This is a genomic window from Fibrivirga algicola (assembly GCF_011742925.1).
In the GTDB taxonomy this organism is placed as follows: Bacteria; Bacteroidota; Bacteroidia; order Cytophagales; family Spirosomataceae; genus Fibrella; species Fibrella algicola.
This window is the reverse complement of record NZ_WAEL01000006.1, coordinates 230,686-288,356: the sequence shown is the minus strand read 5'-3', so window position 1 is coordinate 288,356 and position 57,671 is coordinate 230,686. Positions and strand designations below refer to the sequence as shown.

The 57,671-nt window shown below is 52.2% G+C and carries 53 protein-coding genes and 1 tRNA gene (2 of these 54 only partly in view); 31 read left to right on the top strand and 23 right to left on the bottom strand.

Annotation, left to right across the window (positions count from 1 at the left end):
* From F7231_RS17495 to F7231_RS17415, 17 genes are all read left to right on the top strand, one after another.
* On the top strand, nucleotides 1-723 hold the final stretch of the coding sequence (locus F7231_RS17495; protein ID WP_166692867.1) for a sialate O-acetylesterase. 2,880 nt of this gene lie to the left of the window's left edge; 723 of the gene's 3,603 nt are visible here — the last part of the coding sequence; the start codon falls outside the window, past its left edge; it ends in the stop codon at nucleotides 721-723.
* Between the two features lie 167 nt (nucleotides 724-890).
* Nucleotides 891-3,038 carry a T9SS type A sorting domain-containing protein gene (locus F7231_RS17490; RefSeq protein WP_229370055.1) on the top strand — a complete coding sequence of 716 codons (2,148 nt, stop codon included), beginning with the start codon at nucleotides 891-893 and terminating at the stop codon, nucleotides 3,036-3,038.
* Nucleotides 3,039-3,084: 46 nt separating this feature from the next.
* Entirely contained in the window at nucleotides 3,085-3,459 is a 375-nt protein-coding gene (locus F7231_RS17485; RefSeq protein WP_085411816.1) for an NADH-quinone oxidoreductase subunit A, read from the top strand.
* A gap of 72 nt (nucleotides 3,460-3,531) precedes the next feature.
* Nucleotides 3,532-4,077 (top strand): NADH-quinone oxidoreductase subunit B, encoded by a 546-nt coding sequence (locus F7231_RS17480; protein ID WP_085411815.1) that lies wholly within the window; start codon nucleotides 3,532-3,534, stop codon nucleotides 4,075-4,077.
* A gap of 31 nt (nucleotides 4,078-4,108) precedes the next feature.
* A complete protein-coding gene (locus tag F7231_RS17475; RefSeq protein WP_085411814.1) occupies nucleotides 4,109-4,609 on the top strand; it encodes an NADH-quinone oxidoreductase subunit C in 501 nt (166 codons plus the stop codon).
* Between the two features lie 87 nt (nucleotides 4,610-4,696).
* Entirely contained in the window at nucleotides 4,697-5,941 is a 1,245-nt protein-coding gene (locus tag F7231_RS17470) for an NADH dehydrogenase (quinone) subunit D (protein WP_085411813.1), read from the top strand.
* 9 nt (nucleotides 5,942-5,950) lie between these two features.
* The gene (locus F7231_RS17465; RefSeq protein WP_085411812.1) at nucleotides 5,951-6,451 is read left to right on the top strand and encodes an NADH-quinone oxidoreductase subunit NuoE family protein; all 501 of its coding nucleotides are present in this window, start codon (nucleotides 5,951-5,953) and stop codon (nucleotides 6,449-6,451) included.
* Nucleotides 6,452-6,460: 9 nt separating this feature from the next.
* A complete protein-coding gene (gene nuoF / locus F7231_RS17460; protein WP_085411811.1) occupies nucleotides 6,461-7,801 on the top strand; it encodes an NADH-quinone oxidoreductase subunit NuoF in 1,341 nt (446 codons plus the stop codon).
* 105 nt (nucleotides 7,802-7,906) lie between these two features.
* A complete protein-coding gene (locus F7231_RS17455) occupies nucleotides 7,907-9,481 on the top strand; it encodes a glycosyltransferase family protein (protein WP_166692866.1) in 1,575 nt (524 codons plus the stop codon).
* A 56-nt stretch (nucleotides 9,482-9,537) separates the two neighbouring features.
* Nucleotides 9,538-11,181 carry a hypothetical protein gene (locus tag F7231_RS17450; RefSeq protein WP_166692865.1) on the top strand — a complete coding sequence of 548 codons (1,644 nt, stop codon included), beginning with the start codon at nucleotides 9,538-9,540 and terminating at the stop codon, nucleotides 11,179-11,181.
* Between the two features lies 1 nt (nucleotide 11,182).
* Nucleotides 11,183-11,923 (top strand): glycosyltransferase, encoded by a 741-nt coding sequence (locus tag F7231_RS17445; protein ID WP_310589343.1) that lies wholly within the window; start codon nucleotides 11,183-11,185, stop codon nucleotides 11,921-11,923.
* Nucleotides 11,924-11,931: 8 nt separating this feature from the next.
* Nucleotides 11,932-12,936 carry an STELLO glycosyltransferase family protein gene (locus F7231_RS17440; RefSeq protein ID WP_166692864.1) on the top strand — a complete coding sequence of 335 codons (1,005 nt, stop codon included), beginning with the start codon at nucleotides 11,932-11,934 and terminating at the stop codon, nucleotides 12,934-12,936.
* 112 nt (nucleotides 12,937-13,048) lie between these two features.
* On the top strand, nucleotides 13,049-14,125 hold the full coding sequence (locus F7231_RS17435; RefSeq protein WP_166692863.1) for an NADH-quinone oxidoreductase subunit G: 1,077 nt from the start codon (nucleotides 13,049-13,051) through the stop codon (nucleotides 14,123-14,125).
* A 107-nt stretch (nucleotides 14,126-14,232) separates the two neighbouring features.
* The gene (gene nuoH / locus F7231_RS17430) at nucleotides 14,233-15,390 is read left to right on the top strand and encodes an NADH-quinone oxidoreductase subunit NuoH (RefSeq protein WP_166692862.1); all 1,158 of its coding nucleotides are present in this window, start codon (nucleotides 14,233-14,235) and stop codon (nucleotides 15,388-15,390) included.
* Between the two features lie 107 nt (nucleotides 15,391-15,497).
* Nucleotides 15,498-16,058, top strand: a complete 561-nt coding sequence (locus F7231_RS17425; RefSeq protein ID WP_085411805.1) for a NuoI/complex I 23 kDa subunit family protein — start codon at nucleotides 15,498-15,500, stop codon at nucleotides 16,056-16,058.
* A gap of 116 nt (nucleotides 16,059-16,174) precedes the next feature.
* Nucleotides 16,175-16,732, top strand: coding sequence for an NADH-quinone oxidoreductase subunit J family protein (locus tag F7231_RS17420; protein WP_085411804.1), 558 nt, complete (start codon nucleotides 16,175-16,177; stop codon nucleotides 16,730-16,732).
* 208 nt (nucleotides 16,733-16,940) lie between these two features.
* A complete protein-coding gene (locus tag F7231_RS17415) occupies nucleotides 16,941-18,119 on the top strand; it encodes an acetyl-CoA C-acyltransferase (protein WP_166692861.1) in 1,179 nt (392 codons plus the stop codon).
* A 111-nt stretch (nucleotides 18,120-18,230) separates the two neighbouring features.
* Here the strand turns inward: F7231_RS17415 and F7231_RS17410 are convergent, their stop codons facing one another.
* The 5 genes from F7231_RS17410 to bshC form a co-directional block, all read right to left on the bottom strand.
* A complete protein-coding gene (locus F7231_RS17410; protein ID WP_166692860.1) occupies nucleotides 18,231-19,244 on the bottom strand; it encodes an aspartate-semialdehyde dehydrogenase in 1,014 nt (337 codons plus the stop codon).
* A gap of 165 nt (nucleotides 19,245-19,409) precedes the next feature.
* Entirely contained in the window at nucleotides 19,410-20,126 is a 717-nt protein-coding gene (locus F7231_RS17405; protein WP_085411801.1) for a porin family protein, read from the bottom strand.
* 136 nt (nucleotides 20,127-20,262) lie between these two features.
* On the bottom strand, nucleotides 20,263-20,994 hold the full coding sequence (locus F7231_RS17400; RefSeq protein ID WP_085411800.1) for a porin family protein: 732 nt from the start codon (nucleotides 20,992-20,994) through the stop codon (nucleotides 20,263-20,265).
* Nucleotides 20,995-21,072: 78 nt separating this feature from the next.
* Entirely contained in the window at nucleotides 21,073-21,663 is a 591-nt protein-coding gene (locus F7231_RS17395; RefSeq protein ID WP_166692859.1) for a 5-formyltetrahydrofolate cyclo-ligase, read from the bottom strand.
* Nucleotides 21,664-21,763: 100 nt separating this feature from the next.
* Nucleotides 21,764-23,311, bottom strand: coding sequence for a bacillithiol biosynthesis cysteine-adding enzyme BshC (gene bshC, locus F7231_RS17390; RefSeq protein ID WP_166692858.1), 1,548 nt, complete (start codon nucleotides 23,309-23,311; stop codon nucleotides 21,764-21,766).
* A gap of 185 nt (nucleotides 23,312-23,496) precedes the next feature.
* Here bshC and gatB point away from each other — a divergent pair, with 185 nt between their 5' ends.
* The 3 genes from gatB (at nucleotide 23,497) to proC (ending at nucleotide 27,097) form a co-directional block, all read left to right on the top strand.
* Nucleotides 23,497-24,978, top strand: coding sequence for an Asp-tRNA(Asn)/Glu-tRNA(Gln) amidotransferase subunit GatB (gene gatB, locus F7231_RS17385; protein ID WP_166692857.1), 1,482 nt, complete (start codon nucleotides 23,497-23,499; stop codon nucleotides 24,976-24,978).
* Between the two features lie 62 nt (nucleotides 24,979-25,040).
* The gene (locus tag F7231_RS17380) at nucleotides 25,041-26,174 is read left to right on the top strand and encodes a TlpA disulfide reductase family protein (RefSeq protein ID WP_166692856.1); all 1,134 of its coding nucleotides are present in this window, start codon (nucleotides 25,041-25,043) and stop codon (nucleotides 26,172-26,174) included.
* Between the two features lie 119 nt (nucleotides 26,175-26,293).
* On the top strand, nucleotides 26,294-27,097 hold the full coding sequence (gene proC / locus F7231_RS17375) for a pyrroline-5-carboxylate reductase (protein ID WP_166692855.1): 804 nt from the start codon (nucleotides 26,294-26,296) through the stop codon (nucleotides 27,095-27,097).
* An 80-nt stretch (nucleotides 27,098-27,177) separates the two neighbouring features.
* On the opposite strand, the gene F7231_RS17370 is transcribed toward proC, so the two are convergent.
* The 3 genes from F7231_RS17370 to F7231_RS17360 form a co-directional block, all read right to left on the bottom strand.
* Entirely contained in the window at nucleotides 27,178-27,981 is an 804-nt protein-coding gene (locus tag F7231_RS17370; RefSeq protein ID WP_166692854.1) for a hypothetical protein, read from the bottom strand.
* A gap of 51 nt (nucleotides 27,982-28,032) precedes the next feature.
* Nucleotides 28,033-29,364 (bottom strand): adenylosuccinate lyase, encoded by a 1,332-nt coding sequence (purB, locus tag F7231_RS17365; protein WP_085411794.1) that lies wholly within the window; start codon nucleotides 29,362-29,364, stop codon nucleotides 28,033-28,035.
* Nucleotides 29,365-29,476: 112 nt separating this feature from the next.
* Nucleotides 29,477-30,403 carry a DUF1207 domain-containing protein gene (locus tag F7231_RS17360; RefSeq protein ID WP_085411793.1) on the bottom strand — a complete coding sequence of 309 codons (927 nt, stop codon included), beginning with the start codon at nucleotides 30,401-30,403 and terminating at the stop codon, nucleotides 29,477-29,479.
* Between the two features lie 124 nt (nucleotides 30,404-30,527).
* Here F7231_RS17360 and F7231_RS17355 point away from each other — a divergent pair, with 124 nt between their 5' ends.
* On the top strand, nucleotides 30,528-32,657 hold the full coding sequence (locus tag F7231_RS17355) for a prolyl oligopeptidase family serine peptidase (RefSeq protein ID WP_166692853.1): 2,130 nt from the start codon (nucleotides 30,528-30,530) through the stop codon (nucleotides 32,655-32,657).
* 77 nt (nucleotides 32,658-32,734) lie between these two features.
* Here the strand turns inward: F7231_RS17355 and F7231_RS17350 are convergent, their stop codons facing one another.
* From F7231_RS17350 to purH, 7 genes are all read right to left on the bottom strand, one after another.
* On the bottom strand, nucleotides 32,735-33,235 hold the full coding sequence (locus tag F7231_RS17350) for a hypothetical protein (protein WP_166692852.1): 501 nt from the start codon (nucleotides 33,233-33,235) through the stop codon (nucleotides 32,735-32,737).
* 83 nt (nucleotides 33,236-33,318) lie between these two features.
* Nucleotides 33,319-33,948: a DedA family protein gene (locus tag F7231_RS17345; protein WP_085411791.1), complete on the bottom strand. Its 630-nt coding sequence runs from the start codon at nucleotides 33,946-33,948 to the stop codon at nucleotides 33,319-33,321.
* A gap of 91 nt (nucleotides 33,949-34,039) precedes the next feature.
* The gene (locus tag F7231_RS17340) at nucleotides 34,040-35,926 is read right to left on the bottom strand and encodes an ABC-F family ATP-binding cassette domain-containing protein (protein WP_166692851.1); all 1,887 of its coding nucleotides are present in this window, start codon (nucleotides 35,924-35,926) and stop codon (nucleotides 34,040-34,042) included.
* A gap of 95 nt (nucleotides 35,927-36,021) precedes the next feature.
* A tRNA-Gln gene (locus tag F7231_RS17335) sits at nucleotides 36,022-36,092 on the bottom strand.
* Between the two features lie 71 nt (nucleotides 36,093-36,163).
* The gene (gene gatC / locus F7231_RS17330) at nucleotides 36,164-36,454 is read right to left on the bottom strand and encodes an Asp-tRNA(Asn)/Glu-tRNA(Gln) amidotransferase subunit GatC (RefSeq protein WP_166692850.1); all 291 of its coding nucleotides are present in this window, start codon (nucleotides 36,452-36,454) and stop codon (nucleotides 36,164-36,166) included.
* A gap of 67 nt (nucleotides 36,455-36,521) precedes the next feature.
* Nucleotides 36,522-37,286, bottom strand: a complete 765-nt coding sequence (locus tag F7231_RS17325; RefSeq protein ID WP_229365052.1) for a lysophospholipid acyltransferase family protein — start codon at nucleotides 37,284-37,286, stop codon at nucleotides 36,522-36,524.
* Nucleotides 37,287-37,488: 202 nt separating this feature from the next.
* Nucleotides 37,489-38,985 (bottom strand): bifunctional phosphoribosylaminoimidazolecarboxamide formyltransferase/IMP cyclohydrolase, encoded by a 1,497-nt coding sequence (gene purH / locus F7231_RS17320; protein WP_166692849.1) that lies wholly within the window; start codon nucleotides 38,983-38,985, stop codon nucleotides 37,489-37,491.
* A gap of 79 nt (nucleotides 38,986-39,064) precedes the next feature.
* Between purH and F7231_RS17315 the strand changes: the two genes are divergently transcribed.
* Entirely contained in the window at nucleotides 39,065-40,738 is a 1,674-nt protein-coding gene (locus F7231_RS17315) for an MATE family efflux transporter (RefSeq protein WP_310589342.1), read from the top strand.
* A 106-nt stretch (nucleotides 40,739-40,844) separates the two neighbouring features.
* Here F7231_RS17315 and F7231_RS17310 read toward each other — a convergent pair whose 3' ends face one another.
* Complete coding sequence (locus tag F7231_RS17310; RefSeq protein ID WP_085411787.1) at nucleotides 40,845-41,237, bottom strand: Hsp20/alpha crystallin family protein; 393 nt, start codon at nucleotides 41,235-41,237, stop codon at nucleotides 40,845-40,847.
* Nucleotides 41,238-41,501: 264 nt separating this feature from the next.
* Between F7231_RS17310 and hemC the strand changes: the two genes are divergently transcribed.
* From hemC to fabD, 6 genes are all read left to right on the top strand, one after another.
* Nucleotides 41,502-42,425: a hydroxymethylbilane synthase gene (hemC, locus tag F7231_RS17305; protein ID WP_166692848.1), complete on the top strand. Its 924-nt coding sequence runs from the start codon at nucleotides 41,502-41,504 to the stop codon at nucleotides 42,423-42,425.
* 74 nt (nucleotides 42,426-42,499) lie between these two features.
* Nucleotides 42,500-42,943: a GNAT family N-acetyltransferase gene (locus F7231_RS17300; protein WP_166692847.1), complete on the top strand. Its 444-nt coding sequence runs from the start codon at nucleotides 42,500-42,502 to the stop codon at nucleotides 42,941-42,943.
* A gap of 106 nt (nucleotides 42,944-43,049) precedes the next feature.
* Entirely contained in the window at nucleotides 43,050-44,324 is a 1,275-nt protein-coding gene (locus tag F7231_RS17295; protein ID WP_085411784.1) for an ABC transporter permease, read from the top strand.
* 127 nt (nucleotides 44,325-44,451) lie between these two features.
* Nucleotides 44,452-45,921, top strand: a complete 1,470-nt coding sequence (locus F7231_RS17290) for a UDP-N-acetylmuramoyl-L-alanyl-D-glutamate--2,6-diaminopimelate ligase (RefSeq protein WP_166692846.1) — start codon at nucleotides 44,452-44,454, stop codon at nucleotides 45,919-45,921.
* Between the two features lie 68 nt (nucleotides 45,922-45,989).
* A complete protein-coding gene (gene mraY, locus F7231_RS17285) occupies nucleotides 45,990-47,201 on the top strand; it encodes a phospho-N-acetylmuramoyl-pentapeptide-transferase (protein WP_085411782.1) in 1,212 nt (403 codons plus the stop codon).
* A 140-nt stretch (nucleotides 47,202-47,341) separates the two neighbouring features.
* Nucleotides 47,342-48,226 carry an ACP S-malonyltransferase gene (gene fabD, locus F7231_RS17280; RefSeq protein ID WP_085411781.1) on the top strand — a complete coding sequence of 295 codons (885 nt, stop codon included), beginning with the start codon at nucleotides 47,342-47,344 and terminating at the stop codon, nucleotides 48,224-48,226.
* Nucleotides 48,227-48,344: 118 nt separating this feature from the next.
* Here fabD and nfi read toward each other — a convergent pair whose 3' ends face one another.
* From nfi to F7231_RS17265, 3 genes are read right to left on the bottom strand one after another with little or no spacing between them, the layout of a single operon-like run.
* On the bottom strand, nucleotides 48,345-49,022 hold the full coding sequence (nfi, locus tag F7231_RS17275; protein ID WP_166692845.1) for a deoxyribonuclease V: 678 nt from the start codon (nucleotides 49,020-49,022) through the stop codon (nucleotides 48,345-48,347).
* A gap of 16 nt (nucleotides 49,023-49,038) precedes the next feature.
* Entirely contained in the window at nucleotides 49,039-50,100 is a 1,062-nt protein-coding gene (locus tag F7231_RS17270; protein ID WP_166692844.1) for a saccharopine dehydrogenase family protein, read from the bottom strand.
* Nucleotides 50,097-50,543 (bottom strand): hypothetical protein, encoded by a 447-nt coding sequence (locus F7231_RS17265; RefSeq protein WP_166692843.1) that lies wholly within the window; start codon nucleotides 50,541-50,543, stop codon nucleotides 50,097-50,099. The genes F7231_RS17270 and F7231_RS17265 overlap by 4 nt, the downstream gene beginning before the upstream one ends.
* A gap of 124 nt (nucleotides 50,544-50,667) precedes the next feature.
* Between F7231_RS17265 and F7231_RS17260 the strand changes: the two genes are divergently transcribed.
* The 3 genes from F7231_RS17260 (at nucleotide 50,668) to mnmH (ending at nucleotide 53,554) form a co-directional block, all read left to right on the top strand.
* On the top strand, nucleotides 50,668-51,600 hold the full coding sequence (locus F7231_RS17260) for a sugar phosphate isomerase/epimerase family protein (RefSeq protein ID WP_166692842.1): 933 nt from the start codon (nucleotides 50,668-50,670) through the stop codon (nucleotides 51,598-51,600).
* 82 nt (nucleotides 51,601-51,682) lie between these two features.
* Nucleotides 51,683-52,426 (top strand): pyridoxine 5'-phosphate synthase, encoded by a 744-nt coding sequence (locus F7231_RS17255; protein WP_085411776.1) that lies wholly within the window; start codon nucleotides 51,683-51,685, stop codon nucleotides 52,424-52,426.
* A gap of 84 nt (nucleotides 52,427-52,510) precedes the next feature.
* The gene (mnmH, locus tag F7231_RS17250; RefSeq protein ID WP_166692841.1) at nucleotides 52,511-53,554 is read left to right on the top strand and encodes a tRNA 2-selenouridine(34) synthase MnmH; all 1,044 of its coding nucleotides are present in this window, start codon (nucleotides 52,511-52,513) and stop codon (nucleotides 53,552-53,554) included.
* Between the two features lie 80 nt (nucleotides 53,555-53,634).
* On the opposite strand, the gene F7231_RS17245 is transcribed toward mnmH, so the two are convergent.
* The 4 genes from F7231_RS17245 to lipB all read right to left on the bottom strand — a co-directional run.
* Nucleotides 53,635-54,201: a hypothetical protein gene (locus tag F7231_RS17245; protein WP_166692840.1), complete on the bottom strand. Its 567-nt coding sequence runs from the start codon at nucleotides 54,199-54,201 to the stop codon at nucleotides 53,635-53,637.
* A gap of 259 nt (nucleotides 54,202-54,460) precedes the next feature.
* Nucleotides 54,461-56,986, bottom strand: coding sequence for a ribonuclease R (gene rnr / locus F7231_RS17240; RefSeq protein WP_166692839.1), 2,526 nt, complete (start codon nucleotides 56,984-56,986; stop codon nucleotides 54,461-54,463).
* Between the two features lie 86 nt (nucleotides 56,987-57,072).
* On the bottom strand, nucleotides 57,073-57,477 hold the full coding sequence (locus tag F7231_RS17235) for a hypothetical protein (RefSeq protein WP_085411772.1): 405 nt from the start codon (nucleotides 57,475-57,477) through the stop codon (nucleotides 57,073-57,075).
* Between the two features lie 62 nt (nucleotides 57,478-57,539).
* Nucleotides 57,540-57,671: the final stretch of a lipoyl(octanoyl) transferase LipB gene (gene lipB / locus F7231_RS17230; protein ID WP_166692838.1), read on the bottom strand. It continues 585 nt past the right edge of the window; 132 of the gene's 717 nt are visible here — the last part of the coding sequence; its start codon lies off the right edge, out of view; the stop codon is at nucleotides 57,540-57,542.

The window sequence follows — 57,671 nt, the reverse complement described above, 5'->3', positions numbered from 1 at the left end:
GTACTGGTCAATTCGCTCCCTGCCCCCCCAACTCTATCTGCCCAGGGCTCACTTACCTTCTGCGAGGGAACCAGCGTCACCCTACTAACCAACTCACCACTTCGCACATTCTGGTCAACCGGCGACTCGACCCAAACACTGATAGTAAGGCAGACAGGCAGTTATACCGCCCGTATTCGCGACGCTAACGGATGTTTATCACCAACCAGCCAGGCGTTGATTACCAATACTCGCCCCAGACCCGCCGCTCCCCAGCTTGCTCAGGTCGGCACGTACCTGCTTGAGGCCACTGGCGCTCCGGCTAACGAACGTTACTACTGGCAGCGTGATACCGACTCACTGACTGTAGCGACCGCGCAACTTCGTGTAACTCAAACAGGTATTTACAGCGTACGAACGGCCCTTACTTACTCGCCCGCGCTAGTGTGTTTGTCGGCTCCGTCTACCAGCTATACCTACCAACTACCAAGTGGCAATCAGAATATTAGCCTTTACCCAAATCCAAATCCTGACGGAATATTCCTGATTGAGACACTGCTTGACCTCAGCAATACCGTCATTACCGTTTATACATTATCGGGCCAGCAAGTCTACAAATCCGAGGCATCGTTCCTCGACGGACGACGTCAGCTTGTACTAACCATGCTTGCTCCCGGTCCATACCTTGTCTCAATCCAGTCGGGAGACAACAAGGTGACCAAACGCATACAAATTGGTCTGTAATAATCACCGGCTGAACGCGTTAACTTTGTGACCTATTGGCTCAATTGCCAATAATCTAATTGGGGTGATTAGCCTTCTCTTATTACCCACAGAACATACCTATGATTAGTACCTCTATGCGCTGGATTTTTTACGGGATTCTAGTTTGCTTATCTACGTCCGTAGCAATGGCTCAGACCGCTGCCACAGGAATAAAAATTACGTATCCGGAGAGCAGAGCTGTTTTTCAGCGAGATAATGACAATACCTGCACCATCTACCTGTCGGGCTCCTACTATCAACCTGTTGACAGCCTGCAGGTACGTTTGCTTGCCGAAGTTGCAGGACAAGGCATCAATACCCCCTGGCGTACCCTTCAACGAGCTGTTCAAGGTGGCATTTTTCAAGGTTCGATAAAGGGAACTGGCGGCTGGTATCGTCTGGAAGTGCAGGCCTTTTACAACGGCGCTATAGTATCCAGCGATGTGGTTCGGAAAGTTGGCATTGGTGAAGTATTTATCATAACGGGTCAGTCGAATGCACAGGGCTTTCAGGACTTTGGTGCTGTTGGTGCCGCCGATGACCGCGTAAACTGCGTAAGTTACAACAACACAATTGCCAACTCACTGGGCGACCCACCTGCACCCGTTTTCGAGCAGTTGAGTGCTACGTCAGTTATTGGCATGCGCGGTCAGAGCGCCTGGTGCTGGGGCCGTTTGGGCGACCTGCTGGCTCAGCAATATAACGTACCTGTACTCTTCATCAATACGGCCTGGGCCGCCACAACAATTCAGAACTGGATTGAAAGTTTCGACGATAAGACTACGAAAAACATCTTCGCGCTGGGTACGCCCAATGAAAACCTACCGAAGGGAATGCCCTACGCCAATCTCCGTATTGCTCTTCGCTATTACTGCTCGTTACAAGGCCTGAGGGCTGTACTATGGCATCAGGGCGAATTCGACAACTTTCCACTCCAAACCGAGCGTACCGCATACCGGCAGGCACTCGAGAGTCTGGTAGCCAAGACACGTTTCGACACAAATCGCTACCCTGCCTGGATGCTGGCCCGTGCCTCACGTACCGGTTTTCCATCGCCCAGTTGTATTGCCAAATGCAATGGCAACAAAGCCTGTGAAGACCAGTGTGCCGATACAACGTTTGTTTCCGAGAAGGTTATTCTGGGCCAAAACGACGTAATTAATTCCTTCAATAATAACGTATACGCCGGCCCATTCACCGACAACATTCAGCCTAACCGCCCCGATGGCGTTCACTTTTCGGGCGCTGGCCTTATCCAATTGGCGCAGGCATGGTACCAGAGCATGAGCCCGGTGTTTTTCTCCAGCTCTATTCCACTATTGCCTACGCAGCAGCCAGTGGCCACCGTAACCTGTGGCCCTTCTGAAAACAGCGTGAACGTCAGCCTGCCATCGGGTTTCAGCAGCTACACCTGGCGCACGGGTCAAACTGGTCGTACGCTAACCATCACGCAGCCGGGTCAATACCAGGCCACACTGAAAGACGCCTACGGTAACACATTCCTTTCGCCAACCATCGACATTCGGACCCCGATTCAGCCGGCTGTTCCGACAATCTCGGTCGCTCAACAGGGTACTGCTGTAGCGGGCACGCAGCAGCAGATTTGCGCCGACTCCGTGTTATCATTGGTAGCTGGTGTAGCTACGCAGAGTGCCGCCCAATGGAGTAACGGCATCAACCAGCGAATTCTGAATGTAGGCAACGCAGGTACGTATAGCGTTAGGGCTGTCAACATCTACGGTTGCCGGTCGGCCAGTTCGCCCGGTATCACGCTGGTTGTTCGTCCCCGACTGGTAACGCCAACCATTGAACAGGCTGGCGTGTACACCTTGCAGGCTACGTTGCCGGGCTACCCTAACAACGAACAATTTGATTGGCGTCGGGGTACAACATTGCTGAATAACCAGAACGGCCCCACGGCTAAGGCGGTAATAACGGGGTCTTACTCGGCGCGATCAAAAGCTACCTTCACGTTATCGGGCGCTCCAAACCTGACCTGCTATTCCAACTTCTCAAACGAGGTGCAGTTTGTTTCGTCCGAGAATTCTGAAGGGTTAAGTGTCTATCCGAACCCCAGCACAAACGGCTACATAGCCGTAGAAACAATCGAGGACTTGCAAAACGTTGATTTGACGGTACATACGCTGACAGGCCAACTGGTTTACTCAGCTAAAGTGCCTTCGTTCAGCGAACGGAAGCTGATTAATATTGCCGGCCTTACATCGGGGCAATACATTGTTCGCCTAAAAACAGCGGGCTTCAACGTAGCAAGGCGAGTTCTCGTTATCCAGTAAGCTGTTTTATAGCTAACTTGCAGTCCTATTAAAGCCCGTTCGAGACATGAACACAGCATCGTATCTGCCATCTGATTACATACCTATCTTCATTCAGCTCGCGCTGGCTCTGGGGTTCATCATCACCACGATGATCGTTACCCATAACATCGGCCCATCGCGGCATAGCGAGAAGAAGGATGACCCGTTCGAGTGTGGTATCCCCACGCAAGGTGACGCCCGCGCGCCAATTTCGATCAAGTATTTCCTGATTGCCATTCTATTTGTTTTATTCGACGTAGAAGTAATCTTTTTGTACCCCTGGGCTGTTAACTTTCTAAAGCTTGGTACCGCAGGATTCATTCAGATGATTCTGTTTATGGGCCTGCTTCTGGCTGGTTTTTACTACGTTATCCGGAAGGGTGTGTTGAATTGGGAATAAACCAAGGCATGTGAGCCAAAAGCCACTTTACAGGCGCTGATCAGGCTTATATACTTCGAACAAACAAGATTTATGTCATCATCTGTTAAGATGGTAGAAGCCCCTACTGGCCACGAAGGCGCGGGGTTCTTTGCTACTTCACTCGATCAAGTTGTTGGTATGGCCCGGGCAAACTCGCTCTGGCCATTGCCATTTGCCACCTCATGCTGTGGCATTGAATTCATGGCTACCATGGGCTCACACTACGACATTTCGCGATTTGGATCTGAGCGGCCGAGCTTCTCGCCCCGCCAGGCCGACCTGTTGATGGTGATGGGAACAATTGCTAAAAAAATGGCACCAATTGTAAAACAGGTGTACCTGCAAATGGCCGAGCCCCGCTGGGTGATGGCGATGGGTGCCTGCGCCAGCAGTGGTGGCATTTTTGATACGTATAGTGTGCTGCAGGGAATCGACCGGATCATCCCAGTCGATGTGTACGTACCTGGCTGTCCACCCCGCCCAGAACAAGTAATTGAGGGCTTGATGGAAATTCAGGAGATGGCTCGTAACGAGTCGACTCGTCGTCGTAACACAGAAGAATATCAGCTGCTATTGAATTCATACGGTATTCAGTAGTCACTGCGCCTTCTATTAAAACCCACCCACTATGCTCACTAACCAGGCCGTAGCCGAAGACCTGATTAAGCAGTTTGGCGCCGACGTATACGATTTCGATGAGCCATTTGGCCTGCTAACGTTATCGACTACGCGCGAGCAGATTGTACCCATACTGCTTTATTTAAAAGACCACAAAACGTACCAAATCAATTTCCTGACCGACATCACGGGTATCCACTACCCGGATGAGCCGGGCCGTGAGTTTTGCGTTGTGTATCACGCCCACAGCCTTGTCCAGAATTTTCGGGTACGTATTAAAGTATTTCTTGCTGAGGCTGACCTGCACATTCCGAGCATGACGGTATTGTATGCGTCTGCCAACTGGATGGAGCGTGAAACGTTCGATTTCTTCGGTATCCAGTTCGACGGTCACCCCAACCTGACTCGGATCCTGAACATGGAAGAAATGGATTATCACCCCATGCGGAAACAGTATCCTCTGGAAGATGGTACTCGGGAAGATAAAATTGACGCGCTGTTTGGACGATAAATAAAGAGCGAAAGATGGGAGAGTGAAGGAGCGCACAATGAGCCGCCAATCACTCTTCCGCTCTTTCACTGTTTCACTCTTTGTACAATGACCACTGAAGATCTGAGTATAGACGCCGTTGGGGCTCGCAACACCCCAGCAACCCCGGAAGGGCCCATTCAGTATGTCAATGAACTGACGACACTGAACCTGGGCCCTACGCACCCGGCTACCCACGGAATTTTTCAGAATATCCTGCAAATGGATGGTGAGAAAATTGTGTCGGGCGAACAAACCATTGGCTACATCCACCGGGCTTTCGAGAAGATCGCCGAACGCCGGCCTTTCTACCAGATCACGACGCTTACTGACCGGATGAACTACTGTTCGTCGCCGATCAATAACCTCGGCTGGATGATGACCGTTGAGAAGCTGCTAGGCGTGCAAACCCCCAAGCGAGCCGATTACATCCGGGTAATCATGATGGAACTGGCTCGTATCTCCGATCACCTGATCTGTAATGGTATTCTGGGTGTAGATACGGGTGCATTTACCGGCTTCCTATACCTCTTTGAAGAGCGCGAGAATATTTACGAAATCTACGAAGAGATGTGTGGCGCCCGCCTTACGACCAACATGGGTCGTATTGGCGGCATGGAGCGTGACTTGTCAGCCGAGGCTATCCGCAAAATCCGTAAGTTCCTGAAAGACTTCCCACCGGTAATGAAAGAGTTCGAAAAACTCTTCAACCGCAACCGAATCTTCATGGATCGCGTGGTGGATGTTGGTCCAATCACGGGCGAGCGGGCACTAAGTTACGGTTTCACCGGGCCGAACTTACGGGCGGCTGGTGTTGACTATGACGTTCGGGTTATGAATCCCTATTCGTCGTACGAGGATTTCGAATTTGAGATTCCTATTGGCGAAAATGGCGACACATACGATCGGTTTATGGTTCGTAACGAAGAAATCTGGCAGAGTCTGCGCATCATTGAGCAGGCCCTGAACAAACTGCCCGAGGGCCCTTATTACGCCGATGCACCAGAGTATTACCTGCCTCCAAAGCAGGAAGTATATAAGAATATGGAAGCCTTGATCTATCATTTCAAGATCGTGATGGGTGAAATTGATGCGCCGGTTGGCGAGGTGTACCACGCTGTAGAAGGTGGCAATGGCGAGTTAGGCTTCTACCTGATCAGCGATGGTGGCCGCGCTCCTTACCGGTTGCACTTCCGTCGTCCGAGCTTCATTTATTATCAGGCATTTCCAGAGATGTGCAAAGGCACAACCCTGTCGGATGCCATCGTGATTATGAGTAGCCTGAATGTAATTGCGGGCGAATTAGACGCCTAGAGAACCACCATGACCACTGAAGCGAATCCTAGTGTTTCTTTTACGCCTGAGCGGCTGGCGCTGGCGAATGAAATTGTTGCCAGGTACCCGGCCGGAAAACAAAAATCGGCTCTTCTTCCCCTGCTTCACCTACTGCAGGAACAGGAAGGATGGACTAGCCCTGAGGGTATGACCATGGTAGCTGGTCTGCTTGATATTCAACCCATTGAGGTGTTTGAAGTAGCCTCGTTTTACACGATGTACCACCTGGAACCGGTTGGTAAGCATGTAATCGAGTATTGCCGTACCGGCCCCTGCTGCCTGATGGGCGGTGAAGAAGTGTACGATCACCTGAAACAGAAGTTGGGCGTTGAGGCAGGTCAGACTACTGCTGACGGCCTGTTTACGGTAAAAGAAGTCGAGTGTTTGGCTGCCTGCGGTATGGGTCCGGTGTTTCAGATTCGGGAGAAATACTACATGCACCTGACCAATGAGCGTGTTGATGAGATCATTGCAGACCTATCAAAATAACCTTTCGTTATGGGTAAGAAGATATTAACCGAGCACATCAACGTACCTGGCATCGAAACATTCGATGTATACCGGAAGCAGGGTGGTTATACCGCCGTTGAAAAAGCGTTGAAAACCATGACGCCGGAAGGTGTTGTGGAAGAAGTGAAGAAAGCCGGTGTTCGTGGCCGTGGGGGCGCAGGTTTCCCAATGGGCATGAAATGGAGCTTCCTGGCCAAGCCAGAAGGCGTACCCCGTTACCTCGTTTGCAACGCCGACGAATCGGAGCCAGGTACGTTCAAGGACCATTACCTGATGAAGAACATTCCCCATCTGCTTATCGAGGGAATGATCGTTTCGTCGTTTGCGCTGGGCGCTAATACGTCATTTATTTACGTACGCGGTGAGCTGATGTACGTGATCCGGATTCTGGAGAAAGCAATTGCGGAAGCAAAAGCAGCCGGCTTTTTGGGTAAAAACATAATGGGCAGTGGTTACGATCTCGAGCTCGTTGTTCAACCGGGCGGAGGTGCGTACATCTGCGGTGAAGAAACAGCCCTGCTTGAATCACTGGAAGGAAAACGCGGTAACCCACGGAATAAGCCTCCCTTCCCGGCGGTGAAAGGGCTTTACCAGTGCCCAACGGTGGTTAACAACGTAGAGTCGATTGCTACCACCCCCTGGATCATCAACAACAGCGGCGACGCTTATGCGGGTATTGGCATTGGCCGCAGCACGGGTACCAAACTCATTTCGGCATCGGGCCACATCAAAAAGCCGGGCGTATACGAGATTGAGTTGGGAGTTCCTGTCGAAGAGTTTATCTACTCTGACGAATGGTGCGGGGGTATTCGTGACGGCCATCACCTGAAAGCACTCGTTGCCGGTGGCTCATCTGTACCCATTCTGCCTGCCGAACTGTCGTTGAAACTAGCCAATGGCGAGCCCCGCCTGATGAGCTACGAATCACTGTCGGAGGGTGGCTTCCAGACCGGCACGATGCTGGGGTCGGGTGGATTCATTGTGTTTGATGAAACATCCTGCATTGTTCGCAACACCTGGAACTTCAGCCGCTTTTATCACCACGAGTCATGCGGTCAGTGTAGCCCCTGCCGGGAAGGAACCGGCTGGATGGAGAAAGTACTGCACCGGATCGAGCATGGCCATGGCAGTATGCACGATATTGATCTGCTGGTCGATGTTGCCAAAAAGATCGAGGGTAATACCATTTGCCCATTGGGTGATGCCGCCGCCTGGCCTGTTGCCAGTGCAATCCGTCACTTCCGCGATGAGTTTGAATGGCATATCACCAATCCATTCGAGGCCACACAGCCAGGCGCTGTTTATCAGGGCCACATGGCGTTGGTGTAACCGATATGGTTGGGCCTCATCGCTAACATTTTCTTTGCCGGGGCAACTTACGTCTGTAAGTTGCCCCTTCTTTTTACAATACGTACCTGCTGGTTCAGTACACTAATGCATACGTCCCCACCTGCTTTCGTCACCTCAATCTATACTGCTGTTAAGAACAACGCGCACCAGATTGCGCTGTGGTTCAGCCTGATTTGCCTGGTTATTCTTCTGTTAATCAAATCGGCTTTTTCCATCAGTCGGCATCCCGACTTATCTGGGAGTGAACGAAGCACAACCTACGGTATACAGATTGTGGCAGATCGGATGCCGCTATTTGCCGAACCTTCGCAACCGCCCTATTTCATTGCCCAGTATTCCCCCGCCTATTATTTTCTGGTGGGTATCCCTTACCGCATCCTGGGCTGGGACCCCGCCGATATTTATCGAATTCAGTTGCTCAGCCGGATCACTTCATTTGGATTGGTCATGCTGGCTATGGCTATTGCTTTTTACACGGCCAGGCGGGTACTTGGCATCTCGACCACATTTGCTCTACTCATGGTCTGCAGCCTTTTTGCGCTGCTACAACAGTGGGTGCTCACCAATTCTCGGGTAGACAGCCTACTTTTTTTAAGCACCACCTGCTTTGTGTATGCCGGTCTGCGAGCTGCCAAAGAACCGACCGACTGGAACAGGTACGTTGTTCTGGCTGGTGTCTTCGCGATATGTGCCTTCTTTTCAAAGCAAAGCGGCATGATTCACAGTATTGTTATCATTGGCTTTCTAATTTACCAGCGCCGCTGGGCAACGCTGATAAAGCTACTTCCCATTATGGCGGCTGTCTTTGTAGTCCTTATGGGCTTGTTTAGCAGCTGGCAACCCCGGCTGTTCTTCTTAAACCTGTTTGGTAGCATTGCTGTGCCGATTATGCCGGGCTGGTTTTATGGCAATACATTCAAGTACATGATTCCAGCCTTTAGCCTGATGCTGATTACCAGCTTACTGATCGCTATCTCCTGGTTCGTGAAGGCCACTGATAACCGTAAAACATTTTTAGGCATAAGCACGCTGCTTTTCTTCGGGTTCTCATTCGGAACCACTTTCAAGTACGGAGCAGGCATCGGCTATTTTCATGAGTTTGGACTCGTTAGCCACCTGGTCATCGCCTGGTATTTCTACGACTACTTAGCCAGTCAACAGGTACGTCGTTTTTCATACTACGCCTTCCCGGCGTTGGTTATGGTAGGAATGCTCTACGTAACGAGTCTACAGATTGAGCATTACGTCACCACAAGTTTTCCTCAACTCACTAACGAGTACGTGCAACAGAAGCACGTCCAGCAATACGTTGACCCCCGCATCACGCGGCAAGACAAAGCACTAGTCATTCTGGGCCCAAACGCGCGGGGCTGGATGCTGCAACAGATGCTGTTCCGGAATCAACTGGCATACCAGGATGATGTAGTTCGATTACTATATGATGCTAAAACCTTAGATTACAGTTCGTTTGGTAAACTCGTGGCTCGTGGTGAAGTGAAGTACATCATCTTACCTGAACCAGGACCACTCTATCTGAATGCATTTGATTATACGTTCGATTCAGAGAAATATACGCTCGAAAAAGTGATCGACGGCTACCAGATTTATCGGCTTAAAACCCATACGGCCAGCACACTGGCCTCACCCGGACAATCATAATTTTCTGCCCAATAGTAGGAAACAACTAACTTGCGATTCCATTACCACTACCCATTATGCCTACTGGACGAATAAAGGATTTTGCGGGCGTCCTTTTTGTACTGCTAAGTAGCTTAGTGCTGACCTATAAAATGACCCAGCGTATCGACGTGGTTGCGACCGACGACGATGTGTATTTTCACAATGGGCTGGTGGCTACCTGGCAGCACTTGCCTCCCATTCAGATGGCTCCGCTGTTCAGTGCCTGGTATGTGTTCATCCACCATTTCACAGGCGATGTGATTGATACGTATTACGTCAGTTGCACATTGCTGTCTATTTTACCCGGTCTGGCCTTTTACTGGTTGTTACGTAGCCTGAGCGTGAGCGTGCTAATCAGCGCGGCACTCTCCATCTGCTTTCTGTTCTCTCAGCTCAACCTGCCGCTACAACCTAAGGTGTCGGTATTTACCATGCTTTTTCTGATGGGGGGGCTTATTGCAGCCAACTACCAGAAAAAGCCGGTGGGAAAACTGACCGTCGCCGCCGTAAGTTCACTGCTGGCCGCTTATGGACGGCCCGAATTCTTTCTGTCCTTTCTACTGCTCTGTGGCATCGCCCTGGCTTATTTTGCCTGGCAGCGTCGGCAGACCTATCAACCATTGCCTTACTCCTTAATTGGGGTGATGGGAACGGCGGCTTTGCTCGTACTGGCTTTTGGTTCACCCCTGGCTGGCGGGCGAAGTATCATTGCCTTTGGCCAGCATTTTGCACTGAACTATTCGGTCTGGCATCCTGAAATCCCAGCCTCACCCTGGATGCACTCAGGTACGTTCATTAAACATGGATTTGGGCGCGAGGTAACTTCTCTAGCTGACGCGTTTTTCCTGAACCCACCCCTTTTTCTACGGCATTTGGGCGCCAATCTGGTTAATTTGCTGACCACCACCGGTAAGAACCTGTTCGATATGCTAGTGACCCCCTGGCTGTCGAGGCTTGTATTTCCCGGTCGGCGCTACCTGTTGCTGTTCATGGCCTTAGCCGTACTTGGCCTCACTGATTGGCCACAGACAATCCGCACTTTCTGGCGCACGTTGAAGCAGCACGGCTGGTACTGGCTATGCGTAGTGGTTATGTTGGTATCTACCTATATATCCTGCATTCTTATTTATCCGCGCGAGCATTACGTCCTGTTTCAGATCATGCTCTACATCAGCTTGGTTGGTCTGTTCTTGCAGTCGGTTAAGTTCCGCAACGTACCTATCCTGACTAGCTTACCAACGCCTGTTGGTTTTGCGTCTTTTGGGTTGTTGCTAGCAGTTTTTTTGTTGCCACACTGGCAGACCGCCAACCGGCCCCAACCAACTCCAACGGTTGATTTACTGCGTTTTTTGCAGAAAATACCTGTGAAAGGCCCTGTAAGTATGACTGGAAATGCCCCGCTAATGTATGACCTTTACCTGGGCGACAACTGGCAGTTCTGGTACCTTGAACGGTATCACCCTAAGGACATGCAACAGTTTTTTGGCCAGTTCAAGATTAATTGCATTCATGTGAGGCCCGAGATGCTGGAAATATATAAGAACGACCCCTATTTTAACCGCCTCATTGCCGATCCCGCTGCTTTAGACTTCGTTCGGTATACTAGTAGTAAGCCCGACCAGTATGTGCTGGTTCAGAACCAACTACCATCAGTAGTACATACCCCCCATCCTCACTGACGTGCTTTTTTACGAAAATAACTTCGCTATTGTCACCCCAATGGCGAATGAAGAAAAAGAATTTGCTGAGTATACCACCGCACTGGCTACCGAATTGGACAAGCTACAGTGCGGTTGCGTTTACATGGTTATCGACGGCGTTACCAAAGACAGTACACTCGAACTAGCCAGGGCATTATCAGCGCGCGATAAACGGTTCATCACGATCTGGGCCCCGGAAAATCGGAATATTGTTGATGCCTATCTGCGTGGATACCGGGAAGCCCTCAAGAATGGACACGATATCATTATTGAGATGGATGCGGGCCTTTCGCACGACCCGAGGGCCATTCCTATGTTTCTGCGCGTGTTGAACGAAGGCAATGAATGTGCTTTTGGCAGCCGATTTATAAATGGAGGCTCTATTTATAAATCGAATTTCAAGCGCACCTTCCTGTCGAAAATTGGTACGTACATGTCGAACATCCTGCTGGGTAGCAATATGCACGACATGACATCCGGCTTTCAGGGTTTCCATGCCAGCACCGTAGCCGAGTTTACAGCGTATCCCCTAAAATCGACCGCTCACTTTTATCAAACAGAACTACGCTACTTGTTGCGCAAAAAACGGTTCGCCGAAATTCCGATTCATTACCGGGCCCCTTCGCCAAGCGTATCTGATAAAGCCATTAAGAATTCTCTCTCAACGCTGTGGTATTACTTTAAGCTGCGCCTCTCAGGGAAACCAGCACTGATTGAGTAAGTTGACATATGAACAATAATACATTTTTAGTCATTACCTCCATTTCGGCGCCCAATGCCGTCTTAACCGACTGTGCTGACCAATCAGTAGCCCACGGCGTACATTTCGTGGTAATGGGCGACACCAAGTCACCCGCTCAGTTCGACCTGGCCGGCTGCGATTTCTGGGATATAGACCGTCAGTTAGGATTACCCTTCGCACTGGTTAAAGACCTTCCGACGCGTCATTACGGTCGGAAAAATCTGGGGTATCTCGTGGCTATGCAACAGGGGGCGCAGGTTATTCTGGAAACAGACGATGACAACTACCCGCGTGCCCCTTTTTGGGAAGAGCGGCAACGTACCCAGCCAGCGCATAACCTGACGAATACAGGTTGGACGAACGTATACAAGTACTTCACAGACAAGCATATCTGGCCACGCGGATATGCTCTCGAACACCTGCACGACCCGCTTCCCGAATTGCCCGGCACCACTGACGTGCTCTGTCCGATTCAGCAGGGATTAGCCGACGAAAATCCCGATGTAGACGCCATTTACCGACTTACCCTACCCCTGCCCGTTTCGTTCGAGAAGCGCGACAGCGTAGCCCTGGGCAACGGTGCCTGGTGCGCCTTCAACAGCCAAAACACAACCTGGTTTCCGGAAGCATTCCCCCTGCTGTACCTGCCTTCGCATTGCAGCTTCCGCATGACCGATATCTGGCGTAGCTATGTGGCACAGCGCGTGGCCTGGACCTGCGGCTGGAGCATCCTGTTTCATAACGCTACCGTATGGCAGGAGCGCAATGAGCATAACCTGATGCGCGATTTTGAAGACGAAGTAAGTGGGTACACACAAAACCTGCAGATTTGCCGCGATCTGGCCGACCTCGATTTACCCGCTGGCGTAGAACACATTCACGATAACCTGCTCAAGTGCTACCAGTTACTGACCGAGAAAAACTATGTGGGCAAAGCCGAAATGCCCTTAGTAGAAGCTTGGGTATCCGACCTTCGAAAATTGGGTTTCTGACGGTCGAATAGTTATTTTTGCAATAAAGAAAAGTCGTTCGATAGGTTAGGCAACTAATTTATCGTTATACATATTAGCTACCCCTTTTGGGCAAGCGAACTGCCTTCATAACATGGTTGATAATCAAGTCCAGTTAGTTAAAGTAACCGTCGACGGCATCGAGGTCGAAGTTGAGCCGGGAACAACTATTCTTCAGGCAGCCCGTAAAATTGGTCCCGAAGTGGCACCACCGGCCATGTGCTACTATGAGCCATTGAAGGGTAGCGGCGGTAAGTGCCGGGCCTGTCTGGTTCGGGTAGCGGCCGGGTCGGCGAAAGACCCACGCCCGATGCCCAAACTGGTGGCTTCGTGCATTACGCCCGTTCAGGACGGCATGGTGGTCGAGAACTTCTCGAACCCGGCGGTACTGGAAGCCCGAAAAGGCGTTGTTGAATTCCTGCTCATCAACCACCCGCTCGACTGCCCGGTTTGTGACCAGGCTGGCGAGTGCGATCTGCAGAACTTCGCCTTCGATCACGGCGCGGCGCAAACCCGCTATGAAGAGGAGCGGCGCACGTTCGAGAAGAAGGATATAGGTCCGTTCATTCAGCTGCACATGACGCGTTGCATTCTGTGCTACCGTTGCGTGTACACCGCGGATCAGATCACCGAAAAACGTGTGCACGGCGTACTGAACCGGGGCGATGCGTCGGAGATAGGTACGTATATCGAAAAAGCAATTGATAACGACTTCTCTGGCAACGTGATCGACGTGTGTCCGGTAGGAGCCCTGACTGACAAAACGTATCGCTTCAAAAACCGGGTGTGGTTCACCAAACCTGTTGATGCGCACCGCGACTGCCCGACCTGCTCGGGTAAGGTGTCGCTCTGGTACCGTGGTAGCGAGGTGATCCGGGTAACAGCGCGCAAAAACGAGTGGGGCGAAGTGAAGGAGTTCATTTGCAACACCTGCCGTTTCGACAAGAAAGACACAGCTGACTGGGTTATCGAAGGACCAACGAAGATTTCGCGGGCGTCTGTTATTTCGGCCAACAAGTACCGCAAAGACCTGACATTGCCCTCTTTTGGCGCCAAGTTGGCCGCTGCTGAGTATAAGCCCATCGACGATGCGCGCGACACGTCGCAACTGGGTATTCAGCAATTACCCCCCGAGCGTTTCGCCAAAACACTTCCTTCGGCTAAAGAATAGTTTACCGTCTTTTGTTTACTGTTTCTGTTGTTTCGCCAATCAGGCATTTCTTGACCGGTGGGGAAGGAACCGACAGCAGAACATAGAGGACTTTTCAACAGTAGTTTATGGATCTTACCGTTCTCATTATCAAATCACTCGTGATCCTGGCCATTTTTGGGATTACGCTGCTGATTGCCACTTATTCGACCTATGCTGAGCGTAAGGTCGCGGCTTTTTTGCAGGACCGTATCGGTCCAAACCGGGCAGGTCCATTGGGTTTGCTACAGCCCATTGCTGATGCGGGTAAAATGTTTTTTAAAGAAGACTTCATTCCGTCTCAGGCCAGCAAATGGTTGTTTATTCTTGGTCCCTGTCTGGCTATGCTGACAGCGCTGATGTCGAGCGCGGTAATTCCGTTCGGGGATAGCATTCGTTACGAGAATTTCGAGGTATCTGTGCAGGGACTCGATGTGAACGTGGGCATCCTATACGTGTTCGGCGTGGTTTCGCTGGGCGTATATGGTATCATGATTGGTGGCTGGGCTTCGAACAACAAATTCTCTCTGCTCGGCGCTATCCGGGCGGCCTCGCAGAACATCAGCTATGAAGTAGCCCTCGGCTTATCGATCATCGCTATCCTGATGATGACCGGCTCACTGTCGTTGCGTACCATTGTCAACGAGCAGGCTAATGTCTGGGAGTGGAATATTTTTACGCAGCCTCTTGGCTTTATCATCTTCCTGACCTGCGCCTTTGCTGAGTGTAACCGTACCCCCTTCGATCTACCCGAGTGTGAAACAGAACTCGTTGGTGGCTATCACACGGAATACAGCTCGATGAAACTGGGTTTTTACCTCTTCTCAGAGTACATCAACATGTTTACTTCTTCGGCGGTAATCTCAACGCTGTACTTTGGTGGATTCCATTATCCCTTCATGACCCAAGTTCACGATGCGCTGGTAGGTTCACTGGGCAACGTAGCTGGACACAACGTGGCAACGCTGATTGGAACGGTAGTGCTGTTCGGCAAAATATTCTTCTTCATCTTCTTCTTCATGTGGGTACGTTGGACACTTCCACGATTCCGCTACGACCAGTTGATGAACCTGGGCTGGAAAACGCTGATTCCGTTGTCGATCCTGAACGTCATTCTGACCGGTGCTGGTTTGCTTTATAACTTCAAGTATGCCACCTGGCTGATTGTACTTGGTATGGTTATTTTGGCAGCCACCAACGCAGTGAAAGCCCCCCGACGCAAAGCAGTAGCGATACCACAAGTTTAAGTTCAATACGTTTACTGTCTTCCGTCTTCTGTTGCTCCGCCCGGCTACAGTATCCATCCGGGCAGCGCAACGGAAGGCAGAAGGCAGAAGACAGTAAACATAGTAACATGTTAACGAACCGATCAAAACAGGTCAGTAATAAAGAGATGACGATGGCCGAGCGGATGTATCTGCCTGCCATCTTTGGTGGACTGGCCATTACGATCCGCCACTTCTTCATGAAGAAGGCAACCATTCAGTATCCTGAGGTGAAGCGGTACCTTGGCCCGGTATTCCGGGGGCATCACGTCCTGAAGCGCGATGAGCAAGGTCGCGAGCGTTGCACTGCCTGCGGACTGTGTGCGGTTGCCTGCCCGGCTGAAGCTATTTCAATGGTGGCTGCCGAGCGTAAAAAGGGCGAAGAGACACTTTATCGCGAAGAGAAATACGCTGCCGTGTACGAGATCAATATGCTGCGTTGCATTTTCTGTGGTCTGTGCGAAGAAGCCTGCCCAAAACAGGCTGTTTATCTTCGCCACGACCGTATGGTGCCTGTAGTAACCAGCCGGGATGGTGTAATTTATGGCAAGGATAAGCTCGTGGAAAAACTTGACGACAGGTACGTTCGGAATAACCCGGATGTAAAAGCAACGCCAACGGAACCTACACTTTCACGGTCAGTAGCGTAATCACACGGCTGTAGTTTATCGTCTATGTTGTTGTAATTGCTTTGCTGACTCAAGAAATCGATGAGCTGGCAGCACAACAACGTGGACGATACCCCACAAACCATATACAGAAACACATGAATCAACTCGACTCGTTTATTAGCCACCTTAAAAGCCTGACTACCGCTGGTTACCTGTTCTACGGGCTTGGCTTTATTACGTTGCTAAGTGCCATAACGGTTGTTACAGCCCGGAACCCAATCCATAGCGTACTAGCCCTGATTTTTACTTTTTTCTGTCTTACAGGGCATTACATGCTCTTGAACGCACAGTTTCTGGCCATTGTGAACATCATCGTCTACGCAGGTGCTATTATGGTACTTTTCCTGTTCGCAATCATGTTCCTGAATCTGAAGCAGGATGATGAAGAGTCTAAAGTAACCCTAACCAAAACGGCTGCTGTTATTGTAGGTGGTGTGCTGATGGTGCTGTTACTTTCTATTTTCAACGCTGCTCCTGTAGGTACGTTTAACCCAAGTACATATGACTCGCAGACGGGCTTGGTTGAACGGCTGGGTATCGTTCTATATAGCGACTATATTCTGCCCTTCGAGTTAGCGTCTGTCCTGTTCCTGATTGCAATGGTTGGTGCTGTTATGCTCGGCAAACGTGAAGCTGGCGACCCTCATTTCTGACCCTTCCCTGTTCAGTCTACAGGCCTATTTTTGCAGAGCCGCTCTGACCAGAGCGGCTTTTTTTGGGTCCCCTTATTAGATAGTATGCGTGCATACTATTTTTTATATCTTTGTACTATTCCGAATCAACTTTTGTTAACCAGTAAAGGCGTCTGCTGTCTCTCCAGACTTGCAGCGTCGATAAATTAGAACCATCAAACGCCTTTCTATGGACGCATATATTGTTGCTGGTTTTCGTAGCCCCGTCGGTAAAGCGCCGCGCGGTGGTCTGCGCCTGACCCGCCCCGACGATTTGGCCGCCGAGGTGATTAAGCACATGCTGGCGCAGGTACCGAACCTTGACCCAGCCCGTGTTGAAGACCTGATTGTGGGTAATGCCGTACCAGAAGCCGAGCAAGGCATGCAGATTTCGCGTTACATCGCGCTATTATCTTTGCCCAGCAGCGTACCCGGCATGACAATTAATCGGTATTGCGGTTCCGGCCTGGAAGCGATAGCTATTGCTTCAGCCAAAATTCACGCCGGGATGGCCGATTGTATCATTGCCGGTGGTACCGAATCGATGTCGATGGTACCGGTGATGGGCTGGAAAACTGCCTTGAACTACGACATTGCCAAGTCGAATCCTGATTACTACATCGGCATGGGGCTGACCGCTGAGCAGGTAGCCGACCAGTTTAAAATCAGCCGCGATGCACAGGATGAGTTTGCACTCGAGTCGCACAAGCGGGCACTGGCCGCACAGGCAGCTGGTAAGTTCACCGACGAGATTGTACCGATTGCCGTGAAGGAAACTTATTTCGATGAGGCGAGCGGAAAGAAGAAGACGCGTGAGTGGACTGTATCGCAGGATGAGGGGCCACGTAAGGACACCAGTGCAGAAGGATTGGCTAAACTACGCCCCGTTTTCGCGGCAGGTGGTTCAGTAACTGCCGGTAACTCGTCGCAGACATCTGACGGAGCGGCTTTCGTGATTGTGATGTCAGAGCGCCTTGTCAATGAATTGAATCTGAAGCCAATTGCCCGGATGATGTCATACGCCTCGGCTGGTGTTGAGCCACGCATCATGGGTATCGGTCCGGTTGCGGCCATCCCTATTGCCTTGCAGAAAGCGGGACTTAAGCAGGATGATATCGATCAGATTGAACTGAATGAAGCGTTTGCGGCTCAATCGCTGGCCGTTATCCAGGAACTGGGGCTCGACAAGAACAAGATCAATCACAATGGTGGCGCCATTGCATTGGGACATGCACTTGGCTCAACCGGTGCCCGTTTGTCGGTTCAATTGCTGAATGAGATGCGTCGCCGCGACGAGAAATACGGCATGGTGTCGGCCTGCGTCGGTGGCGGACAAGGTGTGGCCGGAATTTTCGAGCGGCTGAATTGATAAGCAGAAAAGAGGTTTAAACACAGAGCCGCCGAGAACACAGAGTTTCTTTTTCTACTGAAGAAATAACTCTGTGTTCTCGGCGGCTCTGTGTTTAAACCTCTTTTTGATCTACGCTACGGTTGCGCTTTCGCCAACCAGCTCGTGTTTGAGCAGGTATTCGGCAATCTGCACAGCGTTGGTAGCGGCCCCTTTCCGGAGGTTATCAGCTACAATCCAAAGATTCAATGTATTGTCCTGGCTTTCATCACGACGGATCCGGCCAACGAATACTTCATCTTTACCATGAGCCGTCAACGGCATTGGGTAAATCTTGTTGGCAGGATCATCCTGAACAATTACGCCTTCGGCCTGGCTCAGCAACTCAGTTACTTCTTTCAAATCGAAGTCATTTTCGAACTCGATGTTAACGGCCTCTGAGTGGCCGCCGATGGTTGGAATACGAACCGTAGTAGCCGTAACCCGGATCGAGTCGTCGCCCATGATTTTGGTCGTTTCCTTCACCATCTTCATTTCTTCTTTCGTGTATCCGTTATCGAGGAACACGTCGATATGAGGCAACACGTTCAGGTCAATCGGGTGCGGGTACACTTTAGCTACTGAGTCATCTCCGTTGCGCTCGGCAAAAAGCTGATCAACCGCCGCTTTCCCGGTACCGGTCACAGACTGGTAGGTCGATACGACCACGCGCTTGATTTTGTATTTCTCGTGCAGTGGTTTCAGCACTACCACCATCTGAATGGTTGAACAGTTGGGGTTAGCAATGATCTTATCGGTAACGGTCAACGTATCGGCATTTACTTCGGGGACCACCAGTTTCTTGGTAGGGTCCATACGCCAGGCCGACGAGTTGTCGATCACCGTAATGCCCGCTTCGGCAAAGCGTGGAGCCAGTTCGAGCGAAGTACTACCACCAGCCGAGAAGATGGCAATCGCGGGTTTGCGGGCGATGGCCTCATCGTAGCCGACCACCGTCACGGGTTTACCCTTGAACATCACCTGTTTACCAACCGAGCGCTCAGAAGCGACCGGAATGAGTTCGGTGACCGGGAAATTCCGTTCGGCCAGTACCTTCAGCATCTCGCCACCGACTAAGCCCGTGGCCCCAACGACTGCGATTTTCATAGAAATTTTGAGGTTTTATTGAAAAATTGACCGCAAAAGTACGGCATATTTTTGATAGAAGTCGGCTCAAGGGGTTAAAAACAACGTACCCATTGTAGACAGACAAGCTTTTTCGAAACTAGGTCTATCTGCAATGGGTACGTTCGTTCAACGGCTGGCTTCTTTTCAGTTTCCTGTACCAAAAAAGTAACCAAGTGTGAGGCCAAACGACCGGATTTTGGCGGTCCCGGCCGCAGAAAGCGACGATGGATTGAAGTCAGGATCAGTCGGATCCGGGCTTTGCGTCGTATTGGCAGATGAAGCCATATCGGCAAATCCATGCGAGTAATAAGCTGATACACTCAGGCCAGAGGGCATTTCGTAACCAACTGACAGCGCCGCGCCGTAGTCGAATCGTTTGCTGCCAGCCTCGAATGGAGTTGACTTACCATCCACAGCGGCACTCAATGCATAACCGACGTAAGGACCGGCTCCCAGCACAACTCGACCTGCTCCTGCGTCGAGGCCATACATAGCCTGTATGGGTAGCTCGATAAAGTTGGTGGCTACTTTGATCTCGGGTATGCTACCCAGCAAGCCGCCTAGCCCGCCAAGGCTACTGAACAAGCTGTTGAAATCGAGTTTATAGCCCTTTGTTGAGTAAAGTAATTGGGGGCGGATCGATAATTGATCAGTTACAGGTACGTCGGCCATGAGACCCGCCCGGTAGCCTATCGATGATTTAAAAACCGAACCTGGGTCGATACCACCTGTCGCGGCGGTATTAACATTGAGCGACAAGTTAGACGATTGGATACTGCCTTGAACACCGTATAACACCTGACCAAGACAGGTTGAGGATACCGAAATCAACACAGCAGAAACAAAATAAACAATTTTCATATAAGGTAGTGTATGTGTTTGGTTACGCGAATCAAACAAGTAATTACTAACAACACAACACCGCTCACTATATATTATACACAGTATTAACTACGCATATCTATCACTCTCATTCGGGAGTAGTACTCATCTTTTCTTAGAAAAAATAACCTACCGTGATCCCATAACTCCGGTTGCGCAGGGTGCCACCAAATGCCGATGGGTCGAGCGATGCGGTTGGGTTGGATGGGTTAAGTGAAGAGAGGTTAGGCGTTGAGTTTCTCGAGAAATTCGTTAACCCGTGCGCGTAATAGCCCGAGAGCGATAGGCCATTGGGCCAGTCATAACCAAGTGATGCCGTAGCACCCAGGTCATGCTTGCGAAAACTGCTGGTATCGAAATTGATCGGCGCCCCGTTAATGCTACCGCCAATCGCTACAGCCGCGTATGGTCCGGCACCCACCACGAGATGCCCTGGCCCGGTCGCCAATTGATAGAGCAACACGACAGGCAGTTCAACATAGTTGACAACAACTTTTGAGATCGGGTTATCAATTATGAACGGAGTACCGGTCACGCCAAAACGGCTAAGCACATTGCCGACAAACGTTTTCACGTCGACATCTCCCCCTTTGACTGAGTAAAGCAATTGTGGCCGAACAGACAAACGACTGGTAATTGGACAATCAGCCATGATACCCGCCCGGAAGCCGATACGTTGATTGATTGGTACAGCCAATGTGCCCAGCGATGGTCCAAATGACGTAAAATCAACGACTGAGGAAACATTGGCCCCCTGGATACTACCCTGAATTCCGTAACGTACCTGCCCGTTGGTGCTGGTAACACACAAGCAAAAAATAGCTATTGCAAGACAAATGCGAATCATACGGTTTGGAAGCGCTGGTTTAGAGCAACAAAGCAACGGAAGAACTTACGAGCCGACAACTCATTCAACCGGTTCTTTTCAGGAAAACCAGCAGACGGCTGTAGGCATAACGCAGCCAGTCAATGGAATATCGGTGTTATCAACTGCTTCAATCCAGTCTACCGGATCGAAAAAAGACAAGCCTATTTTGAGGCAGTCAGCGCTGGTTCCAGCCAGGAACCGATCATAATAGCCACCACCGTAGCCTACACGATGCCCGTTTCTATCAAAGGCGAGCAAAGGGACCAGTACCAGATCGGGCGTGCCTGTTACAGGCGTGAACGTATCCGAGGGCTCAGGAATACCCCATTTGTTCTCGATCAGGCCAGTAGTTGATGTAAGCTGGAAATGCTGCAACGTACGGGTGGCAGGCTCTGTTACCGACGCCCAGATCGTTATGCCAGGGTAATCGCGCCAAAGACGGTGAATAAGTGGCCAGGTGCTTAGCTCGTTCTGCCGTTTAATGGGCAAAAATGTATGAACAACGGCGCCATCTTTAGCTAAACAAGTTTGAATACGTGCATCGGCAAAAAAGCGGTCGGCCACCTGCTCACTTACACGCTGCAATTCGTCGGCTGATAGCGCAGCACGCCTGGCTTTGTAAGTGGTACGAAGTTCGTCCTTAACCATAAACCGTTTTTGATGACTGTCGTTACGCTTCCCGGCTACAGATTGGTTAGTGCGCCGCGGTGTACCGACAGCCATCAAACCACAAACTATGAGTTTCTTCTTACCCTTCCAGACATACCTGCATCTGGTAGTTGAGCGGGTCGAAATTTGTCAGCAACTTTTGCAGAAAACTGGCATCATTCAGGTAAAAGGTCAGGAAATTATCGGCACGCTCCTGCGGGGTTCCGCCAGGAAAGAGCTCCTCTTTCACCGTCAGGAGTTGACGAACACCCGTTTCCTGGTTGTGTTCTTCGGCCCGGCGCATTTTCTTTTCGAGGCGAACTACCGCATTGGCAAACCGCTTGGTTTCAGCCAGCACCGCTTTCTCCAGCGTTGGGTCAACCAACTGGGCTTTCTGCAAAATCGTAGCCAGTGCCTTGTTAACTACCTTGTTTTCGGCGTCGAATTTCAGGCTGTGCTCTGCATGGTGCTCTACATAGGCCCGTTTCAATGCAACTACATCTTGGAACATATCGGTCACAGTCAAGCCAAGCTTGTTGATCCGTCGGGCAGCTACTCTGGGTACGTAGAGGGCAAAGTTTCGGGGCATCAACATAGGGAATGCCAACCCATATTGATCAAATTCGGCTTTTAGCTGCAGCCAGTAAGGCACTTCAGATGGCCCGCCAATGTAAGCGAGATTGGGCAGGATAGTTTCCTGGTACATAGGCCGCATTACCACGTTCGGACTGAATCGTTCGGGGTGCTCATCCAGTTCTGCAAGCAATTCGGCTTCGGTGAAGCGCAGCTTCGTGTTCAGCACCTCATAGCCATCCTCAAGTAAGGATATCCGCTCACGCAGGCCGTCGTTGAGGTAGAATAGGTTGATATCGCGGGGCGAAATTGGCGTTTTATAACCTAGCTCATTGAGCTTCTCGGTCGTGCTGTTGACCAGCGTACTGGTGTTTTGCTGAAGTAATTCGTCGCGGAGTACGGGCAGGAAAAGCCGTTTCAGATCAGCATCGTCGGCGTCCAGACAAATCAATCCATCAGCACCGAACAGTTCATGCATGTAATACCGAACGGCATCGGCCAGGGTATCGTGGTTTAGATAGGCCTGTTCAAACAGCGGCAGTTTTTCAGGAATGGTCTTCAATAGATCGGCCAGTTCGCGGGGATTCATACGGCCAACAGCTCCGCGCTGTTCGGTTTCCCAACTGTGGGTACGGCCAAACAACCGGAAATGATTGATCTCGGCGAAATCGTGGTCTTCCGTAGCCATCCAGTACACTGGCACAAAATTGTAGTCCGGGTACGTCTCCTTCAGTTTCTTCGCCAGATTCAGAATCGTCACAATCTTGTAAACTACGTAGAGCGGCCCCGTGAAAATATTCAGTTGGTGACCTGTAGTGACGGTAAACGTGTTAGGTTGGCGCAGCAGATCAATATTGGGTACGTTGTTGATGCCTGCGTACTGACGAGTCAGCACGTCGGCCAGAACAGCCCTGTTTTCAGCCGAGAACTGCTTTTGCTGAATTTGTCGGGGAAACGCGTCGAGGGTTGGAAATTCACCGTAGAATGGCTTGACGGCCGGGACTTGATTGATGTAATCGAGGAAAAGCGACGAAAACTGGCCGGTGGCCGAGAGGGGCACGTATTGACAATCCATGCAGGCGAATCGAATGACGGGTTTACAGGTGCTTCAACATAGGCACGCGGCTTGGGGTTCACTGGTATCGTGTGAGGTTGGCGTTTGTGGTTTGCGGTTGCGCTGCCAGAAAACCAGTATATTCTCTGACAGCGTAACCGCAAACCACAAACGCCAAACCTCAAACGATAGCTATCTTTGCACTAATGCAAACCGAATCGACCGTAGTATACACACCCACAACCCAATACGAAGCCGTGATTGGGCTGGAGGTGCATTGCCAGTTGCTGACTCAAAGCAAAATGTTTGCCGCCGATGCCAACGCATTTGGGGCTGATCCGAACACGCAGGTAAGCGTCATTACGCTGGCGCATCCGGGGGCACTGCCCAAAGCAAACCGTGTGGCAGTGGAGTATGCTGTCAGAATGGGCATTGCCTGCGGTAGCGACATTACCCGCCGCAATGTGTTTGCCCGTAAAAACTATTTTTACCCTGACCTGCCGAAAGGGTATCAACTCTCGCAGGATAAGGGGCCCATTTGCGTGGGCGGCGGGGTGTTGGTGAAAGCCCGTGACTTCGATGGTGTTGTCCGCGATACCACTATTCAGCTGCACCATATTCACCTCGAAGAAGACGCTGGCAAAAGCATCCATGATGCCGACCCGATGGCAACTTGCCTCGACTACAACCGCGCCGGTACACCCCTGATTGAGATGGTGACCGAGCCCTGCCTGCGATCGGCCGACGAAGCCGGACAATTCCTGACCGAAGTGCGACGGCTGGTGCGCTACCTCGGTATTTGCGACGGAAACATGGAAGAAGGCTCGCTACGCTGCGACGTGAACGTGTCGATTCGTCTGCGTGGCGCCACCGAACTGGGCACAAAGGTGGAAGTGAAGAACCTAAACTCAATTCGCAACGTGCAACGGGCTGTCGACAGTGAATTCAGCAGGCAAGTAGCCGTAACCGAAGCGGGTGGCCGACTGATTCAGGAAACCCGTACGTTCGACGCCGCTACGGGCCAGACAATGGGCATGCGCGAGAAAGAAAGCATGAACGATTACCGGTATTTCCCCGACCCCGATCTGATGCCGGTGGTGATCTCCGACGAGTGGATGGCCGAGATCCGTGCTCAGATGCCTGCCCTTCCTCGCGAGCGATACCTCAAGTTCACCTCGCAGTACGGCTTGCCCGACTACGACGCGGCCTTGCTGACCGACACCCGCGAACTGGCCGATTTCTACGAAGCTGTTTGCACCGGGACGCCCAATTTCAAAGCCGCCTCGAACTGGGTGATGGGCCCACTGAAGGCGCAACTCACTGAACGGATGGCCCGCGACGGCCAGTTTCCTGTGTCGGCGAGTGCCCTGGCTGCGCTGATTCGCCTTATCGACGATGGCACAATAAGCCAGACAGCCGCCCAAACCATTTTCGGGCTGATGGTAGCCCAACCAACGGCTAACCCGGCTGAACTGGCAACCGCTAATGGCTTGTTACAGAACCGTAATACAGACGCCTTACAATCGTTAATAGAAGAGACAATTGCCGCCTGGCCCGACAAAGTAGAGCAGTACCGCAAAGGGAAAAAGAACCTGCTGGGTCTGTTCGTTGGCGAGGTAATGAAAAAGTCGAAAGGATCTGCCGATCCTAAATTGGTCAATCAGTTAGTGGTTAAAACGTTGGGCTGATTTTTGCTGCCCGTTAAACGACTTCCGGCAAAACTCGTCGAAGAAGTCAACTGAAACTAAACATGAAACACGTAGTTCTTGGTCTGGCCCTCCTGCTGGTTGGTACGGCCGCTCAGGCTCAAAAGCAAGCCACTGTTGCTGGTTTGCTTAAAACAGCCGTTCCGGGCAGTAAAGTGTATCTGGAAACCAATAATGCCCCCGCCATGCGGCTCGATTCGGCGGTGGTTGGCGCAGACAAACGGTTTTCGCTGAAAACAGCCGTACCCGACGGTGGTAACATTTACATCGTGGTTCTCAACGGAACAACCAAAACACCGGTGTTGCTGGAAGGAGGCGAGACAATTGAGATGCTGGTGGAGCCGGGCATTAAGGGCAAAGAGAAAAATGCTCCTACACCCAAGCCCAAAGTAACCATGAGCGGCGCCAAAACGAACGACCAGTTTCGGGTGCTGTACCAGATGCAGACCGACTTGCAGGCAAAAGGCCAGGATTTGATGAAATCATATCAGGAAGCCCAAACCCGCAACGATGCCAAATCGATGAGCCAGATCGAAAAGACATTCGACGAGGCCTCGCGCGAGAACACGCAGAAAGTAAAAGCCATGCTGCCTGAACTGGGTACGTCGCTGGCGGCCTTATACGCCACCAACTTCCTGAGTACGGAAACCGATTTCCCCACGCTGGATACGCTGGCTCGTCGCTTCGAGAAGGAAAATCCGAACAGCATCCATGCAAAAGCGTTTGTTGGCAACATTGCCCGTATACGGGGCGTTTCTGTAGGCTCAGAAGCACCGGAAATCGCACTGGCCGATACGAACGGTACGCCGGTTGCTCTGTCGTCGCTGCGCGGCAAGTACGTCCTCATCGACTTCTGGGCCAGCTGGTGCGGCCCCTGCCGTAACGAGAATCCCAACGTGGTTCGGATGTATGACAAGTTTAAAGACAAGGGATTTGCGATCTACAGTGTATCGCTCGATAACCCTGGCAAGCGCGAAGCGTGGGTACGTGCCATTCGCAACGATAACCTAACCTGGACACACGTATCGGACTTGAAAGGCTGGCAGTCGTTTGCTGCACAGCAGTATGGCGTCAGCGCTATTCCGGCCACGTTCCTGCTGGACCCAAGCGGCAAAATCATCGCCAAAAATCTGCGTGGTGACGCCTTGGAGGCGAAACTGGCCGAAATGTTGAAATAAATTAATAGTCTGGGTAGTCGTAGAAAAGAGTGCAAAGTCTGGAAAGTCGCCTTTTTGTATTCTTGCGACTTTCCAAACTTTGCACTCTTTTCTACGACTATCCAGACTTAAAGACCCTTATGAAAATAGCTATCCTCGGCTGCGGTAACATGGGCATGGCGTTCGCCAAGTCCTTTCTACAATACGATCTTGTAAAAAAAGAGAACCTGACGCTGATCGAGAAAAGCGCCGAACGGACGGAGACGCTGCGTGCCGAAAAAGCAGGTGTTGTGGTTGAGACCATCGGCCCGCGGGTTGGCGAGAGCGACCTCATCATTCTGTCGGTAAAACCACAGGATTTTGCGTCGGCGCAGGACGAGCTACGCGCGGTGATTCAGCCCCGACAGGTGGTTCTGTCGATCATGGCGGGTATTCCGATCAGCCTGATTCAGGAGCGTTTGAGCCATCGTATGGTCATTCGTGCGATGCCCAATACTCCCGCAATACTCGGTATGGGTATAACCGGCTTCACAGCTTCGCCTGAAGTGGACGCTGCGAGTTTGCGTAAAGTTGAGAACCTGATCAACGCTACGGGGCGCTCTATTTTTCTCGAAAACGAGTCTATGCTCGACGCCGTAACGGCGCTCAGCGGCAGCGGCCCGGCCTACTTTTATTATGTGGTGAAAGCCATGGTGGAAGCCGGTAAGCAAATGGGTTTTGATGAAGGCACGGCGGCTCTGCTGGTGAAACAAACCATGCTTGGATCCTACCACCTGATCAATAACGCCGACAAATCGCTCGACGATCTGATCAAGGCCGTAGCCAGTAAAGGCGGCACAACCGAAGCCGCCCTCCGAACGTTCGAGGCAGGTACGCTGTCGGAGACGCTCCAAGCCGGTATCCACGCCGCGCAGGTACGTGCCACCGAGTTGTCGAATGGATAACGTTCGCCTTGACGATACTGAGTCCTGCGAATTCTATCACGAACTGTTCAATGACGAGGATGTGTTGCCGGGTCTGGCGTTTATCCTATCCGATTATCGTTTGTCGTAGGCTGGGTACGTTGCCCGAATAACGGTTTACCCTGTAGGGCCTGTATAAAGATAGCCGTGGTTAGTAATCCGTATAAAACACTGATTACGACCACGGCTTTTACGTTTTGAACCACGTAATAGGCCAGGAGGGGAATTACTTGCAGTGCGTGCATTCCCAGAAAATGAGCAATGCGCAGATCGCCGTAGGTTCGGCTCCAGTTTACTAATGGTAATCCCTGGCTGCCGTTTTCACCGCCAATTGTGTGCGTTAGGCGGGCGCCCATAGCCATTCCCTGCATAGAGAAAAGTACGAAAATAACCAGCCCCAGGCGGATACCCCACACGTAGGCAATGGGCAAATCGGGAAAATCGGTTTGGAAGAAGAGTAGCCCGATATAGGCTGTCCAGAGCGAAATACCGATGGCCCCAACCGCCATCAGGCTGTACAAACCGGCGTAAAGCGGCGTGCTGACGTTGAAGTGCGACAGTTGCCCCCGTGCCGCCTGAAAGGCAACGTACCCATCTTCGAAAGCAAACAGTACCACCATACCCCACGAATACCAAACCACCGCACCCGACGTACCCAGATAACCCGTGTACCACGCCATCGACCACACGAAAATGGCCGTTGACAGGAAGAATTTCAAGGGCTTATACCACGCGTTGATACCCATCACATCGGTGTGTGTCACTCTGATGAATATGATACACAGCAACGAGGCAGCTAAACAAATAAGCCCCAGGTAATACAGCACCTCATTACGCGCTTTGAGTATTTCAAGAAAGTGACTCATGGTGGGCTTTCTTTATAGTGTTACTGACGCCAGATAGACGCAAGGATGTCTCTACACACCGGTATAGGTGAACGGTGTGATGGTACGTAACTCTCCTTTTATAACATCCGATACATCTAAACCATCGATGAACTCGCTGATGGTACTGGCGGTGATCGCTTCGTTTTTACGGGTTAGGGCTTTCAGCGCTTCGTAGGGTTGCGGATAGCCTTCGCGGCGCAGCACGGTTTGAATGCCTTCGGCTACCACGGCCCAGTTGGCTTCCAGATCGGCGTTGATCGCTGCCTGGTTCAGTTCCAGCTTGTTCAAACCTTTTAGCGTCGCGTTCAGGGCGATAACCGAGTGGGCAAAGGGTACACCGATATTGCGTAAAACGGTAGAATCGGTCAGATCCCGCTGGAGGCGCGAGATAGGAAGTTTAGCCGACAAGTGCTCGAAGATGGCGTTGGCAATGCCCAGGTTGCCTTCCGAATTTTCAAAATCAATCGGGTTTACTTTGTGCGGCATCGCCGACGAGCCGACTTCTCCTTCTTTAATTTTTTGCTTGAAGTAATTCATCGACACGTACGTCCAGATATCGCGATCGAGGTCGATCAAGATCGTGTTCAGGCGTTTGTAAGTGTCGAACAGGGCTGCCAGCATGTCGTAGTGCTCAATCTGAGTAGTAAACTGACTGCGTTCCAGGCCCAGGCTTCCGACAAATTCGTTGCCAAACGACTGCCAGTCAATGGATGGATAGGCTACTTTGTGAGCGTTGAAATTTCCCGTAGCGCCGCCAAATTTAGCCGCCGCAGGCACGTTAGCCAGCATACCCAGTTGCTTCTCCAGCCGCTCACAGAATACTAGTAACTCTTTACCGAGGCGGGTTGGTGAAGCGGGTTGCCCGTGGGTACGTGCCAGCATCGCCACGTCGGCCCATTGGTTAGCCAGTTCCTGAAGCCGCGTGTAGATCTTCCGGTACGTCGGCTCGATCTGTTCGGTCAGTGCCTCCTGTAGTAGCAGCGGAATGGCGGTGTTATTAACGTCCTGCGAGGTCAGACCAAAGTGAATAAACTCCAAAAATGGCTCTACTGACAGGCCTTTCAGCTTCTCCTTAATGAAATATTCTACCGCTTTTACGTCGTGGTTGGTGGTGGTTTCAATCGTTTTCACACGCTCGGCGTCGGCTTCTGAGAACTGCTCATAAAGCGCACGCAAGGCTGGGTACGTCGCCTTGTCTACACCGGCCAATTGAGGAAGGGGCAATTCGCAAAGGGCAATGAAATACTCAATTTCGATACGTACCCGGTAACGAATCAGGCCAAGCTCAGAGAAGTAAGGCGCCAAGGCTGTGACCTGTTTGGCGTAGCGGCCATCGATGGGAGAAATAGCTGTAAGAGACATAAAAGAGGGTTTGCCGTTTGTGGTTTGTCGTTTGTGGCTGCGTTGCTATATCATGACCCGATTGCGATAGGAGCGCAACATCAAACAACAAACGTCAATCATCAAACTGGTTTTAGAATGGGTTAAAGTAAAGACCGATGCCGGCCCATGAAACAGTCTGATATTCGTATTGGCCGTAGGGACGGTAGCCGTAATACATGTCGAGCATGGCCGTCAGGTTCTGGGTCGACCGGCCTAGTTCGTAGCCAATTCCCGCGTGAATACCCGGCCGGAAATTGGTTTGTTGCCAGAATTTAGCGTCGATTCCACCCACCAACCGCTGTCGTTTATTACCTGGTTGCCGGTAATACGCACCCATTTCGACATTGAATCGGTCGCGCTCGCTCTGCCCACGCAGGCAAACACCCGCATTACCGTATACCCTCAGCCCGTTTGGCAGGTCCCGACTAGCTGTAAAATCGAGCAATTCGTAGTTAACAGAATTGGGCGTGTAATACGAGAGCTGATACCGAACAATGTAGTCGTCGCCGAGGTGCGATGAGATGTGGTAAAGCCGAATCCGGTAGCTGTTGCGACCTTTGCGGAGATTATACCAGAAGCTAAGCTTATAGTCGTTGTTGATGATCTTATAAACCACCTGCCCCGGCTTTTTGGCAAAGCGGGTGGTATCGCTGAAGACCTGAAACTGCGTAAACGAGCCAACGTCCAGCCCCCACTCGTGCGCCTGACCCGGTGCGGTAGTGACGCGGTAGAACGGCTTATGAAAACCGAAGGCAAATGGCACAAACGTACCCTGATTCAGGTCGCGGTCGCGGGTGTCGGTTTCAGTAAATCCTACTTTCCGCTCGCCGCTCGTATTAAAGTAAGGGAGGGCACTACCATATACCTGCGCTTCGAGGGGGTCGAGCAGAATAGGCGCAAACAGATGATTTTTAGGAAACCACTCCTTGCGCGGATAAGCCGTTGTATCGGTCGCTGACTGAGGCCGGGCTGTGAGGCAAAAAAAGCAAAAGGCACTGATGAGTAAAGCGAGTCTCATGCGGACGATGGAAAACAAACAGCAAAGGTATCGAAAACGACTGGCGCATTTTATTCTTCACGACTACACATTTCTGTACTGGATGAACGAACTTTGGGCTATACGCCTAACTTCAATCGCGCCCATGAACAAACTACCCCTAATTGGCCTCTCGCTTATGCTTGGCACTACCGCCGCACTGGCCCAGACTGGGTCACTAAAGTACCCCGTTACCCGCAAAGTCGACCATGTCGACAACTACCACGGCACCACCGTAGCCGATCCGTACCGCTGGCTCGAGGATGACCGATCGGCTGAAACAGCCGCCTGGGTGAAGGCTGAAAATGAAGTCACCAACGCATTTCTGGATAAGATTCCTTACCGGAAGCAATTGCAGGACCGACTCGAAAAAGTCTACAACTACCCGAAGTATTCAGCCCCTTCGCGGAAAGGCGACTATTTCTATTTCTCTAAAAACGACGGCCTGCAAAATCAGTCAGTGCTATACCGGCAAAAAGGACTCGATGGCAAACCGGAAGTGGTAATCGACCCAAATAAACTGTCTACCGACGGCACCACGCGCCTGGGTGCATTCTCGCTGTCGAAAGATGGTAAATACGCCGTGGTAGGTACGTCGAAAGGCGGGTCTGACTGGCAGGAGTACCAGATCATGGATATGGCGACGAAACAGTACCTGCCCGAAAAGCTGGAATGGGTAAAGGTTTCGGGCGCCGCTTGGCAGGGAAATGGTTTTTACTACAGCCGCTACCCAAAACCCGAAGGCTCGGCCCTGGCGGCGAAGAACGAGAACCATCAGGTTTTCTTCCATCAGCTGAATACTCCTCAATCGGCCGACCGTCTGGTGTTTGAAGACGCCAAGAATCCGCAACGGTTCCATACCCTGGGTACGTCGGACGATGAGCGTTTTGCGTTTTTGACGGTTAGTGATCGCGGAAAGGGCAAAGATGGCAACGCGCTGTACTTCCTGGATGCTACGGCTAAGGCGTCGACCTTCCAGCCGGTGGTGTCTGACATTACTAACGATCAATATGGCGTTATTGAGAACATCGGCGGTGATCTGCTCATCGAAACCAACGCTGATGCACCCAACAACAAGGTGATGCGTTTCAGCACGACTACGAAAAAGTGGACACTGCTTATTCCGGAGAAACCAGAGCCGCTAACCAGCGCCGGCAGTGCGGGCGGTAAGCTATTCGTGCAGTATTCGAAAGACGTAACCTCGCGGGTGTACGTATATGACATGAACGGCAAGCTGGAAAACGACATTCAGCTACCCGGCATTGGTACGGCGAGCGGCTTCGGCGGCGAGCGCGACGATAAGTTCGTGTTCTACACGTTCACGTCGTTTACCTTCCCGCCCACCATTTACCGCTACGATATTGCCACGAAGAAGAGTACTGTTTTCCGGGCGCCGGAGGTTGATTTCAAACCGACCGATTACGAAACGAAACAGGTTTTCTACACCAGCAAAGACGGCACGAAGGTTCCGATGTTCATCACTTACCAGAAAGGCACGAAGCTGGATGGCAGCAACCCCACCATTTTATATGGATACGGCGGCTTCAACGTCAGCTTACCGCCCGCCTTCTCGTCGTTTCTGATCCCATTTCTCGAGCAGGGTGGCGTGTACGCACAGGCCAACCTGCGGGGCGGCAGCGAATACGGCGAAAAATGGCATGAGCAGGGCATGAAAGCCAAAAAGCAAAACGTGTTCGACGATTTTATTACCGCGGGTGAATACCTGATCAAGGAGAAGTATACGTCATCGGCCAAGCTCGCTATTCGGGGCGGCTCAAATGGCGGTCTGCTCGTGGGCGCGGTCATGAACCAACGTCCCGACTTGTTCCGGGTGGCCATTCCGCAAGTGGGTGTAATGGACATGCTCCGCTTTCACAAGTTCACCATCGGCTGGAACTGGATTGCTGACTACGGCAGCGCCGACAACGCCGAGGACTTCAAATACCTCTACCCTTACTCGCCGATTCACAACATTAAGCCCGGCCTGAATTACCCCGCTACGCTCATCACGACTGCCGACCATGATGACCGGGTTGTACCGGCCCACTCGTTCAAATACGCGGCTACGTTGCAGGAGGCCTACAAAGGCCCCAACCCTATGCTGATCCGTGTCGATGTAAACTCAGGTCATGGTGCCAGCAACACGAAGAAAAACATCGAGCAAACCGCCGATATCTATTCGTTCATCCTCTGGAATATGGGCGTAGGTACGTTGAAGGAAATAGCCAGTAAGTAAGGCGCCCCTACAACAGTTATTAACGCAAAAATGCCCCGACCGTTTGGCCGGGGCATTTTTATATACTTGATAATGTTCTACTGACCTAGCTTAAAGGTTACGCCAACTTTAAGAACAGATATGGATGAACCAAGCTCCGCAAAGACACCTGTTTTCTCAGCAAACATATAGCGACCGCCTAAGTGTATAGGCGCTGCAATAAACGATGAGTTATAAAAAGAGCTAAGTCCACCAGTGTAACCAAAATAGGTTATACCCAAACCAGCATATAAGTCAACGTTCTCAGGTGTGTTCAACAGGTCATTGAAGTGATACGAGCCACGAACGCCTAGATCATAACCGCCAAATCCATCACCAAAGGTTCTATATCCAGCAGCACCACCAACCGTTATGTTTTTAGCGACGCCGAAGTCAGCTGCAGCGTTGAAACCAATTCCTGCACTATAATAATAGCTACCACCAAGGCCAATACCGAGGTTAACGAACTTGGTACCTTTATCAATATCCATCTGAGCAAAGCTCTGTGTTGCTACCAGCGACAGGCTGAATAAAGCAATGATTGCGAAGATTTTTTTCATTGTGGACTTTTCTTTTTCGTGAAACTTGGGACAAATAAAGTGAGGTTTTGGCGATTGTAACCAATAAAGGCTTATTTCTCTTATCAATCGGTAGTTTTTCGGGCATTCAAATAGCCTCTAATAACGGTGAACGTAGTAACGCCTAAGAAAAACAAGATGATCCAGTGTACGTAGTTAATTATCCAGGGAAACTGAACACCGAAATAGTACCCACCCCCCACCAATACAATCGTCCAGAGCGCGCCACCAGCAATGTTATAGATCATAAACCGGGCTAGGTTCATGTGTATGATACCCGCCAGCAGGGGTGCAAATGTGCGAACAACGGGCAAAAAGCGAGCGACAATCAACGCCTGGCTACCGTAACGCTCGAACGTCTTGCGTGTATTAGCAATGTATTCCTGCTTGAAAAATAAGGAGTCGGGCCGGTTCTGGAGCTTCGTGCCAAAGAAGTAACCAATGCCGTAGCCCAATAGCGCACCAGCTACAGCTGCCCCAAAAATGCAGCCCAACAACAGACTCAGCGAGACAAGCAACACCTTAGTGCCGGCGAACACACCGGCCAGAAACAACAGGTAATCACCGGGCAGGAAAAAGCCAAAAATGACTCCGTTTTCGATAAACACGATCAGCGTTACAACCACTAGTCCACCCGTCCGGATGATTTCCTCGGAGTTGAGCAAGTAGCGAAAAAAGTCAAGAATAGCGTCCATTTTTCAGTGAGTAAACGAATAAAGGGGTGAAATAGGCTGGCCATCATCTATGACAGCAATGTCATCTTTCACCCTTTCATACTTTTGCTCTTTACATATGTTCCGCTAGTTCTAACCAGCGGTCTGATTTGGCAGCAACCTGCGCCTCAATGTCTTCGATCTCCTTTGCCCAGGCCGTTAGCTGTTCGTGATGACCGCCATTGTTTAGCAAGGTAATCACCTCGGCCTTACGTTGTTCGAGGGCATCAATTTCGGTCTCCAACGTTTCATATTCACGCTGTTCCTTAAAGCTTAACTTCTTTTTCTGGCTAGTGGCGGCAGGTTTCGTCGCTGACAGATCGACTGGGGCCAGTTTATGGCTGGCTGAGGCCGATTCTTTCGTGGCAGCGTTCTTCTTCGGTTGGGCATCGCGCCACTCGCGGTAATCAGTATAATTACCTGGGTAATCACGCACCTTTCCCTGCCCTTCCAGCACGAACACGTGGTCGACCAGCCGGTCCATGAAGTACCGGTCGTGGGTAACGATAATCACGCAGCCAGGGAAATTGAGCAGGAAATCTTCGAGTACGTTCAGCGTCGTGATGTCCAGATCGTTGGTAGGCTCATCCAGAATCAGGAAGTTGGGGTTTTGCACCAGTACCAGCAGCAGTTGCAATCGCCGCTTTTCGCCGCCGCTTAGTTTGGCCACAAAATCGTACTGCTTCTGCCGGTCGAAGAGAAAATGATGCAGCAGTTGGCTGGCCGTAATGGTTTGTCCATCGGCGAGTTTCATCACCTCGGCCACTTCCTGCACCACGTCGATCACGCGCTGATTGTCGGCGATGTTTAGTTCGCTCTGCGTGTAGTAGCCAAAATTTACCGTTCCACCCGCCGTAATCTTGCCCGAATCGGGGCGCAGTTCGCCGATCAGCATGTTGAGCAGCGTGGTTTTACCCATGCCGTTCTTACCGATCAGCCCCACCCGGTCTTGCCGCTTAAAGGTGTAGGTAAAATGGTCGAGCAGGATTTTTTCGCCAAAGCGTTTGCTTAGGTTTTCAACTTCCAGAATCTTGCTGCCTAGGCGTGATACACGCAGGTTCAGATCGAGTTCGCCATCGTTGCGGCGGTTTTTCACTTTGCCCTCCAGATCCTCAAAGGCATCTTCGCGGTACTTGGCCTTGGTACCCCGTGCTTTGGGCTGCCGACGCATCCATTCCAGCTCGCGGCGGTAGGTATTCTTATTTTTCTCGAACTCAGCGGCATCGATGGCAATGCGCTCGGCCTTCTTCTCCAGGAAATATGCGTAGTTGCCTTTGTAGCTATACAACTGACCCGCGTCCATCTCGACAATCTGATTACACACCCGGTCGAGGAAATACCGGTCGTGGGATACCATCAGCAGTGTGCCATTATTGGTATTCAGGAAGCTTTCGAGGTATTCGATGGCTTCCAGATCGAGGTGGTTGGTAGGCTCATCGAGAATCAATAGATCAGGGTTTTGAATAAGCACCCGCGCCAAAGCTACCCGCTTGCGCTGACCGCCCGATAACGTACCTACCCGCTGCTCGACATCCTGAATGCCCAGTTCACCCAGAATCTGCCGAATCTGCGCTTCATAGTCCCAGGCTTCCAGCTTCTCCATCTGGTTCATCGCCTTTTCGAGCGCGTCGTGATCGCCACTGACCAGGGCTTTTTCGTAGGCCCGTACAGCGTCAAGCTGAGCACTCTCGCCCGCCAGCACCTCTTCCATAATGGTGAGTGCTTCGTTAAGGTCGGGTTGCTGATTCAGGTAGCCAACCGTGATGTCTTTCCGCACGCTGACCAGTCCGGCATCGGGAGGGGCAGCACCGGCCAGAATTTCGAGCAGCGACGTTTTACCCGAGCCATTAGCCCCTACGATGGCAATTTTGTCGCCCCGGCTGATACCGAAGTTAATGTTGCGGAACAACGTCCGGTCGCCGTAGGCTTTGGCAAGATTTTCGGCTGATAGGTAATTCATGAGATCTACGTAAAAAAGGTTGTAACACGGAGTTACAACCCTTTGACTCTAAAAACCAAAAAAAGCCGACTCGGTGAAGAATCGGCTTTGGGAAGTAGCTCGACCAGGATTCGAACCTAGACAGACAGAACCAAAATCTGTTGTACTACCCTTATACTATCGAGCTGTTTTGCAATTGCGAGTGCAAAGATACGTACTCAGGTAATCTAAAATCAAGTCAAATCGCAAAAAAAATTATTAGTCCATCACTTTAATCACCTTAATGAACTGGTCATCGTGGTCGGGAGCATTGGCCAATGCCTGATCGCGAGGCAGTTGATTCGCTACAATGTCGGTACGTAAGACATTGTCAATTTCTTCCGACATGTGCATCAACGGTGCCACACCAGTTGTATCAACTTCATTAAGTTGCTCCATCCAGTCGAGCACGCTGTTCAGACTGGTGAGCAAGCTAGCCTCTTCTGCCGGATTAACGTCTAAACGGGCCAGATGGGCTATTTTATGCAAGGTTTCGGTATCAACTTTCATAGAGAAACTGGTTTGTCGGGTAGCCTTGGGCGTTTGAGGTTGCTTCGTTAGTTAGCAGGGTTAACGCTTAAGCCCTAACGGTCAAATCCTTATGCAATTCATTATCAATAACTTGAAAGGCTTGTTCACGAAGTGAATTAACGTCGGCCTGTGTCAGACCATCCGTTGAAATAGGCTCATGAAAAACTACCCGAACAGGCTCCCAGTTCATTCGGAATGGCGTACTGTCGGGTAAAATACGGTAGTTGTTGACCAGTGTGATGGGCACAATGGGTACCTGACGCTGCACTGCCATACTAAATGCCCCGTCTTTGAAGGGATAGACCATCTTGGGTGGCTGTTTGGCCGTAATACCTCCTTCCGGAAAAATAACAATACTGCGCCCCTGCGCTAGTGTGCGCATGCATTTAGCCAGCGAATACGCGCGGCTCTGTGAGCTCGACCGGTCGACCATGACGTGTAATTTAGCGTACATGTAGCCAAACAGTGGAATCTTACGAACGCTGATTTTACCGATGAACGCATACAGGCCCGGCACCACTAAAGCGGCTACGGCAATGTCGATATACGAGAAATGGTTGGCACAGTACACGTACGCTTTACCCCGCTCGGGCCGAAAACGCCAGTCGACACGAATAGGCATGCCAATAAACGTGAACACCAGAATAGCCCACAACCGAACGGCACCGTGCGCCAGCTTCAGGCCGAATTTATCCGTACTCCCCGATAGCCAGCTCCCCAACAGAATGAAAGGCAGCAGCAGCAGGAAAAAGAAGGCCAACACCACTACGCACCAACTCGTGTAGAGCAGACTGAACCAGGATTTTAGCACAAATCAGAAGGGTTAGATTGGAATGAAGCCTGCTACTACAAATTCAGTCGACTACTTATCAATTGCAATTCAGCTACTATACCGTATTGCTTGGCTAGTATGCTTCGCGCTGTAGGCCCTTTGGCTGGACCAGCTCGCCGCCGCGATCACAGACAGGCTCAGGGCCTACAGCGCGAAGCATGCAGCACAGCAACAAGTTAAACTAGTGTTTAAAGTGCCGCACACCGGTGGTTACCATGGCGATGCCGTGCTGGTTGCAGTACTCGATGCTGTCTTTGTCGCGGATAGACCCACCGGGTTGCACCACTGCGGTAATACCTGCCTGACCAGCAATTTCAACGCAGTCGGGGAAGGGGAAGAAGGCATCAGACGCCATCACGGCCCCGTCGAGGCTGAACCCGAAGGCATGAGCTTTCTCAATGGCCTGCTTCAGCGCATCTACCCGGCTGGTTTGCCCAACGCCACTAGCTAGCAACACATCTTCTTTAGCCAGAATAATGGTGTTCGATTTGGTGTGCTTGCACACTTTCAGGGCAAACTCCAGGGCACGTACCTCGCTGTCGGTTGGAGCCTTATCGGTTACGGTCGTAAACTGATCGGCTGTTTCGGTCACATTGTCTTTGTCCTGCTCCAGTACACCGTTCAGAATCGTTTTCACCAGCGTGGTAGGCAGCGCAACCGGCTTACGCTTCAAAAGAATGCGGTTTTTCTTCGATTTCAGCAGTTCCAGCGCTTCGGGGGCGTAGTCGGGCGCGATCAGGATTTCCATGAACAGTTTGTTCAGTTTTTCCGCCGTTGCCAGATCTACAGGTACGTTGGTGATCACCACGCCACCAAACGCCGAGATAGGATCACAAGCCAGGGCTTTGGCATACGCTTCAGACGGAGTAGCCGCAGAGGCAATACCGCAGGCGTTGGTGTGCTTGATGATCGCATAAGTAGGTACGTCCGATGTAAACTCGTCGATCAGTCCAACGCAGGCGTCAACGTCGACCAGGTTATTGAACGACAGTTCTTTGCCGTGCAACTTATCGAAAATAGCATCGAGATCGCCGTGGAACATAGCTTTCTGGTGCGGGTTTTCGCCGTAACGCAGTTCGCTTTTTTTCTGGGCCGCTTCTCCCGCGAAATACTGATGAATAGCTGTGTCGTAATGCGAAGTAGTAGCAAAGGCCTCCATCGCGTAGCGGCGACGCGTTTCCAGATCGGGCTGACCGTCGGTTTCGGTCAATACCTTTAGCAGATCGGCGTACTGGTTGCGCGACGAGACGATCAGGGCGTCCTGAAAATTCTTGGCACCGGCCCGAATCAGTGAAATGCCGCCGATGTCGATCTTCTCGATGATGTCTTCGGCTGAAGCACCCGATGCTACGGTTTCCTCAAACGGGTATAGGTCAACCACTGTAAGGTCGATGGCGGGAATGTTATGCTCCTGCGCCTGGGCCACGTCACCTTCATTATCGCGACGGTAGAGGATACCGCCAAATACCGCCGGGTGCAGGGTTTTCACCCGGCCACCGAAGATAGACGGATAGCCAGTTAGCGATTCAACGGGAATAACGGGAATACCGAGTTGCTCGATAAACGTTTGGGTACCGCCCGTTGAGTAGAGCGTAACGCCCTGTTGGTGCAACAACCGGACAATGGGTTCGAGGCCGTCTTTATAATAGACCGAAAGCAGCGCAGAGGTGATTTTCATTTTTACTGGATGCAGGTTGTTGGATAACAGATAGTAGCCCGTTGGGTGAGATTTGGCTGATTCCAAAAGCCAACGTCCAGTGGCCAGCATCCGGTATCCATTTTATTCGCGCAAAGATAGACAGCCTATTCGTTTTGCGGGCAGTCGGCGTATAGGCAGTATCTTCGCAACGTACCTGACGGGCAACTTCGCTTCAGGTACGTTTTGCAGTAACCCACGTATCAAATTGAGCACCTTTAAAAAATTAGCCAGCGATACCGCCCTATATGGTATAAGCACGATTGCAGCGCGGTCAGTCAATTTTTTGCTAACTCCTATTCAGAACTACGCCTTTAGGAAAGGCGGTACGCTGGCCTCTAACGTTACGCTCTATGCCTGGATCGGCGTGCTGTTGACACTCTATACACTTGGGCTCGAAACGGCCTTTTTTCGATTTGCGGCACGTAACAAAGGCAAGGAAAACGAAGCCGAGCGGGTACGTGTCTTCTGCCGGACGCTTACCATTGTAGCCATCATCAGCGTAGTGTGTACGGCATTGATTTTGGTGTTTTCAAAGCCTATTTCGGTGGCGCTTGGCTACCCCAACGAAGTACTGTTTATCCAGTGGACGGCCCTGCTCGTGGGTATCGACGCCATTATGGCTATTCCTTTTGCCCGGCTGCGGGTTGAGGGGAAGGCGAAGCAGTTTGTGGTGGCCAAGCTCATCAACATTGGGCTCAACGTACTTCTCAACGTGTTTTTTATCGTTATATGCAAAGACATCACCGAGGGCGATTATCTACCTAGCCTACGCCCGATAGCCGAAGTTTTCTACAACCCCGTGATCGGTCCCGGCTATATTCTGCTGGCTAACCTGCTTGCCAATGCTTTGTATTTTATAATCCTGCGGCAGGCATTCCGGGGGTTCCGCTTTGCGTTTGAGTGGCCCGAAACCAAAGCGCTGGTCGTGTATGCGTTCCCGATTATGCTGACCGGACTGGCGGCAGTACTTAATAACCTCACTGACAGGCTGTTCCTTGAGGCGTTTTTGCCCGACAACTTCTATCCAGGTCGCTCATCCAAGTGGGCGCTTGATGTGTACGGGCAGTGTTTCAAGCTGTCGGTACTTATCAGCCTGGCCATTCAGTCATTCAAGTTTGCCGCCGAGCCGTTCTTTTTCGGGCAGGTTGAAAACAAAGATGCTCCCGACCTGCTGGCCCGCGTCACGAAGTGGTTCATCATCTTCTGTGTAGCGCTGTGGGTAGCCATTGGCCTCAACATGGACCTCGTCGGGCTGGTGATCAACCCCGAACGGCGTGATGGGCTGGGCGTGGTGCCACTATTGATGCTGGGTAACCTCTTCCTGGGCATTTATTACAACATTTCGTTCTGGTTCAAACTGTCGGATAAGACGCAGTTTGGCACGCTCATCACGGCAGTAGGGCTGGTCGTCACGTTTGGGCTTAACTGGCTACTGATTCCAATTCTAGGCTTCATGGGTTGTGCGTGGGCGTTCCTGGCTTCGAGCATAGTAATGACAGTGATGTGCTACGTGCTGGGCGAGAAGTACTACCCCGTCCCCTACGATCTGCTATCAGCGGCGGGCTATATTCTCGGCGGCGGACTACTGATTTATTTGGCCTCGTTTATCCAGATCAGCAATCTGTGGCTGTCTGTTCCGTATCACTTAGCGCTGTTTGGCCTATTCTTGGGCTGCATCGTGGCCGTGGAGTGGAAAACGTTTGGGCCAGTAGTGCGGGCGCGGTTGAGGTAAACCGCAAGCAACGTACATAGCCACAAAAAAAGAAACCCGGTCTCGTAAGACCGGGCCGCACGCATCTATATGTAACAGAGCCCCTAGCGGCCCCGGACAGGAAGCATCAGAATAGATTCTTAATGTCGATGTTGCGATACTCGTGCTCTTCGTCGTTGAAAGGCAGATTCACCGTTACCTGACCATACTCATGTTCAGCCTCAATATGTTCGGCGTCGATGAAGTCGGGAATATCAATCACTTTCAAGAACATGGGCACAGCTAAGCGTTGTCCCGCCGACTCACTATCATGAACCAGCAAGGTGTACAAAACCAATTTGTTGCCCTCTACCAACACGTTGAATGAGTTGGCGCTAACGCCAGGTGCTGATAGGCGAATGACCAATCGGTCGTCTTCGCGCTTCACTTTCATTTCCGTCAGGCTCGATCCGCCATACAGCGTATTGAGCAAATCGATTTGTCCGCCTGTTCCTTTAAACACATGATCTACCGTTCTCATAGTACGTGTTGTTTACTGTTCGATGTTATATAGACAAAAGCTGTGCCTGAGGGTTTAAAGCCCGTTTTTGATGCCAGATTGACAGCCAAAAACCGTCAAAACGCCGTATAATCAGACGTTTTGACGGTTAAAAAGTATCGACTGGCCTTCTGGTAAATTTTGGCGTATTTAGTTGATATGTAGCGAAAATTACGCACAACGTGCCGAAGGCGTGAAACGTGGTCTACACCCGCTAAACTGGGCGGCACGTTGTACCTTTGTGGTATGCATATTCGAATTGGAACCCGCAGCAGCCGACTGGCCCTATGGCAAGCCGAATATATTCAGCAGTTGCTTCAGGCGGCAGACGTTACGTCTGAACTGGTACTCATTGAAACAAAGGGCGATCAGATTCTGGATCGGTCACTCGCCAAGATCGGCAGTAAAGGCCTGTTCACGCAGGAGTTGGAGGATCAACTCCGGTCAGGCACGATTGATATTGCCGTGCATTCGGCCAAAGATTTACAGTCGAGCCTACCCGCCGATCTCAGCATTATTGCTTTCACCGAGCGCGAACGCGTTAACGATGTGCTCGTAAGCCGAGATGGGTCATTGTCGCTCACATCAGGCCAAGCGTTTACTATCGGTACATCATCGACACGGCGGGTGGCTATGCTTCGGCATTATTGCCCGCACATTAAGGTAGTGGATATGCGGGGAAACCTGCAAACAAGACTCCGCAAGCTCGACGACGGCCATTGTGATGCCCTGTTGCTCGCCTACGCCGGTGTACACCGCATGCACTACGACGATCTGATTGCCGAACACCTGCCAATCAGCGACTTCACACCCGCCGTTGGCCAGGGCAGTGTAGCCATCGAAGCCGCCGACACACTTCCGCTCGATAAGCTTGCCCAAGTACGTTCGCTTACTAACCATGAGCCAACCGAAGCGTGCCTGAAAGCCGAACGGGCATTTCTCCGTCGACTGGAAGGAGGTTGCAGTATTCCTGTGTTTGCACTGGCAACCTGGGCTGGCGAGGAAATCAGCCTGACAGGCGGTCTCATCAGCCTCGACGGTGCCGATATACTCCGCGAGACCTTCGTCGGGCCACCTGCCCAGGCCGAACAACTGGGTCACGACCTCGCCGAAGCCCTGTTAGCCCGCGGCGGTGACGAGATTTTGCAAAGCATTCGAGAAGCATTATAAAAGTTTGTGGATGCGCTGCTAAGTCATCGTGTCTTGATTTAACAACGCAACCACAAACCACATATTTCCCTCCCATGACCATCAACTTTGCCAATACCGATGCCGACCTACGTCGATGCTTGCCGGCTTTACTGACATTGCGTCCACACTTAACCGATGAAGCGGCGTTGACTCTGCTGCACGACCAATTGGCCAATGACCGGTTCAGCGTCGCGTTCGTGGACCTCGGCGATCATGTACCAGCCCCGGCGGTGATCACGTTTCGGCGGATGACGATGCTGGTATCGGGAAAGACGATCTACATCGACGACTTGTCTACCTTACCGGAGGGGCGGGGCAAGGGCTATGCCGGGGCGCTGGTTGATTTCGTGATTGAACACGCCCGGCAATCGGGTTACGAGACCGTTTCATTAGATTCGGGGCAGAATCCGACCCGGTACGACGCCCATCGGCTGTACCTAAACAAGCGATTCAACATCACCAGTCATCATTTCTCACTCAATTTAAGAAACAAGTAATTGGATGGTCAGGCAGTTAAATACTTAGTGGCCCGGCGCAGCAAACGGCAGCTACCAGTTACCCAATCACCTGATTTACTCACTTACCCGATTCCTCAATTACCCCATGAACCTCGCCAAACTAAGCTGGAGTAACCTGGTCGATAAGCCAATGAGCAGTTTCCTGAGCGGGCTGCTCATGACGCTTGGCATTGCCATCATTTCGCTGTTGCTGCTCTTGAATAAGCAGTTGCAGGATCAGTTTAGCCGCAATATCCGGGGCATCGACATGGTGATTGGCGCAAAAGGCTCTCCTCTACAGTTGATCCTGTCGAGCATTTACCAGATCGACTCGCCGGTGGGTAACATACCACTCGAGGAAGCCACCCGCCTGACGCGTAACCCAATGATTAAAACAGCGATTCCGCTGGCGATGGGCGATAGCTACAAGTCGTTCCGGATTGTGGGCACCAACCAGAAATACCTCGATCATTTCGGAGCAACCATTGCGCAGGGGAAAGCCTTCACCAACGATCTGGAGGTAGTCATTGGTCCCCGCGTAGCTGCCGCAACAGGGTTGAAAGTGGGCGATAGCTTTGCCAGTCAGCACGGTTTGGATGGCAACGGCGAAGCACATGGCGACAAAAAATACAAGGTCGCAGGTTTACTGGCCCCCAGCAACAGCGTCTGCGACCAACTGATTCTGACCAACGTGTCGAGCATCTGGGCGGTGCACAATCATGACGAAGGGCACGAAGAGGTAGCCACCGGACCTGGCGGGGCAACAGCGGCCGACAGTGACGAACATCACGATGGCGATGAAGCCCACGAAGATGAGCATGACCACGAAGCTGGCGCCGGTCCCGAAATTACCAGTATGCTGGTAAAGTTTCGGAACCCGATGGGCATGATGCTCAAGCGCGGTATCGACAACAACTCTAAATTGCAGGCCGCGCTGCCCGCCATCGAAGTAAACCGGTTATTTGACTTGCTCGGCGTGGGCGTGCAAACCCTGCGTGGTCTGGCGCTGGCCATTATTATTGTGGCAGGCATCAGCGTATTTGTGTCGCTCTATAATTCGCTGAAAGAGCGCCGCTACGAAATGGCCCTGATGCTCTCGATGGGTGCCACACGGGCGCAACTTTTTGGCATGCTGCTGCTCGAAGGGCTAGTACTGGCTCTGATCGGCTTTGTGGCGGGTTTGGCCCTGAGTCGGCTTGGGCTCTGGCTGCTCTCCCAATTCGTAGAAGGTAATTACCATTATAGTTTCAGCGATGCCGGCATTCTACCCGATGAATGGTGGCTCCTGGCCGTTGCGGTGGGTATCGGCCTCGTTGCTGCCGCCCTACCCGCCATCGGTGTGTACCGTATGAACATTTCACGAACGCTAGCGGAGGAGTAGACCCCTAACCCCTCTCTCAACTGCGAGAGGGGAGCTACTCGACAGCAACTTCGCTAATTAGCAGAGCTACACTAAAGCGGCTCCTCTCTCCTATGTTGAGAGAGGGGCTGCCCCCCCTCATCAACCTATGCAACTTTCCGATCTTCTTTATAAAGTCTCTCTGCTCGCTACGGCGGGCGATATGAACGCTGAGGTAACGCACCTAACCATGGATTCGCGGCAGGTACGTGCCGGGAGCCTGTTTATCGCTGTGCGAGGCACCGTTTCAGACGGGCATGCATTTATTCCGAAAGCTATTGACCTGGATGCTACGGCCATTTTGTGCGAAGAATTACCTGCCGATCGGGCTGATGCGGTTACGTACATCCAGGTGGCCAATGCGCCGCAGGCGATGGGGATAGCAGCGGCCAATTTTTATGGACATCCATCCAAAAAAGTAAAGTTGGTGGGCGTGACGGGCACCAACGGGAAGACGTCGGTCGCTACGCTACTTTTCCGGCTGTTCACCTCGCTGGGGTACCGTTGCGGCCTGTTATCGACGGTACAAAACCAGATCGGCGATACGGTCATTCCTGCCACACATACCACACCAGACTCCATCACGACCAACGAACTGCTGACTCAAATGCTGGCGCAGGGCTGTACGCACGTGTTCATGGAAGTCAGTTCGCACGCCGTGGTGCAGGAGCGCATTGCCGGACTGCATTTTGTGGGAGGCATTTTTACGAATATCACCCACGACCACCTCGATTTTCACGGCACCTTCGATAAGTACATTAAGGCGAAAAAAGGGTTCTTCGACCAATTGCCCCGCTCGGCTTTCGCGCTGACCAACGCCGATGACAAGCGCGGGGCGGTCATGCTTCAGAACACACTGGCCCGCAAGGAAAGTTATTCGCTACAAACGCTGGGTACGTTCAAGGGCAAGGTACTCTCTGACGGGTTGTTTGGCCTCGAAATGCTGATCGATGAACGGCAGGTCTGGTTTAAACTCATTGGCCGGTTCAACGCCTATAACCTGCTGGCGGTCTACGGTGCGGCCGTGTTGCTGGGCGAAGACGAGGAAGAAGTATTGACCGAGCTATCAGCTACGTTACCGCCGCAGGGCCGTTTCGAGCAGGTCATTTCCGACAACCGGATTGTTGGTATCGTGGATTACGCCCATACGCCCGACGCGCTGCAAAATGTGCTGGAAACGATCACGAATCTTCGGCAGGATAACGAACAGGGTGTATTGCCCAGAATTATTACCGTGGTGGGCTGCGGCGGTAACCGCGATGCCGCCAAACGCCCCATTATGGCGCAGATAGCCGGGAAGTTTAGCGACCGGGTCATTCTCACGTCCGACAATCCGCGGTTTGAAGATCCGATGGCCATTTTGGAACAGATGCAGGCGGGCCTCTCGCCTCTGGACTACAAGAAAGCCCAGACCATCGAAGATCGCCGAAAGGCCATTCAAACGGCGGTGAGCCTGGCTCGTCCCAACGATATTATCCTGGTGGCGGGCAAAGGACACGAGACCTATCAGGACATTCAGGGCGTAAAACATGATTTTGACGACCGGCAGGTGCTTCGCGAGGCATTTCAAAACCACTAACTTTGGGCATAAATAGTGAGCGAATAGATGAATTCAATCAGTCGTTCATTAGAAACCACTTGTCATAAATGCTCTATTTCTTATTCCAGTACCTCGACCGCTCATTTGACTTCCCTGGTGCGAGGGTGTTCCAATATATTTCGTTTCGTTCGCTTGGTGCGGTGATCACCTCCTTGCTGATTGCGGCCATTTTTGGGCGGCGTATCATCGACCAACTCCGGAAATTACAGATCGGTGAGTCGATACGGGATTTGGGGCTGGAAGGGCAGTTGCAGAAACGCGGCACACCGACCATGGGCGGCTTTATCATCATGGCTTCGCTGGTCATTCCGGTGCTGCTGTTTGCCAACCTGACCAATGTGTACATCATTCTGCTATTGGTTTCGGCCATCTGGACCTGCCTGATCGGGTTTATTGATGATTACATCAAGGTCTTTAAGAAGAATAAAGAAGGGCTGGAAGGCAAGTTTAAAGTAGTGGGACAGATCGGCCTCGGCCTGATCGTTGGCCTGACGCTCTCGTTCAATCAGTACGTGCGCATCAGGGTGTATGACAAGCCGGTGGCAGGGGCCGTTGTGCGGCAGTTGACCCGCTACCATGACATTCATTCGACTGTCAGCACGATTCCTTTCGTTAAGAACAACAACTTCGATTACAGCTGGCTGCTCTTCGGCTTCGTTACAGACGACTATACCTGGATCATCTACACGTTGGTCTGTATTTTCATCATCACGGCGGTATCGAACGGGGCCAACATCACCGACGGTATCGATGGACTGGCGGCAGGTACGTCGGTAATTATCGGCCTAACGCTGGGGGTACTGGCTTATCTTTCGTCGAACGCCCGCTTTGCCGACTATCTCAATATCATGTTTATCCCCAATTCGGCTGAGATCGTAATTTTTTGCGCGGCCTTTGTGGGGGCGTGCGTGGGCTTTCTTTGGTACAACTCGTACCCCGCGCAGGTATTTATGGGCGATACGGGTAGCCTGATGCTCGGCGGCGTAATTGCGGTACTAGCCCTAACGATCCGAAAAGAACTGTTGATCCCGGTCATGTGCGGTATCTTCCTGGCCGAACTGGTTTCGGTAATTACGCAGGTGAGTTATTTTAAATACACGAAGAAAAAGTACGGCGAAGGCAGGCGAATACTCCTGATGTCGCCGCTCCACCACCACTTCCAGAAAAGAGGCTACCACGAGGCCAAAATCGTTACCCGCTTCTGGATCGTCGGCATCATGCTGGCTGTGATGACGTTGGTGACGTTGAAATTACGCTAACAAAAAATTTGATGTTTGTGCGGTCCGCCGCCGTGGTTTGACGTTTGTCGTCGCGCTGCTTGTTAACGTAGTCGTGATCTGGCAACACAACGACAAACGACAAACCGCAGCGGCGGACCGCACAAACATCAAACTAAATTATGAACGCATACATCTTCCCCGGCCAGGGTTCCCAGTTTAAAGGAATGGGCCACGACCTGTACCAACAGTCAGAACAGGCTAAAGCATTGATGGATCAGGCCGATCAGATCCTGGGCTTCAGCCTGACCAACATTATGTTTACCGGCACCGACGAGGAGCTGAAGCAAACCAACGTAACCCAGCCGGCCATTTTCCTGCACTCGGTAGCGAAAGCCCTAACGGTCGAAAATTTTGCCCCCGACATGGTTGCCGGCCACTCACTGGGTGAATTCTCGGCCCTGGTTGCCGCCGGTGCGTTATCATTTGAAGACGGTCTTCGTCTGGTAGCCCAACGCGCCGACGCCATGCAACGTGCCTGTGAACTGAATCCGTCAACCATGGCCGCCATTCTGGGCCTTGCCGATGCGGTGATCGAGCAAGTTTGTGAAGTAGTGAGCGCCGAAACAGGCGAAATTGTGGTACCGGCCAACTACAACTGCCCCGGTCAGGTGGTGATTTCGGGTAGTAACGAAGGCATCCGCGTAGCCTGCGAACGGCTGAAAGAAATCGGTGCCAAGCGGGCGCTGCCCCTACCTGTAGGCGGTGCGTTCCACTCACCACTGATGGAGCCTGCCCGCGCCGACCTGGCTCAGGCCATCGAAAACACACCGTTCCAGCAACCCCGCTGCCCGATTTACCAGAACGTAAACGCGCAACCGTCGACCGACGTAGCCACGATTAAAGCTAACCTGATTGCCCAGCTCACCGCTCCCGTCCGCTGGACGCAGTCGGTTGAAGCAATGGCCGCCGATGGGGCAACCCTCTTCACCGAATGTGGCCCCGGCAAAGTGCTGCAGGGTCTGGTGAAGAAAATCGCGCCAAGCGTTGAGGTAGCCGGAGTTTAATAATCAAATAGCCTGACCGGTGGGGCGGCCTGAATGGGGTTACGTAGCGTATCTCATTTAGTCCGCCCCACCGGTTATAGCTTTTCTACTGGCTGGTATCCGTTTTACCCGCTGGCGATCAGGGAGTCAGATGGGCCCGGCGTAGCGCGTTCACCAGATTGTGCGCCCGACGGGTTGGCTCGGGAATTCGGTAGCCGCCGTTGCACTGGAGCATGAGCGCCACCGACGTTTCCAGATCAATCAGGTTTCCGGGTGATACATAGACCGGATTCACCTTGTTTTTTGTGCGCAGCGCTGCGCCAATCACGTCACCCCGATGCAGCATCGGCGACCAGGCACCCCGCTCAAGTGCCGGCTCTTCATAGCGGCCAACCAACACCGATTTGCCACAACCCAGGGTTGGGCGGTTCAGCCATAAACCCGCATGGGCCGCAATACCCAACCGACGGGGGTGGGCAATGCCATGTCCATCGAAAACAACGACATCGGGCATGACGGTCAGGTTATTCCAGGCGTCGAGCAGGGCCGGAATTTCGCGAAAAGAGAGTAGTCCGGGTACGTAGGGAAACGACGTAGTAGCAATGGCCGTGGCTTCGGCAATAGTTTCGAGCGTATCGAGCCGCAAGACTACAATGCCAGCGTAAACGGTTTCTTCGAACTTGTTGAACGAAATATCGCAGCCTGCAATGGTCTCGACCGGGCCCGTAAGGGGCTGAATACGTACCTGGCTGCGTATCTGCTGCTGAATGGCAATGGCGGCCTCGGGACTGTCGGGCCATTCGTGTAGAGGATTCATCGTGTTGAGTTTAGGGTTACCCCTGCCGCGTTACGCCATCGATCTCCAGTACCAGATCGCCACCATAAAGGCCAGCCGGGGTTTGAAAACCGGGTTTAACGCACCCGCGAAGTACTTTTTTCGTGATAATTAACGCCGACAGGGCTGTGAGGGTATATCCTTCAGGTCCTGTTAGTCGAGCTTCTACCGTCTTTCCATTTTTATTGCCCACTCGGCCCCATACCTGCGTTTTTGCCTTTGTGCGGGTGGCTTCATCAGGGCCGGTTACACGTTTTGTAACTTGTTGACTTACCCATTGCTGTACGCTTTTACGCCGTAACAGCCAGTTAAACGAGTTACCCAGCTTTGCCATTCGAATGCTACCCGGCGTGCTGCCAATAAAGGTCTCGATGTTCAGAATACCCGTAGTGTAGAACGCCGTTGATACGTCGCCCCAGGGAATGCTCATGCAGGGTACTGTCTGGCCGTTGGCGAATGTCACGTTCAGTACCTTGTGCGCATAAGGCACAGTGGTCAATTTTCCGTTTGCCCGAACCAGACCGCCCTGCCCCAGGTTGTCGACCGCCGTTTGGGCCGTACCGTGCGATAGTGAACCGCCCTCATTGGTAAACGCCAACTGCAGGTACGTGGCATCGGGTAGCTTGTGGTACAGATATTGGGCCAGGCAGTCGGTTGGAACCACATCGAATCCCACACCCGACATGAGCATAACGCCCCGCTCGCGCGCCTGCCTGTCCATTGCTGCTCCCTGCTCAAATACGGCTACTTCGCCGGTAATATCCAGGTAATGCACCCCGTTTCGCAGGCAGGCCTGTTGCATGGGCAACGCCGTTTTCGAGAAGGGGCCGGCGCAATGGAGCACCACAGGTACGTCACGCAGTGCGTTGTTCAGGGCTATCTCGTTAGTCAGATCGGCCACCCGATACGCCAGGCCATACTGCTCAGCTAACGGGCGTAGTTTGCCTTCATCACGACCGCAGAGAATTGGGTTCAGGCCAAACTGAGCCGTTTTTTCCAGAATCAGGCGGGCGGTGTAGCCATTGGCTCCGTAAAGCAGAAACGTGTTTGGCGGGTTCATGATCTGTGGTTTAGCCAGCTAAAGATAGCGGCCGTGGCTAGTCCGCCAACCACGTACCAGGCCACCGTGAGCGAGGCCGTAGTAGCGGTGCGGCGAACGGGTTCGCTCCCAAGGCCCATGAGCTCAGACAGGGTAATGGCCCCAGCACCGGCCAGAGCGCCCAACACAGCGCCGACGGGCCACGCCGCCTGCGGCTTTGCCAATCCAATCAAACTGTAATATAAGGCGTTGGACGTTAAGTCGCCCGCGAGTGCGGTAGCATACAAGGCATTGCCGGTGGGTGTTGGCAGGCCCGTGGCTTTCGTAATTTTAATGATCCCCCGCTTGCCCAATTTATCCACGCGCGGCGCTTCGGGCTCGAACTGCCGAACGGTTTCGTGGAGTACGTTTAGAGCCACGGCACCACCTAGTCCGCTTAGTAATGCATTTGTTAAAGTAGTCATGTTAGTTCGTGTGCTTTTTACTGTAACAAGCCACGTCGCCCTTGGGCGGTGAATTGTTGTTTATCGGCGTGGGCACTCCCTAAAGGGGGGCTACACCAGCAGTCACGAAAATCCGTTTCCAAAAATGTCCCGTCTTTCCCGTCGCCAAACGCTTGCTGCTCTGGGTACGTTGCCAGCAACCTCTTTCCTGAAGCCGCAATCTTCACCCATCAAGCCGAAGGCCGCTCCCTTTACCTTATGCCTGAACATGAGCACCATCAGAGGGCAAAAGCTGGGCTTCATTGGTGAGTTGGAAGCAGCTTCGAAAGCCGGATTTCGGTCGGTGGAGGTGTGGGTGGGTACGTTGCAGGACTACCTGAAAACAAATACGCCTGCCGAAGCCCGTCGCCGACTGGCCGATCTGGGCATCACCGTAGAGAATGCTATTGGCTTCGCACCCTGGATCGTTGACGACGCCACGGCCCGGCAAAAAGGACTCGATCAGATGAAGCTGGAAATGGAGCAGCTGGCGCAGATTGGCTGTAAACGCGTAGCCACGCCACCCATCGGTGCGCAGAATGCCGACGCACCACTAATCGACCTGCGCCGGGCAGCCGAACGGTACCGTACCCTACTCGATCTGGGGCAGCAAACGGGCGTAAATCCTCAGCTTGAACTCTGGGGCTTTTCAAAGAACCTGAACCGACTCTCGGAAGTGATGTACGTAGCCGCTGAGGCCAATCACCCCAATGCCCGCCTGCTGCTTGACGTCTATCACCTCTACAAAGGTGGTTCGGGCATTACAGCCCTACCGATGGTCGGTAAACAGGCCATTGAGGTATTTCACGTGAATGATTACCCCGCCACGCTACCGGCTGCCCAAATTACCGATGCCGACCGTGTGTACCCCGGCGATGGTGTGGCTCCCATCCGCGAGATTCTGAAGATCATTCAGAACCCCGACCGGCCGGTGATTCTGTCGCTCGAAGTATTCAACAAAAACTACTACGCTCAGCCTGCCGATCAGGTTACCAAAACGGCCTACCAGAAAATGCAGGCGATGGTAGCGGGGCTGTAGATCCGAACCGCAACCGGGCAGACGTGGTTACCTTAGCATCACTAACCTTTGATCACTGTTAACTGATCACTGTTCATTGAGTATGACTCGTCTGTCAGTAAACATCAACAAAATAGCCACCATCCGTAATGCACGCGGCGGCAACAATCCCAATCTCGTACAGGTCGCCCTCGACTGCGAACGCTTCGGCGCGCAGGGTATCACGGTGCACCCCCGCCCCGACGAACGGCATATACGCTACCAGGATGTGCTGGATCTGCATGAGGTGGTGACCACCGAATTTAACATCGAAGGCAACCCCGACGAGCGGTTCATCGACCTGGTCAAGCGCGTGAAACCCGCTCAGGTGACGCTTGTGCCCGACGCACCTGACGCTATTACCTCGAACGCCGGCTGGGACACAATCCGGCACGCCGATCACTTGCGGAAGCTGATCGACACGTTTAAGGCCGACGGCATCCGGGTATCTATCTTCGTCGATGCCGACGAGCAAATGGTGGAAGGCGCAAAAGCCGTGGGCACCGACCGCATTGAGTTGTATACCGAGCCTTACGCCACCCACTACCCCACCGACCGCGATGCAGCCGTTGCGCCGTTTGTGCAGGCGGCCAGAAAAGCACAAGAACTGGGCCTCGGCCTGAATGCCGGTCACGACCTGAGCCTCGAAAACCTGCGTTTCTTCGCCCAACACGTACCCGGCCTGCTGGAAGTATCGATTGGTCATGCGCTTGTCTGCGACGCGCTGTATTTCGGACTAGAAAATACGATTCAGCTTTACAGAAGGGAGCTATCAGAACTTCATTATCGAACTAGCGGCGTTTTGTAGCGATTGGTTGTCACGCATCAGGCCTGGCCAGGTTAGTATTACTAGCCAGTATTTATATCTCAGGTTGCCTTTTTATATAGATTCATGCCTCTCTCCGTCCTCGATTTTCTCGCACAAGCAAAGACCCTTCCCATCATCGACGTTCGGTCGCCGGGTGAATTTGCGTACGCCCACATTCCGGGAGCAGTGAGCATGCCTCTGTTCGATGATACCGAACGGGCGCAGATTGGTACAACTTATAAGCAGGTCAGTAAAGACGCCGCCGTATTGCAGGGGCTTGACATGGTTGGGCCTAAAATGTCGCATTTCGTGCGTGAAGCCCAGAAATTAAATCCAGCAGGGAAGCAGGTGCTGGTACATTGCTGGCGGGGTGGCATGCGGTCTGGATCGATGGCGTGGTTGCTAAACACAGCCGGCTTACAGGCCACCACACTGGAGGGTGGTTACAAGGCCTATCGCACGGAAGTACTTGCCTCGTTTGCCGAACCTAGAAACCTGATTATTCTGGGGGGGAAGACAGGCTCAGGCAAAACCGACATTTTGAAGCAACTGGCCGCTCAGGGCGAACAGGTCATTGACCTGGAAGGGCTGGCCCACCACAAAGGCTCGTCGTATGGTGCCATAGGGCAGTTGCCGCAACCCTCAAGCGAGCAGTTCGAGAATCGCGTCTATGAACAATGGCGTCAGCTCGACCCTGCCCGACGGATCTGGCTAGAAGACGAAAGCCGGAGCATTGGCAGATGTTACGTGCCAGTACCACTCTGGCAGCAAATGCGCACCACCACCGTTGCTTTCATCGACGTACCCAGAGACGTTCGGGTACAACGGCTGGTGCAGGAATATACCGGGATCGATCATGAGTTACTGGTCGAGGCAACCAAACGTATCGAGCGTAGGCTGGGTGGTTTAGCCGCTAAACAATCGTTGGCTGCCCTGGAGCAACAAGATTACGCCACTGTAGCCGACCTGACGCTGGTCTACTACGACAAAGCGTACCTACACGGGTTGGCCGAACGCGCAACTGACTTAGTCCATCAGCTGCCTGTCGCGACAGATAATCCATCGCAAACAGCTTCGGAACTCATTGCCTGGGCTGATGTGCACACCGAAAAAGGCGTTTTGCGGTAAACGGTCTGCCTAGGCAACTCTAGGCCGACAATTTGGCTGTTGCATCCATCTTGCTACTGTATTTACCAAGACCAGACGCCTTATTTCTTTGGCTTCATATGCCGGATCACTTCCTGCTTGGGAAACGCCAGCCGCCAAACGGCTAATTGCTCTTTTTGCTTGCCAAAGCAGGTTTGACTCAGCGCATTACCCGTTGGAACAGCCGCATTGTACACGAAAAGCGTGTCACCAATTCGCTGAATATTACTCGATTGCGGCAGCTTATTTTCTGCGTTGTACAAATACGCATCCAGCACTTCACGCTCTTTCGACGATAGCTTCTGGTTTTGCAAATCAGCCGCTCCCAACAGGCTGATGGCCATACCATAGCGTTTGGCCAGCGCCTGCGTTTTGGGTAAGTCCTGAAGCGTACAAATAGCAGCAGCCTCATTGCCTTTTGCCAGTTCATCAGCAGCTTCTTTCTCAGCAATTGCCACTATCTGCTCGCCCCAGCTATCCACCGCTTCAGTCAGGTCGGCATTGGTAAGACGGCGCACTTTTTTGTCGGACATTTCCTGCTTCAACTTGTCGGTGTACTGAATCCGATCAGGGTTGCAGGCTAGCAGTGTGAGTGATAGGAAAAGAGTGTGAAGCAGAATTCGTAGCATCGTTACTGGTATTTACCCAGGAAACGCTAGACAAAGCCGTTGGGTTGCAGGTACGTTGCTTTTGGTTTTTACTACTTAGCGTTGTGCTACTTCATGTAGTAGTGCATTGCTTCCGCGTGGCCCTTCGACCGAGCGCTTTCAACGGGCTCAGGACCTGAAGCAAAAGCGATACACTATGACGCGAAGCAACAAACACCTTTACCCAACAAAAAACCCCGCAACGACTTACCGCTGCGGGGTTTCAACATTGATCAGTACGTTACTTGCCTCGTCCGCCGCGGCGATTCTGTCCTTTTGGAGACGCGCCTTTTGTACGTTTGGCTTCGGCACCGACGGTTTTTGAGCGACTACCCGCAGTGGCTTTCGACGAGGCCTTACGACCACGGGCGGCGTTGCGCTGGTCATGGTCGAGCGGACTGTCGGAACGGCGGCTACGGCCTCCACCCGAACGGCTGCTGGCTGAATCGCGGCTGCTTCCTTCCCAACCGTCTTCGGCGGTTTTGGCGTTGTCAGTAATCAGTGCGAAGTCGATGCTGCGACGGGCCAGGTTAGCTTCTTTTACGCGTACCGTTACGGCATCGCCGAAGGTGTACATCTTCTTCGACTTACGGCCGATGATCCGGTAGTTGTCTTTATCGTACTCGTAGAAATCGTCGGTCAGGTCCTGCATGCGCACGAGGCCTTCACAGCTGTTTTCCGGAATCTCCACGAAGAAGCCGAACTCGGTAACGCCGGCAATCACGCCCGCGAACTCCATGTCTTTCGGCATGCGGCTCATGAACTCCACCTGCTTGTACTTGATACTGGCGCGTTCGGCTTCGGCGGCCACTTTTTCGCGGTCGGAGGCATGTTTGCAGCGCGCCTCCAATGCTTCCCGGTCAACCGAGCGCCCTTTGTCGAGGTAGTGTTGCAACAACCGGTGCGCCATCATGTCGGGGTAGCGGCGGATGGGCGACGTAAAGTGCGAATAGCGGGCGAAAGCCAAGCCAAAGTGACCCAAGTCTTCGGTGCTATACCGCGCCTTCGACATGGTCCGTACGGCCAGTTGCGAGAGCATACCCTGCTCGGGCTTGCCTTCGATCTGCTCCATAAACTTGTTCATCGACCGCGACAGGTGCGTATCGTCGACGTTGAGTTTGTAGCCTAACCGGCGGGCAAATTCCGAGAAAACGCGCAGCCGGTCTTCGTCGGGCCCTTCGTGAACCCGATACACCATCGTATTGGCCTCGTCGCCTTTCGACAGACGCATCACAAACTCGGCGACCCGCTTGTTGGCCAGCAGCATGAATTCTTCAATCAGCTTATTGGTATCCTGCCGAATCTTCGGAATCACTGCCAGCGGCACGCCATTCTCGTCGAGCTTGAAGCGAACCTCCGGCGTTTCGAAATTGATGGCACCGTGCTGAAACCGTTCGTCGCGGAGTTTGTGCGCCAGTCCGTTCAGGAGGGTCAGTTCCTTCACGAAATCACCTTCCCCGGCATTCAGGATATCCTGCGCCTCTTCGTACGAAAACCGGCGGTCGGAGTGAATCGCGGTGCGGCCAAACCACTCCTTGCTGATTTTCCCCTCATCGTTCATCTCGAACACAGCCGAAAACGTCAGCTTGTCTTCGTTGGGCCGAAGCGAACAAACGCCGTTCGACAGTTTTTCGGGCAGCATGGGCACAACGCGGTCTACCAGGTAAACCGACGTGGCGCGTTTGTAGGCTTCTTCTTCCAGTTCGGTGCCGGGCGTTACGTAGTGCGTGACGTCGGCAATGTGGATACCGATTTCGTAGGTGCCATTATCAAGGTATTTAACCGACAGGGCATCATCAAAATCCTTCGCATCGACGGGGTCGATGGTGAACGTCGTGGTCGTGCGGAAGTCGCGGCGGCGGGCAAACTCAGCCTCGTCGATCTCCACCGGAATTTCTTCCGATTCTTTCTCCACTTCTGCCGGAAACTCGATTGGTAAGCCAAATTCAGCCAGAATGGCGTGCATTTCGGTGTTGTGGTCACCGGCTACGCCCAGCACGCTCATTACCTCGCCTTCAAAATGCCCATCGCGGTCGTCGCTTTCGGGGTATTTCGTGAGACGTACAATCACCTTTTCGTTCTCATTCGCCCCACCGAGCTTGTCAGCCGAGATAAGAATATCATGGTAGATACGGCGGCTATCCGGGGTCACAAAAACCTGGTTGCCATGCCGTTCCAACGTACCTACGATCTCAGGTTTGCCGCGTTCGGCAATGCTCACCACCCGACCAACAATGCGCCGGGCCATTTGCCGCGTGCCGCGTTGCCGCGAATCGCTGAAAGCAATGACCCGAACCATATCGCCATCGATGGCCCCGCCGAGGTCTTCGGCCGGAATCCAGATGTCGTTATCGCGGTCGCGGGTGCCGTTATCGGGGACGATAAACGCAAACTTGACGTTGACGTGCTCGACTTTACCGAGAATGGTATTCTGGTTCTGGTTGAACTGAAACCGCCCATCGGGCAGGCGGGTCAGACGGCCTTCGTCGTGAAGTTCACCGATCAGGCCCTGAATCATTAGTTTCAGCTTCCGGTCGTCGGCATCGAAATTCTCGACCACATCCATCGTGCTCCATTGGCCCGTGTTATTGATCTCGAAAAAAGCCGCAACGTCGTTTTTCAGCTCGTCGATATATGAATTCGCTCGTTTGAAACCAGCCGGTCCTGCCGGGCTGACTTCTTTGCCATAATTACCCCGGCGGGTGCTGCTTTTCTGCTGCCCCTGCGCCGATGGTGATTTGGCGTATTTAGTTTGTTTGGGTTTCATTAGGAAAAGGGTTTGACGGTTGAGGTTTGTGATTTGATATTGCGCTACTGATTAGCGGAGCAGCATCAAATCACAAACCTCAACCGTCAAACGTGTAGTATGCCTTCCAGCCCGAGCGCGGGTACGTTGACCAGGTGTTGCTCGGTGATGCTGTCGGGCACGAAGATGAATTTTTTGTCGTAAATCTGGTTGCCAACATAATAGCTGACCCAGTATTCATTATTCAGGTGAAACACATCGGGAATAATGGTTTCAATCAGTTCGTGGGCATTAGGTTCAATCGACACAAAGAAGTGGCGGAGGGTAGCCGTTTTCTGTTCTTCGCCGTCTTTTTCGCCGTACCCACGCGAGGTTACGAATACAGTATGAATGGGTTGCTCATTCTGATTGATGAGAAACACCTGCCAGTCATACTCGTTAATCTCATTCAATTTGCGGGCCACAACTACCTGTATGCCCTCAACGGGTAAAAAAGGAATGTCTTTTTTCATTGGAAAGAAAAGAGTTTCAAGTTTTAGGTTTCAGGCAGCTGCCTGAAACCTAAAACTTGAAACTAACCAATTGTCATATCAAACAAATTAATCAGGTGCCGCTGCACGTGTTGCGCTACTTCGGCTACAGGAACCGGGTGGCCTAGCTCCTGCTGCATAGAGGTCACAGCTTTATCGGCAATACCACAGGGCAC

Excerpts from the sequence above, each read along its gene's own strand:
- F7231_RS17260 (WP_166692842.1), top strand. The coding sequence starts at position 50,668 with ATGTCCCGTCTTTCCCGTCGCCAAACGCTTGCTGCTCTGGGTACGTTG.
- mnmH (WP_166692841.1), top strand. The coding sequence starts at position 52,511 with ATGCCTCTCTCCGTCCTCGATTTTCTCGCACAAGCAAAGACCCTTCCC.
- F7231_RS17490 (WP_229370055.1), top strand. The coding sequence starts at position 891 with ATGGCTCAGACCGCTGCCACAGGAATAAAAATTACGTATCCGGAGAGC.
- F7231_RS17470 (WP_085411813.1), top strand. The coding sequence starts at position 4,697 with ATGACCACTGAAGATCTGAGTATAGACGCCGTTGGGGCTCGCAACACC.
- F7231_RS17355 (WP_166692853.1), top strand. The coding sequence starts at position 30,528 with ATGAACAAACTACCCCTAATTGGCCTCTCGCTTATGCTTGGCACTACC.
- F7231_RS17345 (WP_085411791.1), bottom strand. The coding sequence starts at position 33,948 with ATGGACGCTATTCTTGACTTTTTTCGCTACTTGCTCAACTCCGAGGAA.
- F7231_RS17300 (WP_166692847.1), top strand. The coding sequence starts at position 42,500 with ATGACCATCAACTTTGCCAATACCGATGCCGACCTACGTCGATGCTTG.
- F7231_RS17235 (WP_085411772.1), bottom strand. The coding sequence starts at position 57,477 with ATGAAAAAAGACATTCCTTTTTTACCCGTTGAGGGCATACAGGTAGTT.
- mraY (WP_085411782.1), top strand. The coding sequence starts at position 45,990 with ATGCTCTATTTCTTATTCCAGTACCTCGACCGCTCATTTGACTTCCCT.
- F7231_RS17400 (WP_085411800.1), bottom strand. The coding sequence starts at position 20,994 with ATGATTCGCATTTGTCTTGCAATAGCTATTTTTTGCTTGTGTGTTACC.
- F7231_RS17290 (WP_166692846.1), top strand. The coding sequence starts at position 44,452 with ATGCAACTTTCCGATCTTCTTTATAAAGTCTCTCTGCTCGCTACGGCG.
- bshC (WP_166692858.1), bottom strand. The coding sequence starts at position 23,311 with ATGGATTGTCAATACGTGCCCCTCTCGGCCACCGGCCAGTTTTCGTCG.
- nuoH (WP_166692862.1), top strand. The coding sequence starts at position 14,233 with ATGGATCTTACCGTTCTCATTATCAAATCACTCGTGATCCTGGCCATT.
- F7231_RS17360 (WP_085411793.1), bottom strand. The coding sequence starts at position 30,403 with ATGAGACTCGCTTTACTCATCAGTGCCTTTTGCTTTTTTTGCCTCACA.
- fabD (WP_085411781.1), top strand. The coding sequence starts at position 47,342 with ATGAACGCATACATCTTCCCCGGCCAGGGTTCCCAGTTTAAAGGAATG.
- F7231_RS17380 (WP_166692856.1), top strand. The coding sequence starts at position 25,041 with ATGAAACACGTAGTTCTTGGTCTGGCCCTCCTGCTGGTTGGTACGGCC.
- proC (WP_166692855.1), top strand. The coding sequence starts at position 26,294 with ATGAAAATAGCTATCCTCGGCTGCGGTAACATGGGCATGGCGTTCGCC.
- purB (WP_085411794.1), bottom strand. The coding sequence starts at position 29,364 with ATGTCTCTTACAGCTATTTCTCCCATCGATGGCCGCTACGCCAAACAG.
- F7231_RS17475 (WP_085411814.1), top strand. The coding sequence starts at position 4,109 with ATGCTCACTAACCAGGCCGTAGCCGAAGACCTGATTAAGCAGTTTGGC.
- F7231_RS17410 (WP_166692860.1), bottom strand. The coding sequence starts at position 19,244 with ATGAAAATCGCAGTCGTTGGGGCCACGGGCTTAGTCGGTGGCGAGATG.
- F7231_RS17425 (WP_085411805.1), top strand. The coding sequence starts at position 15,498 with ATGTTAACGAACCGATCAAAACAGGTCAGTAATAAAGAGATGACGATG.
- F7231_RS17370 (WP_166692854.1), bottom strand. The coding sequence starts at position 27,981 with ATGAGTCACTTTCTTGAAATACTCAAAGCGCGTAATGAGGTGCTGTAT.
- F7231_RS17255 (WP_085411776.1), top strand. The coding sequence starts at position 51,683 with ATGACTCGTCTGTCAGTAAACATCAACAAAATAGCCACCATCCGTAAT.
- F7231_RS17435 (WP_166692863.1), top strand. The coding sequence starts at position 13,049 with ATGGTTGATAATCAAGTCCAGTTAGTTAAAGTAACCGTCGACGGCATC.
- nuoF (WP_085411811.1), top strand. The coding sequence starts at position 6,461 with ATGGGTAAGAAGATATTAACCGAGCACATCAACGTACCTGGCATCGAA.
- F7231_RS17350 (WP_166692852.1), bottom strand. The coding sequence starts at position 33,235 with ATGAAAAAAATCTTCGCAATCATTGCTTTATTCAGCCTGTCGCTGGTA.
- purH (WP_166692849.1), bottom strand. The coding sequence starts at position 38,985 with ATGAAAATCACCTCTGCGCTGCTTTCGGTCTATTATAAAGACGGCCTC.
- F7231_RS17420 (WP_085411804.1), top strand. The coding sequence starts at position 16,175 with ATGAATCAACTCGACTCGTTTATTAGCCACCTTAAAAGCCTGACTACC.
- F7231_RS17440 (WP_166692864.1), top strand. The coding sequence starts at position 11,932 with ATGAACAATAATACATTTTTAGTCATTACCTCCATTTCGGCGCCCAAT.
- gatC (WP_166692850.1), bottom strand. The coding sequence starts at position 36,454 with ATGAAAGTTGATACCGAAACCTTGCATAAAATAGCCCATCTGGCCCGT.
- F7231_RS17480 (WP_085411815.1), top strand. The coding sequence starts at position 3,532 with ATGTCATCATCTGTTAAGATGGTAGAAGCCCCTACTGGCCACGAAGGC.
- gatB (WP_166692857.1), top strand. The coding sequence starts at position 23,497 with ATGCAAACCGAATCGACCGTAGTATACACACCCACAACCCAATACGAA.
- nfi (WP_166692845.1), bottom strand. The coding sequence starts at position 49,022 with ATGAATCCTCTACACGAATGGCCCGACAGTCCCGAGGCCGCCATTGCC.
- hemC (WP_166692848.1), top strand. The coding sequence starts at position 41,502 with ATGCATATTCGAATTGGAACCCGCAGCAGCCGACTGGCCCTATGGCAA.
- F7231_RS17485 (WP_085411816.1), top strand. The coding sequence starts at position 3,085 with ATGAACACAGCATCGTATCTGCCATCTGATTACATACCTATCTTCATT.
- F7231_RS17340 (WP_166692851.1), bottom strand. The coding sequence starts at position 35,926 with ATGAATTACCTATCAGCCGAAAATCTTGCCAAAGCCTACGGCGACCGG.
- F7231_RS17465 (WP_085411812.1), top strand. The coding sequence starts at position 5,951 with ATGACCACTGAAGCGAATCCTAGTGTTTCTTTTACGCCTGAGCGGCTG.
- F7231_RS17245 (WP_166692840.1), bottom strand. The coding sequence starts at position 54,201 with ATGCTACGAATTCTGCTTCACACTCTTTTCCTATCACTCACACTGCTA.
- F7231_RS17270 (WP_166692844.1), bottom strand. The coding sequence starts at position 50,100 with ATGAACCCGCCAAACACGTTTCTGCTTTACGGAGCCAATGGCTACACC.
- F7231_RS17310 (WP_085411787.1), bottom strand. The coding sequence starts at position 41,237 with ATGAGAACGGTAGATCATGTGTTTAAAGGAACAGGCGGACAAATCGAT.
- F7231_RS17265 (WP_166692843.1), bottom strand. The coding sequence starts at position 50,543 with ATGACTACTTTAACAAATGCATTACTAAGCGGACTAGGTGGTGCCGTG.
- F7231_RS17295 (WP_085411784.1), top strand. The coding sequence starts at position 43,050 with ATGAACCTCGCCAAACTAAGCTGGAGTAACCTGGTCGATAAGCCAATG.
- F7231_RS17455 (WP_166692866.1), top strand. The coding sequence starts at position 7,907 with ATGCATACGTCCCCACCTGCTTTCGTCACCTCAATCTATACTGCTGTT.
- F7231_RS17405 (WP_085411801.1), bottom strand. The coding sequence starts at position 20,126 with ATGAAAATTGTTTATTTTGTTTCTGCTGTGTTGATTTCGGTATCCTCA.
- F7231_RS17395 (WP_166692859.1), bottom strand. The coding sequence starts at position 21,663 with ATGGTTAAGGACGAACTTCGTACCACTTACAAAGCCAGGCGTGCTGCG.
- F7231_RS17450 (WP_166692865.1), top strand. The coding sequence starts at position 9,538 with ATGCCTACTGGACGAATAAAGGATTTTGCGGGCGTCCTTTTTGTACTG.
- F7231_RS17415 (WP_166692861.1), top strand. The coding sequence starts at position 16,941 with ATGGACGCATATATTGTTGCTGGTTTTCGTAGCCCCGTCGGTAAAGCG.
- rnr (WP_166692839.1), bottom strand. The coding sequence starts at position 56,986 with ATGAAACCCAAACAAACTAAATACGCCAAATCACCATCGGCGCAGGGG.